Here is a 57,671-nt window from a genome sequence, read left to right on the forward strand (position 1 = left end):
CGTGCGCAGGATCTGCGGGGTGTCGGTGCTGGTTCAACGCTGGATTGAAATCGGCGCGGTACCTGTGGGAGCGGGCTTGCCCGCGAAGAGGCCAGTAGCGCCGCCACATCAAATGGATAAGCTCACTATCCTAGGCCCAGAACCCCAAGAACCTATTCTTCCAACCACCGCGGACTATTGAAATTACTCAACCGCCGATCCCCCTCAGCACACTCCAATCCCTGCACCGAACCCAGCAACAAAACCTTCTGCAAACTCCGCTCACCCACCTGCCAAGCCTGCTGCAAAACCGGCAACAAACGTCGCGGCAGCACGCTGAACATCGGCTGCCAATACCCAGCCTGACGCACCATGGCCGCGCTATCGTGCTCAACCGCCAGCCGCAGCAGTTCCTCAATCAACCCCTGATCAATCAGCGGCGCATCGCAGGCCAGTACGACAATCCATTCATGCCGAGCCGCCTCGACACCGGCAATCACCCCAGCCAACGGCCCGGGATAGTCCGCTTCGGCATCCCCCACCAATTGATCGGCAAAAAACCGATAGGCCTCCTGATTGCGGTTGCAGGAAATCACCACGTCATCGCTCAAGTCGCGTACTACCCGTTGCACATGCGCCACCAGCGGCTCGCCGCGCCAGCACACCAGCCCTTTGTCACGGCCACCCATGCGCTGGCCGCGACCACCGGCCAAAATGAGGATGGAGCAGGGGGGAAGGGCTGCGGACATAAAAAAGGGTTCCTGGCGGTTAAGCCAGAAACCCTCCCATGTCGCAGGTGGCTTGTCCAGTCAGCCTTCGCTGACGACCGCCGCGGTATGCTTGGCCTTGCCGCGCCCAGCCAAACGCATCACCAGCACAAAGAACACCGGCACGAACACCACCGCCAAGGTCGCACTGAGCATGCCGCCGATCACCCCGGTGCCAATCGCTTGTTGGCTGGCGGAGCTGGCACCGGTGGCGATGGCCAGCGGCACCACGCCGAGGATGAACGCCAGCGAGGTCATCACGATTGGCCGCAGGCGCAGGCGTGCAGCGTGTACGGCAGCGTCCACAGGGTCTTGGCCCTGGTCGACCAGGCTCTTGGCGAACTCGATGATCAGGATGGCGTTCTTGGCCGAAAGGCCGATCAACGTGATCAGGCCGACCTTGAAGAACACGTCGTTGGGCATGCCGCGCAGGGTCACGGCCAAGACCGCGCCGAGTACCCCCAGGGGCACTACCAGCAGCACGGCAGTGGGGATCGACCAGCTCTCGTACAGCGCCGCCAGGCAGAGGAACACCACCAACAGCGATAGCGCCATCAGCAACGGCGCCTGGCTACCAGACAGACGCTCTTGCAGTGACAAACCGGTCCATTCCAGGGCAGTGCCTTCGGGCAGTTGGTCGACCAGGCGCTGGATTTCGGCCATGGCCTCGCCGGAGCTGTAGCCAGCCGCCGGCTCGCCGGAGATCGCCACCGCCGGATAGCCGTTGTAGCGGGTCAGCTGCACCGGGCCACTGACCCAGTTGGCCTGGACGAAGGCCCCCAGCGGCACCATCTTGCCGCTGGTGTTGCGTACGTGGATCTTCAGCAGGTCTTCGACCTGGCTGCGCTGGTCGCCTTCAGCCTGCACCACCACCCGCTGCATACGGCCCTGGTTGGGGAAGTCGTTGACGTAGTTGGAGCCCACCGCGGTGTCCAGCACAGCGCCAATGTCGGCGAATGACACGCCCAGGGCGTTGGCCTGGCGTCGGTCGATTTCCAGCTGCACCTGCGGGCTCTCGGCCAGCGACTCTTCACGCACGTTGACCAGCACCTTGCTCTTGCGCGCATTGTCCATCAGCTCGTCACGCGCTGCCATCAACCGCGCATGGCCAAGCCCACCGCGGTCTTGCAAGCGGAACTCGAAGCCAGTGGACTCGCCCAGGCCGTCGATCGGCGGCGGCAGCACCGAGTAGGCGATGGCATCCTTGAGCTGACTGAAAGCCAGGGTCGCCCGGTCGGCGATGGACTGGGCGCTGTCGTCGGCACCACGCTCGGACCAGTCTTTGAGGGTGGTAAAGGCCAGTGCTGCGTTCTGGCCACTGCCGGAGAAGCTGAAGCCCAGGATCAGCGTGGTGTTGCCCACTCCAGGCTCTTCGGCGTTGTGCGCTTCGATCTGGGCGGCGATCTGCTCGGTACGGGCGCGACTGGCGCCAGGCGGCAGTTGGATATCGGTAATGGTGTAACCCTGGTCTTCGGTGGGCAAGAAGGCGGTCGGCAGCTGGCTGAAGCCAAGGCCCAACGCCACTAACAGCAGGCCATACACCAGCAAGTAGCGGCCACTGCGCTTGAGTGCCTGCACCACCCAACGCTGATAGCCGTTGCTCATGCCGTCGAAACGTCGGTTGAACCAGCCAAAGAAGCCTTTGCGCTCATGGTGCTCGCCCTTGGCCACTGGCTTGAGCAAGGTCGCGCACAGCGCCGGGGTCAGGCTCAGGGCAAGGAATGCCGAGAACAGGATCGATACTGCCATCGATACCGAGAACTGCTGGTAGATCACCCCCACCGAACCTTTCATGAAGGCCATCGGCAGGAACACCGCCACCAGTACCAGGGTAATCCCGACGATAGCGCCGCTGATCTGGCCCATGGCCTTGCGCGTAGCTTCTTTGGGTGGCAGGCCTTCTTCGGCCATGATCCGTTCGACGTTTTCCACCACCACGATGGCATCGTCCACCAGGATGCCGATCGCCAAAACCATGCCGAACAAGGTCAGCACGTTGACCGAGAAACCCAGCGCCAGCATCACGGCAAAGGTGCCCATCAGCGCCACCGGTACCACCAGGGTCGGGATCAGCGTGTAGCGCAGGTTTTGCAAGAACAGGAACATCACCGCGAACACCAGCAGCATCGCCTCGAACAGGGTGGTGATCACCTGCTGGATCGACACCTTGACGAACGGCGAGGTGTCGTACGGGATGTCGTACTTGACCCCTTCGGGGAAGTAGTGCGCCAACTGGGCCATCTTCTCGCGCACCAGGGTCGCGGTTTCCATGGCGTTGGCGCCGGGCGACAGCTGCACGGCAAAGGCCGTCGATGGCTTGCCATTCAGACGCGTGCCGTACTGGTACTCCTGGGCGCCGATCTCGACCCGGGCGACATCACCGATGGTCACGCTGGAGCCGTCGGGGTTGGCGCGCAGGACGATGGCGGCAAATTCCTCAGGCAGGCTCAGCTGACCCTTGACCACCACGTTGGCGGTTATTTCCTGGGTGGGGCGGCTGGGCAGGTCGCCGATACTGCCAGGGGCGACTTGCGCGTTCTGTGCGGCAATCGCTTCGGCGACATCGTTGGGCGTGAGGTTGAAACCGATCAGCTTGCGTGGGTCGATCCAGATCCGCATGGCTCGCTCCGAGCCATACAGCTGGGCCTTGCCGACGCCCTTGAGGCGGCGGATCTCGTTCATCACGTTGCGCGCGAGGATGTCACTGAGCGCGGTTTCATCCAGGCTGCCGTCCTCGGAGGTGAGGGTGGCCAGCAAGAGGAAGCCGGTGGAGACCTTCTCCACCTGCAAACCTTGCTGGGTCACCGGCCGCGGCAGGCGCGACTCGACTACCTTGAGGCGGTTTTGCACATCGACCTGGGCCAGGTCCGGGTGGGTGCCTGGCTCGAAGGTCGCGGTAATAGTGGCGCTGCCCAGGCTGCTCTGCGAGGAGAAGTACAGCAGGTTGTCGGCACCGTTGAGCTCCTGCTCGATCAGGCTGACCACGCTCTCATCCATGGTCGCCGCCGAGGCGCCGGGGTAGACGGCGTAGATTTCCACCTGCGGCGGCGCCACGTTAGGGTACTGGGCCACCGGCAATTGCGGGATCGCCAGGGCGCCGGCCAGCAGGATGAACAGTGCGATCACCCAGGCGAATACCGGGCGGTCGATAAAGAACTGCGGCATGAATCAGGCCCTCACTGGCCGTTGTGCTGGACGATCGGAAGCGCGTCCTGTGATGAATCGACTTGCACCTGGTCGCCGGCCTTGACGTGTTGCAGGCCTTCGACCACCACCCGCTCACCTGCGGCGAGACCTTCGCTGACGATCCAGCGATCACCCTGGGCGCTGCCCAGGACGATCTGCCGTTCGCTGATACGGGCTTGCGCGTCGACCACCAGCACCTTCGGCACGCCCGCGCTGTCACGCAAGATCGCCCGCTGTGGCACGCTGATGCCCTTGGGCTGCACGGCCTGCTCCAGGCGCACGCGCACATAGCTGCCAGGCAGCAGGTCGAGATCCGGGTTGGGGAACTCGCTGCGCAGGGTGATCTGGTTGGTGCTCGGGTCGACGCTGATGTCGGAGAACAGCAGCTTGCCCGCCAGCGGGTAGGCACTGCCGTCATCCTGGATCAAGGTAGCCTTGGCCTGGCCTTCGCCGACCTGGCTCAGCTCGCCGGCGCGCAAGGCACGGCGCAGGGCATTGAGTTCGCGAGTCGACTGGGTGACGTCGGCATGGATCGGGTCCAGTTGTTGGATGGTAGCCAGCGGCGTGGATTCGTTCTGACCGACCAGCGCACCTTCAGTCACCAGCGCGCGGCCGATGCGCCCAGAGATCGGCGCGGTGACCGTGGCGTAACCCAGGTTCAGTCGCGCCCGCTCCAGGGCAGCCTTGGCCTCGGCGACTTCGGCATCAGCTTGGAGCAACGCAGCGCGAGCATTGTCGTACTCCTGGCGGCTGACCGCCTTGTCGTCGACCAGTTGGCTGTAGCGTTGCGCTTGCAGGCGCGCCTGATAGCGGGTGGCCTCAGCCTTGGCCAGGGTAGCGCGGGCGCTGTCGTGGTCAGCCTTGAAGGGCGCCGGGTCGATCAGGAACAGCACCTGGCCTTGCTTGACGTCGCTGCCTTCACGGTACACCCGCTTGAGTACCACCCCCGCGACCCGTGCACGCACCTCTGCCGTGCGCGGCGCCAGGATGCGCCCGCTCAGTTCGGTGCTGATCGCCAAGGGCTGGACCTGTACCGTCTCCACCCGCACCTGCGGCGTGGAGGCTTGTTCTTGCTGCTCGGCAGCATCGTCGCAGCCAGCGAGTAATACGCTCAGCAGCACCAAAGGCGCCAAACGGCGCAGGCGGGTAGGGCAGTGAGTAGACATGCGGGGTTTTCCGAAAATGACCAGGCGTATGCTAAAGCAGGCGCTCGCGGCGTGGGTGTGAAGCAGTGTAGGACGAGTGTGAAAAAGTGTAAGGAATGCCGCTGGCCAGGCGTAGGATTCTATATCCTGCTTCTCACCCTTTCGCTATTACGCCCTTTATGCCGAACATTCTCCTGGTCGAAGACGACAGCGCGTTGTCTGAATTGATCGCCAGCTACCTGCAACGCAACGACTTTCATGTCCGGGTGATCGCCCGGGGCGACCACGTGCTGGAAGCGTTTCGCCGTGACAAACCTGACCTGGTGGTGCTCGACCTGATGCTGCCGGGCCTCGACGGCCTGCAAGTGTGCCGCCTGCTGCGCCAGGAATCCCAGGGCCTACCGATTCTCATGCTGACCGCCCGCGACGATAGCCACGATCAGGTGCTGGGGCTGGAGATGGGCGCCGACGACTACGTGACCAAACCCTGCGAGCCGCGCGTGCTGCTGGCCAGAGTGCGCACCCTGCTGCGCCGTAGCACTATCAATGAGCCGCGCCTGGAAAGCGACCTGATCCTGGTGGGTGGTTTGCAGATCAACCTGGCCGAACGCACCGTGACCTGGCGTGGCGAGGAGGTCGAGCTGTCCAGCGGCGAGTACAACCTGTTGGTGGTGCTGGCGCGCAATGCCGGTGAAGTGCTCAGCCGCGACCGCATCCTGCAGCAGTTGCGCGGCATCGAGTTCAACGGCACCGACCGCTCGGTGGACGTGGCAATCTCCAAATTGCGCCGCAAGTTCGACGACAACGCCGGCGAAGCGCGCAAGATCAAGACCGTGTGGGGCAAGGGCTACTTGTTCAGCCGCGTCGAGTGGGAGTTCTGAGCGCATCATGCTGAAGATCCTGGTGCGCCTGTACCTGGTGATCATCGTCGCCTATGCCGGTGCCTTGTTGCTGATCCCCGACGCTATCGTCGGGGCCTTCCATGAGCGCTTCATGGCCTACAACCTCGACCAGGCCAAGGGCGTGCAGTCATTGATCGTGCGCCAGTTCCAGCAGGCACCGCGCGAGCAGTGGCCAGCGGTGGAAAGCGACCTGGCGGCGCACTTCACGCCGTTGCAGGTCAAGCTGCTCAAGTGGGACGAAGCCGAGCTGACGCAGGCCGAGCGGGCGCGTCTTGAACATGGATTGAAGGTGGTGCGCATCGGCGACTGGGGCTATTACCAGACCGCCCTGGCAGCGCTCGACCAGGACTGGCTGGTGAGCCTGCACAGCCCGCCGGATCCGGTCGATATCAATGTGTTGTCCTGGGGCGTGACGGTGTTGATCGGCGCCGCCATGCTCGGTTGCCTGCTGGTCTGGGTGTGGCCACACTGGCGCGACCTGGAGCGACTCAAGGAAACCGCCCGACGCTTGGGCCAGGGGCAGATGTCGGAGCGCACGCACATCTCGGCGCACTCGAACATCGGCGAACTGGCCGGGGTGTTCGACACCATGGCCGGCGACCTGGAACGCCACGTCAACCAGCAGCGCGAGCTGCTCAATGCGGTGTCGCATGAACTGCGCACGCCGTTGACCCGCCTGGATTTTGGCCTGGTGCTGCTGTTCGACGAGGTTCCGCCGGCCAGCCGCAAGCGCCTGCTCGAGCTGGTCGGGCATGTGCGCGAGCTGGATGAACTGGTGCTGGAGTTACTGTCTTACAGCCGCTTGCAGAATGCCGAGCAGGCCCGCGAGCGGGTCGAGGTGTCGTTGCTGGAGCTGGTCGACAGTGTGCTTGGCGGCTTTGCCGAAGAGCTCGATGGGCGCGGTATCCAGTGGGAAGTGCGCGCCGATGACAAGCTGCCGCGCTTTGTCCTCGATCCGCGCCTGACCGCCCGCGCAGTGCAGAATTTGGTGCGCAATGCCATGCGCTACTGTGACGAAAGCCTGCTGTTGCGGCTCAAGCTGGAAGCCGATGGTGCGTGTTTGTTGACGGTTGAGGATGACGGCATTGGCATTCCGGTCGAAGAGCGTGAGCGGATCTTCCAGCCGTTCTATCGACTCGATCGCAGCCGCGATCGCAATACCGGCGGGTTTGGCTTGGGGCTGGCGATCAGCCGTCGGGCGATCGAGGGGCAGGGTGGCACACTGACGGTGGCGCAGTCGGTGTTGGGTGGGGCGCAGTTCAAGATTCGTTTGCCTGCCAGTTGAGGGGGTGTTTGTTCCGGCCTCTTCGCGGGCAAGCCCGCTCCTACAGGTTTTTGTGGAGGGGCTGCGGGCGTGGGGTGACCACGCAGCGGCAGGTACTGGACCTGTGTCAGGCGCCCCCCAACTGGGCAGTCCACAACACGAACCGATCCTTGCCCGAATGTTTTGCCTCATACAACGCCTGGTCGGCACGTAGCAGCGCCACGCTCAGGCTATCGCCGGCGTTGACTTTGGCCAGGCCGATGCTGATCGTCACCGGATGCGGCCCCAGGTCTTCGCGCACGCGCTTGCACAATGTCGCGACCTGTCGCTCGGCAGCTTGCTGATCCAGGCCCTGGAAGAAGATCGCGAATTCCTCGCCGCCAAGCCTGGCGAACTCGAAACCTGCCATCGATGCCTTTATATGACCAGCCACACGCTTGAGCACTTCATCGCCGCTATCATGGCCAAATTGGTCGTTGACCTTCTTGAAATTGTCGATGTCGATCATCGCCAGGAATTGCCCCGGCGGCGCTTGCTGCAACTGGCGTTCGGCCTTGGCCATGAACGAGCGGCGGTTGGGTATTTCAGTTAGCACATCGACATAAGCTTGCTCCAACAGCACCTTGGACATATAGAAGTTGTGTAGCTTGGCCTGGCGGATGCGCAGGTAGCTGTAGATCACCAGGCCGCTGAGGAACACCGCATAACTGAGCAGCATGGCGGCTTCCAGATCATCCAGGTCGATATTGGTACCGTAGAAGGGGTTGAGCATCGCCCAGCAGATGGCCATGGCGCAGAAGAACGACCAACGCCGTACTGGCAGCACCGAAACGCTGTAGAGCACCGTCGACACGCCGAGCACCAGCCATACCGGACGCAGGGCGATAGGGATGCCCTCGATCACCAGGCGCATGCCTAAGGTGATCACGGCGATGAACAGCAAGTTGAGCACATCGAAGTGGTGGCTTTTGCGGGTGAAACCCAGGACCACGGTGATACAGCCCAGTAAACCCATGAACAGGCCAGACAGCCAGGTGAAGCCTTGATCGCCCAGGTAACTGACGATCAGGTCGAAGATCAGCCAGATGCCAATGCTGCAGCAGAAGATCAACTGGCAGAACGGGCGCATCAACTCGAATTCGTGCTGGCGAAATTCCGCGCGCAGGGCGGCGGGGGCGACCTGCTTGCGCACGTGCTCTTCGATGGTTTTGAACATGGTTTAGTCGGGGACTCCTTGCTGGCTGTACTGGCCTCATCGCGGGGCAAGCCCGCTCCCACGTGTAGCGCCGCTCATTCGCGTGGAGCGGGCTTGCCCCGCGATGAGGCCGGTGAAACCCACTCAATTGACCGGCAATAAACCCTGCGCCCAAGGCCGATAACGCAAGGCGAACACTGCTTCGGCGTGGCACCCACCGCTCAGCGCCGGGGGCGCAGGCTCTGCGCGAAATGGCTGCCCCGGCGCGCTGGTCTGGCGAAACGCCTCCCGGACGATGCCGACCCGGCAGGGCAGCGCCTGTTCATAGCCCTGGCGCACCAGCGCCGGCAAGCGCCCAGTACCTGCGCCATCCTGCCACCAGACAGTCAAGCCCATGCCGCTCAACTGTTCCAGCCACACACCAGTGACCCGCGGCGACAGCTTGCCGGCGCTGAACGCGCTGATATGCAGCGGCTTGCCCAGTTGCCGGTTGAATGCCTGCAACTGGCTGTGCAGCGCCTCGCGGCGGGCAGCATCACCAAAGTGCAGGTCGTCCAGCTCCATGGGCAGGTACCAGCCCGCGAGCGGCACGTCCCATTTCGTCTGGACCTGGTGCAGCTGGGTCAGCGAACGGCCCAGTTGCGCTTTCCAGTAGTCCGACAGCCCCTGGGCGTCCAATTGCTCGATGCGTTGGTAGTAGCCGGGGTCCATGTACAGCCCAAGCACCAGTTCCAGGCCTTGCGCGTGGGCTTCGCGCAGGCTGTTGGCCAACCAGCCCTGAGCGCCACCGAAATCGCTGTCGCCATAGGCACTCCACTGCACGATCAAGGTCTTGCCGCCCTGGGCCACGGTGGCGCGCCACAGCTGTTGCCACTGGGCCGGGGTGAGCGCTGCATCGCGGTTCAGCGGTTGATAGAACAGGCGCTGGTCGGCCAGCGCCGGTAGGCACAACAGCAGCATGCCAATTGCCAGGAGCTTGCGCATCAGAAGGTCATCTCCACACCCAGGAGCACGCCGTTGGCCCGCTCATAGAGGTCGCCGCCCAGCGCCTGCTGGTACTCGGCGCGCACTTTCAACGAGCCGCGGTAGGCGTTGTAGCGATCATCATCGAACCACCATTGCCAGCGCAGGCCGACGCCGCTGCGCAGATCCTGGCGCCAGTCGTTGCTGGGGTCTTGGCTGGCGAACTCGACAAAGCCATAGGGCATGATCGTCTGCGGCGAGTCGACCGGCAGTTTCCAGGCGTGCCCTTGCTGATAGCGCGACAGCCAGGCGTGGTCGCCGGCGCGAGTCCACCAGGCAGCGTCGAGGTAGAGGAAGCGCTCGTTCCATTGATCTTCATCGATGCGCCAGTCGTTACGCCAATCGCCCTGGTCGAGCACCGAGGCGGTGGCGCGCAGCAGCAAGTCGTTGCTCGACTCGGCGTGCCCGCGCAGATCGCCCCAGTTATCGCCGACCTTGCTCGGGCTGAGCAACTGGCCAAGGCTCAAGCCGTTGTAGTGCTGGTCGTCGATCTGGCGCTGGTGATAAAGCTCGGCATAGAGGTTTAGGTTGGCCTGGCCGAACGGTTTCCAGCGCAGGCCTACGCCAGTGCCCATGCTTTGCGCGTAGTCGGAGCGCCCCGGACCGCCAAACAGCACCCGGCCATACACCGACAGGGTACTGCCATTGCGGCTGGGCTGTTCGCCCAGGGCATGGTCCCACATCGCCAGTTGCACGTTCTGCGAGCGCGCCCGGCGCTCGCTACGACCGGTGTCGAAGTTGTCGTTGGTCGAGGTACCGGCGGGTGACCAGGTGCTGGCCAGGGTGATGCTGTCGCGCCGCGACAAGGTTTCGTGGGCACGGCGCTGGCGGTATTTGCGCGCCTCCAGGCTGCCGTATTCGTCGTCGCCGTCGACCACATGCTGCTCCACATCGATGACGCGGCGCAGTTCGCGGCGGGCCGAGGCACTGTCTTCGACTTCGTCATAGCGCAGCGCCAGGGTTTCGCCGAGGCGGTAGTCCTCGGGAAAATCGCGGGTCGAACGCTCAAGGTAGGGGATCGCTGCGCGGCGCTGTTGCGGGTCCGCCGAGCTTGCCAAACGCATGCCGTAGTCGGCGCGGTAGCGCGGCTGGTCAGGCGCCAGGCGCACCGCTTCGGCGAGCCAGGCGGTGCTTTGCGCACTGTCACCCGCGGCTTGGGCGGTGCCCGCGGCGGCGTAGTAATGATCGGCTCGTGGGGTGTGCGCCAGCGCCTGGCGTTGCCGGTTGAGCGCTGTGTTGAAATCGCCCTGGCGCTGGGCGATGGCGGCGCCCAAGGCCCAATCATCGGCGCTGTGGTGCGCTGCCGCCTGCCAATAGCGCTGGGCGGCTTGGGCGTCGCCTGCATTCAAGGCGCCTTGTGCGGCGGTCAGGCGGGCGTTGTCGGTCCAGGCCTCGGCGGGCAGGCTGCGCCAGATTGGCAGGGCCGCTTCAAAGTCACCCGCTGCCTGCAGGGCATAGGCCAGCGGCAGACGGCTGGCAGTGTCGCCCAGGCCTTCTGCGGCCTGGTAATAAACCACCGCTTCGCCGGGATGCTCGGGCATGGCGCAGCGGCCTAGGGCACGGTACTGGCCGGGTTCGGTTGGTTTAGCCGGGATTGCCCCGCGCACCGCATCGCACTGTCCGGCTTCGGCCAGGCGCGCGAGCAGTTGCGCCCGGGTGGCGGCGTCCACCCGGGGGGCCAGCGCCAGCATGCGGCGGCTGTCCAGCGGGCCATCATTGCGTGCGTAAAGGTTGCCCAGGCGCCGCAGCAGGGACGGCGTCAAGCGGCCCTGGCGACGGTCGTAGGCCTGCTCGAGCAGGTGCCGTGCGCGCTCGGCCTGGCCTTGCTCGACTAGCAGAAAACTGGCTTGTTCGAGCGCCGCCAGGTCGCCGCTTTGCCGGTAACGCTGCTCCCACTGCGCGGCGGTGCGCGGCTGCGGTGGTTGCGGCGGGTCGCCATACAGGCGTTGCTTGAGCACGGCATAGGCGCGTGGGTTGTCGTCGCGGGTACAACCCTTGAGCTGCTCGCGGGCCAGCGCAGGATCGTGTCGCGACAGCCAGTCGACCGTTTCCAGGCACGGTTTGCCGAGCTGGTTGCTCAGCTGCTGGACCTGCGCCGCGTTATCGCCCTGGCGCGCCAGTTCCCACAGTTGCTGGCGCTGCTCGGGGTGTTGTAGCTGCTCACTGGGCAGGCTTTGCAGCCAGCGCTCGGCCTGCTGATTATGGCCCACGGCAATTGCCCGGTTGGCCATGGCCAGGCGCGTCTGGTTGGCCACCTCGGTCGATGGCGCACTGGGCAGGAGCTTGTTCAGGCCGTTTTCGTCGACTCGCTGCACGTAGGCGTTGGCCAGGCGCTGCCAGTCCTCGGCCGACAGCTGGCCCTTGTCGGCCAAGGGTTGCAGTTGCTCGATGGTCTCGCCCCAATTGCGCAGCTGTTCGGCGAAGTTGGCCCTCGTCAGGCGCAAGACCATGCCGTCGCCATGCGCCGGCAGTTGGTTGAGCCACGCCAAGGCTCGCCCGGCGCCTCCGAACTTGGCCAGGCTCATGCTGTAGGCCTGCCACAGGCGCACACGGGTGTTGCCTTCGCTGCTGGCGATCCAGCCCTCGACCTGGCTGGCCGGTGGCGGGTCTTGCTCGATCCAGGTCAAGCGCAGTTCGAGCAGGGCGTCGGCGTGCTCGGGGCTGTTCTGCAACTGCTCGGCCATTGCCTGGGCTTCTTTATAGCGGCGCTGGTGGGCCAGTGCCGACATCAGCAAGGCACGTGCCTCATCGTTGTTCGGTACCCGGCCGAGCACATGGCGAGTCAGCCGCTCGACCTCGGCCCAGTTGTCTTTCTGCGCCTCGCGATAGCCACGCTCCATGAAGGGATAGCTGGTGAAACGCTGGAAGTCAGTCATCGGCGCTGCCAACGCCGGCAGGGCGGTGGAACACAGCAACAAGGTAGTCAACGTCAGGGAAATACCGGGCTTCATGCCACCTCCCGCGTCAGGTCATAGGCAGCCTGCTGTTCGCTGGCTTGTTCGGCGAGAGCCTGTTGCAGCACCTGCTCGGTGATGATGCCGCGGGCGATCAGGTGCTCGCCCAGGCTCATGGTGTCGGGGTCGAAATCGATCAGCGCCTGATTGAACAAGGTTGCCGGGACCATACCGCGCACCTGCAGGAGTGCACCGAGCATGACTTGGTGGGTGCTGACGTTCTCGATCAGCTCGGCGTCATCCTGATGGCGCTCAAGCACGGCCAGCATCTGTTGGGTCTCGGGTTTTTGCCAGGGGCTGGGATAGTGATAACGCAGGCCCAGGGTTACCCGCCCCTGGGGCGCCAAGCGGCTGCGCACCGGGCGCTTGAGCTGGCGGCTGATGACCCCCAGCGACACCTGGCTGACCGGGCTTTCACTGGCCAGCACCAGCGTGTCGCCATCTTCCGCAACTGGCAGCACGCCATAGTGAACGGCCAGGCGGCGGGGGAGTTTGCCGATCAACGCTGGGGCGATTTTGAACGGATTGAGTGGCGCCCAGGGCAGCTCCAGCTGTTCAGCCAGGGTTTCGACCAGTTGCTCGGTGGTCAGCCATCCACGCAACAGCAGCTCGCGCCCCAGTCGTCGGCGCACTGGGCTGGTGATGGCTTGTTCAAGTTGCGCTTCGCTGATGTAGCCTTTTTCAACCAGACGATGACCCAGGGGCGTGCGTGCCGGTGAGGCGAGGGCCGGGAATTCGTGGGTGGTCTTGTCCCAGGCCACTCGCCGTGAATCACCCATTTCCATCACTTGGCGCAGGGCACGCAGGTTGGCGAAGAAATTGACGAAGTTGCTCCACATCATCCGCGGCGCCGACAGCAGCCCTTCGCCAATACCGTAGTAGCGAGTGACGAACCACCCACGCTGGAAAAGCCGATTGATCAGCAACAAGCCGTTGAGCCAGAGCAGGGTGGAGAGCAGCCAACTGTCACCCAGGATTGACATGAAACGCCACGATTCGGGGGCGATCACCGTCACCAGCCACATCGCCAACAGGACCAGGAACAACAGGTTGACCAAAAAGCTCAGCAGGTAGGCGAACAGCCCGCGCCGGTCACGCCACAGGAAGTAATTGAGCGCGCCCTTGCGGCTCCAGCCCAGGTTGCTGGTGCCTTGGAACACGATGCCGACGATCCAGCGCGACTTTTGCCGGATGGCATGCTGCCAGTCGCGCGGGAAGTGCTCGCGCACGCAGATCACTTGGGAGAAGGCCCGGCTCATGCCGAAACGCCATTCGTGCTTGAGCGCCAGCGCCGGGTCGGTGATGGAATAACGGGCGAAGATGCACTTCATGCCTTTTTGTTTCAGGCGAAAACCGATGTCGTAGTCCTCGGTCAGACTCTGCACATCGAACGCGATGCCGTCCCCGTCCTCAAGCAGCGCGCTGATCGCCCGCCGGCTGAAGCAGGTGCCGACCCCGGCACTGGGCACTTGCCCGGTCAACGCTTCGCGGACGATGACATCCTTGCCATGGTTTTCGGCGAACTCATCCACGTAGTGCCCAGCGGTGAAGCCTTTCCATTCTGGCGCGTAGGGATACACCGGGATCTGGATCATGTCCTTGTTGGGCAGCAGATAGTTGAACAGGCGCAGTTCCATTGGCGAGATGACGTCTTCGGCGTCATGCAGGATGAACCCGGCGAACTCGATGCGTGCGTCCTGCTCAAACCGCAGGATGGCGTCGATGATGTTGTTCAGGCAGTCGGCCTTGCTGGTCGGGCCTGGACGGGCGCAGACCACTTTGTGCACGTTGGGATAGTGCAGGCACACCGCGTCGACATCGGCCTGGGTCTGCGGATCGTTGGGGTAGGTGCCGACGAAGATCTGGTAGTTCTCGTAGTCGATGGTCGAAGCGGCCAGGCGCGCCATCTCGCCGACCACGCCCACTTCGTTCCAGGCTGGCACCATGATCGCCAGGGGTTTTTCCGGCACTTCGAACAGGCGTTTCTCGTCGGCCGGTTCGTATTTGTCATAGATCCGGAAGCGCCGCACCAGCTTGCGGCCCCAGTAGCACAGGTCGATGAACAGGTCATCCAGGCCGAGCAGGAACATCAGGCTAGCGAGGATGATGGCGAGAATCTTCAGGCCGAACAGCACATAGGTCAGAAAATCGATAAAGGCCAGGCTCATGCGTCATCTCGTCCGTTTTCGCGCTCCTCGAACCAGCGTTGCAGGCGTTCGGCAATGCGCTCGCTGGCATGGCCGTCGCCGAACGGGGTGTACACCCGAGCCATTTGCCGATACGCCTCGGGGTCATCGAGCAGTTGGCTGGTTTCCTTGACGATGCGTTCGGTGAGGGTGCCGACCAGCTTGACCGTACCGCCTTCGAGCACTGACGGACGTTCAGTGACCTTGCGCAGGACCAACACCGGCTTGCCCAGCGCCGGCGCTTCTTCCTGGACCCCGCCAGAATCGGTGAGGATCACGTGGGCGCGGTCCATCAGCCAGACGAAGTGCTGATAATCCTGGGGGGCGACCAAATGGATGTTGTCGCGGCCCGAGAGCACGCCGTAGACAGCTTTTTGCACCTGGGGGTTGAGGTGCACCGGGTAGACGAACTGCACGTCTGGGTAGCGCAAGGCCAACTCGGCCAGCGCCAGGCAGATGCGCTCGAAACCCGCGCCGAAGTTTTCCCGGCGATGGCCGGTGATCAGCACCATACGCTGATCATCGCCCAGCGCTGCCAGCGGCGAATCGGCTGCCGGATGCCAGCCGCTGGTGTTCAGATGCTCGCGCATCCACAGCAGCGCGTCGATCACCGTATTGCCGGTCACTTCAATGTGTTCGGCGGGCACGTGCTCGCCCAACAGGTTGTCGCGAGACTTGGTAGTAGGGGTGAAATGCAGATCGGCGAGCACCCCGGTCAGGCGCCGGTTGGCCTCTTCCGGCCAGGGTTGCTGCAGGTTACCGGTGCGCAGCCCGGCTTCGACATGGCCGATGGGGATGCGCCGGTGAAAGGCGGCGAGGGCGGCGATGAAACTGGTGGTGGTATCGCCGTGGACCAGCACGATGTCCGGGTTTACCTGTGCGTAGGCCTGGTCAATCTTGTCCAGCAGGTCGCGGGCCAGGCCATTGAGGGTCTGGTTCTTGGTCATCACCTGCAGGTCCTGATCGACCGACAGGCCGAAGGCGCTCAGCACCTGTTCGAGCATTTCCCGGTGTTGGCCGGTGGAGCAGATATGCAGGTCGAGCTCGGGCCATTGGCGCAGTACGCGCGCTAGCGGAGCCATTTTGATCGCTTCTGGGCGGGTACCGAAAACCATCATGACGGTATGGGGCATCGTCTCGCTCCTCGTCCGATTCCGTGTCCGAAGTTGTACGAATGCGTCGCGCTTGTAGGAGTTAGATACAAGCAGGGGAACCAGGTGTTGTCCAATTGCGGGCGCAGCTGCCAGCGGATGCTGCAAAGGTTGAAGATCCGCCCAGAGCGGCGTACCGTTTCTGTCCATTTCTCATCAGGAGGCCCCATGCAAGGCAAGGCCCGCAAGATCGTCCAGGCCATCTGCTATGAAGTCATCGCCGTGGCCTGCGTAGCGCCGGCGCTGTCGTTGATGTTCGACGCAGGTATAGCCCATTCGACGGTGCTTTCGGTGCTGATGTCGGGCATCGCCATGAGTTGGAACATGGGCTACAACTGGGCCTTCGAGCGCTGGGAGGCGCGTCAGCACCAGCGTACCCGTACCCTGTTGCGCCGGGTGCTGCATGCGTTGGGCTTCGAGGGTGGGCTGGTGTTGATCCTGCTGCCGCTGGTGGCGTTCTGGCTCGACATCAGCCTGTGGCAGGCATTGCTGACCAACCTGGCCTTGTTCGTGTTCTTCTTCGTCTATGCCTTCGTGTTCCAATGGGGCTTTGACAAGGTGTTCGATGTGCCGCTCTCGGCCCAGCACGTCAAATGTTGACTTGCCGTACCCAGGCAGGCTAACGTCAGCGCCCATGAATACCTTCCCGCAACGTCGCGCCCTGAGCATTATTATTACCGCCATTATCGGATTGGCGGGCTAGCGCGTACGTGCACCGAACCCGCCCTGGAGGCGGGTTTTTTCTCTCTGACTCCTGGGCAAATCAAGAAAACCAGGAGTCATCGATGACCAGCCTCAGTGTCAGCCCGCGTACCGTCACCACCCCGCAACAATTGCTTTCGGAGCAGGTGCGGCGGATTCTTGCCGCCCCCGTGTACGACCTGGCCATCGAGACCCCACTGCAAGTCGCCCCCGCCTTGTCGGCAAGCCTGGCTAACCAGGTGCTGCTCAAGCGTGAAGACCTGCAGCCAACCTTCTCGTTCAAGATCCGCGGTGCCTACACCCGGCTATCACGCCTGACCACTGCCCAGCGCGAGCGCGGCGTGATCACCGCCTCGGCGGGCAACCACGCCCAGGGGGTCGCGCTGGCTGCGGCGCACCTGGGGATGCGTGCGACCATCGTCATGCCCACCACCACGCCGACGCTGAAGATCGAAGGCGTGCGTTCTCGCGGTGGCAATGTGGTGCTGCATGGTGAGAGCTTTCCCCATGCGCTGGCCCACGCCCTGCGCTTGGCCGACGAGCACGGCGCGACGTTCGTGCCGCCGTTTGACGATCCGGACGTGATCGCAGGCCAAGGCACCGTGGCCATGGAAATCCTCCGCCAGCAGCCTGGGCCGCTGGATGCGATCTTCGTACCAGTGGGCGGCGGCGGCCTGATCGCCGGGATTGCCGCCTACGTCAAATACCTGCGGCCCGAGGTCAAGGTGATCGGCGTCGAGCCGCAGGATTCCAACTGCCTGCAAGCGGCCATGGCTGCCGGTGAGCGGGTGATCCTGGCGCAGGTCGGCACGTTTGCCGATGGCGTTGCAGTGGCGCAGATCGGTGCCCATTGCTTCGAATTGTGCCGACATTTCGTCGATGAAGTGATCACCGTCAGCAGCGATGAGCTGTGCGCGGCGATCAAGGACATCTACGACGACACCCGCTCTATCACCGAGCCCTCTGGTGCGTTGGCGGTGGCCGGGATCAAGAAGTACGTGGCCCGTGACGGCGTGCAGGGGCAGACCTTGGTGGCGATCGACTCGGGCGCCAACGTCAATTTTGACCGCCTGCGGCATGTCGCCGAGCGGGCCGAGCTGGGTGAGCAGCGCGAGGCGATCATCGCCGTGACCATCCCGGAGCAGCCAGGCAGTTTCCGCGCATTCTGCCAGGCCCTGGGCAAGCGCCAGATCACCGAGTTCAACTATCGCTATTACCCAGGTAAAGAAGCGCGGCTGTTCGTCGGGGTGCAGACGCATCCGCTGAACGACCCGCGCGAACAGCTGCTGGCCAGCCTGCGCGAGCAGGGCTACAGCGTGCTCGACCTGACCGACAACGAGTTGGCCAAGCTGCATGTGCGTCATACCGTCGGTGGCCATGCCGCGCCTGGGGCGCACGAGCGGGTGTTGCGCTTTGAGTTCCCGGAGCGGCCGGGGGCGTTGCTGGGCTTCCTGGAGCGCTTGGGCAAGCGTTGGAACATCAGCCTGTTTCATTATCGCAACCACGGCGCGGCTGAGGCCCGGGTGTTTGCCGCGCTCGAAGTGCCTGGGGATGAACTGGCGGGGCTGCCGGTGGCATTGGATGACATGGGCTATCGCTACTGGGATGAGACGGATAACCCGGCGTATCAGCTGTTTTTGGGCTAGAAGTACCGCGCCCATCGCTGCAAGTCGGCGATGGGCGCGTCACTCACAACACATTGCCCTGGATCAACACCCTTCGCGCCATTCAGGTCGATCCTCAAGCCAGACCCAGTTTGCCGAGGATCCGCCCATGAGCAGCACATTCTTCATCCCCGCCGTCAACATCATGGGCATCGATTGCCTGGAGGAGGCGATGACCGCCATTGCCGGCTATGGCCTGCGCAAGGCATTGATCGTCACCGACCAAGGGCTGGCGAAGGCTGGCGTGGCCCAACGTATCGCCGAGATGCTGGCAATGCGTGACATCGATTCGGTGGTGTTCGACGGCGCCCAGCCCAACCCGAGCATCGCCAATGTCGAAGCGGGCCTGGCGGTGCTCCAGCGTGAACGCTGTGACTGCGTGGTGTCCCTCGGTGGCGGCTCACCCCACGACTGCGCCAAGGGCATTGCCCTGTGCGCGACCAATGGCGGGCATATCAGCGATTACGAGGGCGTCGACCGCTCAAGCAAGCCGCAGTTGCCGCTGATTGCGATCAATACCACTGCCGGTACGGCCAGCGAGATGACCCGCTTCTGCATCATCACTGATCAAGCACGCCACGTGAAAATGGCCATTGTCGACCGCAACGTCACGCCGATTCTCTCTGTCAACGACCCAGCCTTGATGGCCGCTATGCCCAAGGACCTGACTGCCGCAACGGGTATGGACGCCCTGACCCATGCCATCGAGGCGTATGTGTCGACAGCGGCAACCCCGATTACCGACGCTTGCGCGCTCAAGGCCATCAGCCTGGTCAGCGACAACCTGCGCCAGGCGGTGGCGGACGGCAAGGATCTGCAAGCGCGGGAGAACATGGCCTATGCCCAGTTCCTCGCCGGCATGGCGTTCAACAACGCCTCGCTCGGCTACGTCCATGCCATGGCCCATCAGCTCGGCGGCTATTACGACTTGCCGCATGGGGTCTGTAATGCGGTGCTGCTACCACACGTGCAGCGCTTCAATGCCAAGGTCAGTGCAGCGCGTCTGCGCGATGTGGCCAAGGCCATGGGCGTGCGGGTGTGTGCCTTGGATGCGCAGCAGGGCGCGGGGGCGGCGATCAGCGCAATCGAGCATCTGGCTGCGGCGATCGGCATTCCCGCGGGGCTGGCGGAGTTGGGCGCCAAAGTCCAGGACGTACCGGTCCTGGCTGAAAATGCGTTGAAGGACGCGTGCGGGCTGACCAATCCGCGGCCGGCCAGCCAGGCAGAGATCGAGGCGATCTTCCGCGCGGCGTTCTGATCGTTCAGCCCAATCGTCGGACACGTCGCAGTGACGTGTCCGACGACTGGCTGCGCTACGGTCTTCAGCGCTCGCGCATGAAGAACCCTGCAACATACTTGCGAAACGTCTCCAGGCTCTTGAAGTCGGCATAGCGCTTGAAGTGCTCGGTCTCAGGCTCCGGCCCTACCGGTTGTTCGAGCAGTGACACCGACAGCACCCGGTCCTGATCCGAGGTCAGCACCAGTTCATCCATCACCTGGCCGCCGATCACTGGCCGGCGCATCAGCACCTTGACCCCCTTGCTCGCCATCCAGTCGATCAACGACACCAGCGCCTTGAGCGGTTCGCGCTCTTCATCGCGGTACACCGGGAACAGATGCGCGCGCGACAATACCGGCACGCTGGCGACATGGATCAACTCATAGAAGTGGCTGCCTGCCGTGGCCGGTGAATAAAGGGCCAAGGCCAGCAGTGGCCCAATGGTGCGGCTGCCACCCCAATACAAGTGATGCCCCTGGAAATCGAAACCATCTTCGCTGCGGGCGTTGAACAGCTTGCGTGCCTTGATCTGATCGACGCAGTCGAGCAACAGGCCGTGGCGGCGGTGGTTGGCAAATACCGTGGCTTCGCGCAGGCGGGACTTGAGCATCATCATGTGCTTCATGTCCAGGCGGGTTTCCAGGTAGTTGCTGGCCGGCACGCGTTCGAGCAAGGGGTAGCGACTGGCGACGCTGCGCAGTTCGGCGAACTGGGCAGTGAGGTCTTTTTTGAGGTGGGTGGCATAGACGTTCAGGCCGCTGATCTCGATCCAGGTCAGCAGTAACGACAACAGATGTTGCTGCTCACGCCGATCGCCAGGCTCTGCAGCCGCGCCGCCTTCTGCGGTTTTGCGAAAATCGCCTATCAGCCGCAGCGGCGTATCGGGCGCCAGCCAAGCCGGTGGCGGGGTGGTCTCGTTACGGCGCTCGTCGGCCTCGCGTTCATCCTTGGTGAACGGGCAGCCGGGAGCATGCTCGGGGGTGTCTGGGTTGTTGCGCAGGATCAACCGACCCGTGTCGCCATTGAGGGCGATGTTGAGCACCGGCGAGGCGTCCTTGCGGCAATCACAGGCCAGCCACTGGTTGGCGCTGCGCACCTTCATCAGCATCTGGTTAGCCTGCAGCACGGCAGGACCGCTGAGGGTGGCGCTGGCAAAACCGGCCAGCAGTTCTTCCTCGGCCGGGGTCAGGCTGCGCACCAGGGTGGCGTTTTTCTCGATGATTCGCATGAAGCAGCTCCAAGCTACAAGCCTCAAGCTTCAAGCAAAGCCGCGTCGCTTTCAACTTGAAGCTTGTGGCTTGGCGCTCGAGGTTCAGTTAGCGCTGAACATCTTCGCCGCGCGGGCGCGGATTTCTTCAACCGAGAGGTCTTCCTTGTGGGTCGAGACGAACCACAGGTTGCCGAACGGGTCCTTCACGGTGCCACTGCGGTCGCCGTAGAACTGGTCTTGCAACGGGCTGACCTGGGTAGCGCCTGCGGCGATGGCCTGGGCGTAGATCTGGTCGCAGTCCTCGACATACAAGTGCAGGCCAACCGCTACGCCGTTGACCGATTGGCTGGCGGTCAAGCCACCGCTTTCGCCGCAGGGTTCGGCGAGCATCAGCGACGAGTCGCCGATTTTCAGCTCGGCGTGGCCGACCCGGCCGTCTGGGCTGTCGAGGCGGAACATTTCTTGGGCGTTGAAGGCTTTTTTGTAGAACTCGATGGCCTGGTGGGCGTCTTTGATGCCCAGGTAGGGGGTGATGCTGTGTTGCCCTTCGGGAATCGGTTTGGCTGCCATCTTGTTATCTCCTTGGGGTTTGAGCATTGGGCGGGTCATGCTGGCCCTATCGCGGGACACGTCCCTACTACCCGGAAGGTGTCCCGCGAAGAGGCCAATATAAACCATGAGGCTGTATGTTTATACAGTTAGGCCGCAAGCGCAAATGCTAATTCCCCATAAGCAATTGCCTGGCTAGAAGATGTAGTCGGTAGTCAGGAAGCTTGACTGCCGATTACGGATGATCTCGCTGATCAATTGTTTGTTAGCCTCCTGGAACTTGGTCGCGACCAAGGTGCGGATCGAGAATACCCGCAAGGCGTCATGTACCGACAAGGTCCCTTCAGCGCTGTTCTTGCGGCCGTTGAACGGGTAGGTATCCGGGCCACGCTGGCACTGCGCATTGATGTTGATGCGCCCCACCTGGTTGGCAAAGGTGTCGACCAGCGTGCCGATGGTCTGGGGATCATTGCCGAACAGGCTCAACTGCTGGCCGTAGTCGGAATCCAGTACATATTCGATCACTGTCTCAAGGTCGCGGTAGGGCACCACCGGCACCACCGGCCCAAACTGCTCCTCGTGATACACGCGCATATCGGCGCTGACCGGGTAGAGCAGGGCAGGATAGAAGAACGACCCCCGGCTGTGGCCGCCGCCTTCATGCTCATTGAGTACCTGCGCGCCCTTGCCCTTGGCATCCTCCACCAAGGCGTTGAGGTAGTCGACCTTGCCTTGCTCTGGCAGCGGCGTCAGCGCCACCCCCGGTGCCCAGGGCATGCCGGGCTTGAGCGCAGCCAGCTTGCGTTGGAATTTCTCCAGGAACGGCGCGACCACATCCTCGTGCACGAACAGGATCTTCAGTGCGGTGCAGCGCTGGCCATTGAAGGAGAGGGCGCCGGTCACTGCTTCCTCGACGGCGTTATCCAGGTCCACCTGGGGCAGCACGATCCCGGGGTTCTTGGCATCCAGGCCCAGCGCTGCACGCAGGCGGTGCGGGCGTGGATGGAGTTTTTTCAGGTCGCTGGCGGCTTTGTGGGTGCCGATGAAGGCGAATACGTCGATCTTGCCGCTGGCCATCAAGGCGCTGACGGTCTCCCGGCCGCGACCATAAATGACGTTGATCACCCCGGCCGGGAAGCTGTCGCGGAACGCTTCGAGCAGTGGCCGGATCAGCAGCACGCCGAACTTGGCCGGCTTGAACACCACGGTATTGCCCATGATCAACGCTGGGATCAGGGTGGTGAAGGTCTCGTTCAGCGGATAGTTGTAAGGGCCCATGCACAGCGCCACGCCTAGCGGCGCACGGCGGATCTGGCCGAGGGTGCCTTGTTCGAGTTCAAAGCGGCTGGAGCGTCGGTCCAGATCCTTGAGGGCGTTGATGGTGTCGACGATGTAGTCGCAGGTGCGGTCGAACTCTTTCTCCGAATCCTTGAGGTTCTTGCCGATCTCCCACATCAGCAGCTTGACCACCGCGCTGCGCTGTTCGCGCATGCGCGCCAGGAACGCTTCGACGTGCTGGATGCGCTCGGCCACGCGCATGTTCGGCCAGCTGCCGCGGCCTTTGTCATAGGCTTGAACCGCAGCATCCAGGGCGGTGAGTGCGGTGTCGGCGTCAAGCAACGGTGCACTGCCCAAAATCACCTGGTGCTCTTCATCGCCCTGTTTGAGCCAGACCGGACTGCGTACGGTAGCCAAGGGCCCATGCCATTGCCTGAGTTCGCCATTGACGAGGTAATCGCGCTGTTCCAGGGGCGGGCCGAGGCGCCAGGCTTCGGGGATTTCTTCGGCGGTCGGAAACAGCGAATCGAGCAAACGGTCCATGGTTACTGCACCTCACAGGTTAGGCTAGGTGAAACGCTTCAGCGTCCGAGCATGCACCCGCCGCAAGAAAAACACCAGTCTGGCTCAACATTGGCCAGCCTGCGCCGATACAGGATCAATCGTCCTCCGATCGCGGGCCCATGAGAACCGTCCACCCTTCCCCTGATGACCCGCCAGCCGCTGCGGGCTCGCTGCGTCACAGCGCCAACCGCCTGCTGCCAGTGGGTTTTGCCCTGATTGGCATCAGCTTGTCGCTGGTGCTTGGCCGGCTGGACGTGCAACGCGAGCAGAGCGAGCAGGTCGCCACCATTGCTGCACATTTGTCTGGGGTGCGGGCCGCCTTGGAAGCGCAACTGCGCGCAGCCTTTGGCGAAACCGAGGGCATTGCCCAACTGATCGCCGCCGATGGCCATATCAGTGCCGAGCACTTCCATGGTATGGCGCGCGAAGCCTTGGAATCGGTGCCGTACATGCGCCATGTGTCGCTGGCGCCGGACGATGTGATCAGCGATGTCTATCCGCTCAAGGGCAACCAGGCCATCATGGGCCTGGACTATCGGCGACTGGCCGACCAGTTCCCGCTATTGCAATCGGCGCGCGAGCAGATGCAGCCGGTGCTTGCCGGGCCGGTGAAGCTGTATCAGGGCGGCCAGGCGCTGATATATCGGCGCCCGGTGTTCATCAATGGCAAGCGCGGGGTGAAGTTCTACTGGGGCAACGTCTCGACCGTGGCCGACATCGATCGGCTGCTGGCCGCCGCCGGGCTTGGGCCGGAGCTTGAGATCGACGTGGCCGTGCGTGGCGCCAATGGCCAAGGCGGCGATGGCGGGTTGATCTGGGGCGATGCACGGCTGTTCGAAGACCCGCTGCTCAGCCAGACGGTGGAAGTGCCAGGTGGTCGCTGGCAGCTGGTCGCTGCCCCGCATGCCGGCTGGCCGGTGCTGGGCTTGTTCGCGTCGCCCTTGTTTTTGTTCGCCTTGAGTTGCACCGGGCTGTTCAGCGTGTTCGTCGCCCAGCTCAATCGCAATCACCGTTTGCTCAAGCAGCGCAACCGCGAACTGCGCCAGTCGCAGGCCCAGCTGGAGCGCCTGGCCCACTACGACACCATCACCGGGCTGCCTAATCGCGTGCTGTTCCAGCAGCAGTTGGCCGCTGCCATCCTCAAGGGCAATGGCCTGGCAGTATTGATGCTGGATATCGACGGCTTCAAACAGGTCAATGACAGCCTCGGCCACCCCATGGGCGATCTACTCTTGCAACAAGCCACTGCGCGCTTTTTGCAAGAACTCGACAGCGCCGACCGCGTTTGCCGACTTGGCGGCGATGAGTTCGTGTTCATGCTCCAAGGCAGCCAGGGCCAGGTCAGTCACCAGGTACGGGCGATCTTGCGTTGCCTGCAGCGGCCGTTCGACCTTAACGGCAATGCTGCGCTGGTCACCGGCAGCATCGGTTTGGCCTGGTGCCCGCAGCATGGCGAGAGCGTCGACAGCCTGCTGCGCCATGCCGACACCGCCATGTACGTGGCCAAGGAGAGCGGCCGCAATGCCTGGCGCCCGTATCACCCCGAGATGACCGCGCGCCTGCAGCAGCGGCTGGAGTTGGAACGCAACCTGCGCCGAGCCCTGCAGGACAACGAATTCGAGCTGTGGTACCAGCCCAAGGTGGATTTGTTCAGTGGTCAGCTGGAGGGGGTCGAGGCGCTGTTGCGCTGGCGTGACCCCGAGCATGGGTTGGTGTCGCCGGCCGAGTTCATCCCGTTGGCCGAGCGCACCGGTTTGATCATCCCGCTAGGTGAGTTGGTGCTGGATCTGGCCTGCGCACAGTTGGCCAGCTGGCGCGCCGCAGACTGTTTGCCTGGGCCATTGGCGATTAACGTCGCGGCCTTGCAGATCGAGCGCAGCGACTATGTCACCAGCCTCGCTACGGCGCTGGCGCGTTACGACTTGCCGGCGCAACTGCTGGAGGTGGAAATCACCGAAAGCCTGTTGATGGAAAGCCAGCAACAGGCCTGCGCGGTGTTGGCCCAGCTGCAAGCCATGGGCGTGGCCACCGCGGTGGACGATTTCGGTACCGGCTACTCGTCGCTGGCCTATCTGCGCTCGCTGCCGATCGACCACTTGAAGATCGACCGCGCCTTCATCAAGGACTTGCCTGGCGACGACGATGCGGTGGCCGTCGCCCGCGCGATCATCGACCTGGGCCATGCGCTGGGCTTTAGGATCACCGCCGAAGGCATCGAAACCCAGGAGCAGTACGACTTTCTGCGCAATGCCGGGTGCAATCAGGGCCAAGGCTACCTGATGGGCCGGCCGATGCCTGCGCCGGCGTTGCAGGCATGGCTGGTGCAACATGAGCAGCGGCGGCCGGCGCGCTGAGATCGCTGCTCGACGCCTATCAAGTCTGCGCAGCGAGCGCCGAAGGCTGAGCAGCCAGGCAGGTGTAGCCAACCCGAGGTAGCCCCGCCAGCCGCTGGTCAATCAGGTTCTTGAGCGACTCGCCGGTGGCCAGGTAAGCATCACCAAAGTCATGCCCGCCCAGTGCGCTGGGATGGGCGACGATTTCCAGTACGCCCCGTTTGGGCGCCAGGCCCGCCTTCAAGTCCTGCGGCGTGCATACATAGTCCGCCGTCGCCCCGCTGAGTTGGCGCAAGCGCCGATTGAGCAGCGCCTTGAAGATTTTCTTCAAGGGGCCGATGTTCTGCCCCAGGTTGCGCGCCAAGCGCACCGGCACCCCTTGTTTGCGAGCGAAGCGCGCGACGATCGCGCCGATTGGCCAGATGTTGTGCACATGCTGATGCGAGTCCAGGTGGCTGGGCATCACCCCATGTTCCAGGCAGCGGTTCCACTGTGCTTCGAGCTCCTGTTCGACGGCCAGCCGCTCACGCCGCGACAGGCGCAGGGTGCGGCGCTTGAGCTTGAGTTCGAATTCGCCGTGCGGCGCGCAAAAACGCGCTTCGGCCAAGATGGCCTGGCTTAACGGCCGGCCGTAGGTCAGGTTGAAATGCAAGCCAATCCGCCCTTTGAGCGCCGGCTGCTGGGCCAGGACGCAGGCTGCGGCAAACGCCGGCATGTTGGCCATGGCAGTCGCCGAACTGATCAATCCGGCCTGGAAGGCATGCAAGATCACCGCGTTGGTATGGGCACTGAGGCCGAAATCGTCAGCGTTGACTATGACCTGAGATGGCATTCGGACTCTCCTGTGGGGGATTGGGGGTGGCCGCGACCTGGGGGCTGGCGGCGCGCTTGCGCAGGCGCGGCTTGAGCCACTGCCAGCAGCGCAGCGCCAGGCCCAGGGCGATACCGTCCAGGCGCCAGCTGTAGCAGCTCAGGCGCCACTGGTCGACCTGCTCGGTCTGGCGTTCGTGCAGCTGGTGGCTGGAGTTTTCCAGGCTGACGCGGGAGGCGTCGACCCACTGCCAGCCGTCGTCCAGGCCCCAGTGGATGAATTCTTCGAGCAGCACCCGGCCACTGCCCAGGTCACTATGGGCAGGCTCGAAGGCCAGGTTGTAGTCGTATACCCGGCCACGTTCGAGCAGGCCTAGGCGGTAACTGATGCAGCGGCCGTCGAGTTCCAGCAAGACCAGGCACACCAGGCCTTCGCCAGCCAGGGCGGTAAAGGCCTGGTACATCCACTGGCGGCGCTGTTCGCCGGAGAAGATGCCGACTTCATCGTCACCTTTCCAGCTGGCCGCTTCGACAGCGCTGATGGCATCGAGCAACTCGCTGATCGTGTCCTTGGTGGCGATCACGCGGCGCACTTGCGCGCCACAGGCGGCGATGCGTTTACGCGCGCGGCGCAGTTTGTAGCGCGGATCGCCGCTGACCTCCTGGCGATCGGCGGCGCTGATGCGATGCACCGGCACGCTGCAGGTCAGGCGCCGTTCGAAGGTCGAGCTGCGGCTGGCCCAGCGCCGCAGCCAGTTGTCACCGGCAGCGCCGTCAGGCACTTCGCTCAATTGCAACAGGGCATGTGGCAGCTGCTTGCGAATGGCACGCAGGACCTTGCCAGCAGCATTGCCCGGCAGGTCGATCAACAGGGCGATGCGGTCACTCAGTGGGTAGCCCAGGTGGCGTACCACCGCCAAAGAAATGGGGCCGAATGCTTCGCGCTGGCGCACCAGCGGCAGGCACAGGCAGAGCTGGCCGTTCTTGTAGCCAAGCAGCACTTGCAGCAATTGCCCAGGTTGCAGGGCGGCCTCGGCGGCACGCAGCCAGCCCAGGTGGTTGAAAGGGGTGCTGCCGGCCAAGCGCTGGCGCAGCGCCTCGTAGTCGGCAGCGGGGAAGTCGGGGGTGCGCAGCGAGGCGCACCAGCTCAGGCGCAAGCCCATGGCTTCACGACGCCGTGGCCGAGACGGTTTCCCGCTCAGGTTTACGCAGTGGCTCAAGGCGTGACTCGGTGTAGCGGGTTTCACGGAAGAACTTCCAGCGACCAAACAGGCAATACACGTTCATGATTCGTCCTTGCTCCTTGTAGCCGGTACGCAAATGCAGCTTCAGCGCAGGGATGTTGTCGCTTTCGCACACATCCACCACCTTGGTGCAGCCTTGCGCGGCCATGGCTTTCCAGATTTCCAACTGGATATCCAGGGACAAGCGCGTGCCCCAGTATTTGCGGATCAGCTCGCCACCGAACTCGAAGAATTCGCCTGCTTGCACCGGGAACCAGCACCCGTAGAAGTGGCGGTCGTGGTAGTGCCGGCTGCTGCCCCAGATGAACGCACAGGTGTGGTTGTCATCGTCAAGGAACATCAGCCCGGTGTGGCCCTCGGCGGCCAGCTCGCGCATGACTTCCACGCGATCGCCGAAATGCTTGGCAAAGGCCTGGACATTGTTCACCGTGATCCGCTCCACCCGCAGCGGCGTGTACGGTTTAAGCCGATGGGGAGGGACAGGGCTGACCAGGTCGCGCTCCATCCACAGCAGTTCCCAATGGTAGAAAACGAATCGCTTGAACGCGGCTCGCAGTGTGTTGCGCAATCCTTTGCGCTTGATGCGCTCCCGGATTTTGCTCAATGCACGCATGGTGCCTCCTGTTTGTGGCAGGTCGAGATGCGTCGGTTGACGCGTTCCAGCTCAGGGCGACCTCCTACTGCCCTGGCGCTTGGAGGTGGAGTGAGAGAAGAGAGATTCATGCTGGCCTCCGTTGCAGCATCTGGCGCAGCGGGGCGAAGTCGCTGGGTAAAACGATCAAGGTCTGCCCCAGCGCTACGCCACTGAGCCGGCAATACAGCACCAGCATGGCCACGGTCACAGTCAGGTAGGCGATGGAGGAGGCCATGGCGGCGCCGACGATGCCCCAGGTGGGGATCAGGACCAGGTTGAGCACCAGGTTCAGCGCGGCGCCTGCGCCCATCATCAGCGACACCGTGCCGGGGCGATTCTTGCCCAGCAGGTCCAGGCGCAGGATGCTCGCGAAGCACAGCCCAAGCAGGCCTGGCAGCAGCGCCAGCAGGGCCGGGTAGGCGGGTTGGTACTCGGCGCCGAACAGGGTCACGATCAGCCATTGGCCGATCAGCGCCATGCCCAGGCAGGCGCCGAGCATGACCGTGGCGGTCAGGCGCAGGGCCAATGGGGTGATCTTGTCCATGCCGGCATCTTGTTGCAGCAGGCGCTTCATCAGCGGCGTGGTGACTGCCTCGGGGATGATCAGCAGCAGTTCGGCGGCGGCGCTGGCCATGGCGTAGTGACCCAGCGCAGTACTGCCCAGAATCGCGCCGATGAACAGGTAGTCCGAGCGCAGGATCAGCTGCTGGAACAACAGGTCCGGATGACTTTTGGCGCTGTAGCTCAGGAGCTCGCGCTGGCCGCTGCGGTCCCAGCGCAGGTGCAGCAGGTGTTGCCGCCGTAGCCACCACAGGCCCAGTACCAACACCAGGGCGATACCGCCCAGCCAGCTGATCAGCGCCGCTTCCAAGGCGTGCTCCTGCCACATCCAGTACAGCCCGACGAACAGCAGCAGCGGCGCCAGTGATTCGCTCAGACGCAGGGCATTGAAGGCGCCGACGCCGCCGCTGGCGTTGTGCAGGGTCAGCAGGCCGCTCTTGAGCACGGTCATGGGCACTGCCAGCAGCAACAGCCAGGCGAGCACGCCCAACTGCAGGGTGATCTCCAGCTCAGCACCGAACTGGCGCACTAGCACGACACACACCAGCGTCAGCAACCCGGCCAGCAGGCAGCCATAGATCAACACCTGGGTCAGCAGCAGGCCCATATCGCGGTGCTTGGCCGCCTGGTAACCGACGGCACTGTTGAGCCCGCCGCTGGTGGCGGCGCTGATCAGGTCGGGCAGGGTGCTGAGCAGGGCGAACAAACCGCGCTCGCTGGGGCCGAGGATGCGCGCCAGCAACACGTTGCGCGCCAGGCGCAGGGCGATCATGGCAAGTTTGGTGCCCATGCTCAGCAGCAGATGGCGCAGGTAGCTGTTGCGGTTCATGAGCGGCTCCCGCGGCTGATGCGCCAAGCCAACAGCGAAGGCCGGCTGGCATTGCGTTGGCTGACGCCGATACGGGGCAACGCCAACGGGTCGTCATAGCCTTGGCAAATCCCGGCGCGGGTGCTCAGGGCATAGGGGTAGCGGTGGGCGGCGACCCGCGCGCGAACCCGCTCATCGTGGTCGCCGTTGGGGTAGCAGTACACCGGCAGCGGCTGCTGGCAGCCTTGGTTGAGGGCGGCGTGACTGCGTTGCAGTTCTTCATCCAGACGGCGGTCGTCCAGGTACGGCAGCAACGCATGGCTGGCGCCGTGGGGGCCGAAGCGCACCAGGCCTGAGTCTTCCAGTTCGCGCACCTGCTGCCAGTCCATGGCCTGGGCCAGGGACTCTGGCGGGCAGGCGTCGGTGAGCAACTGCAAGGCCTGATGATTGAGGCTCTTGAGGCCTTGCAGATACTGCGCCAGCGCGTGGCTGCGCGCTTTGGGCCGGTCGTTCATGAAGTAGGCCGCAGGCAGCGGCCGCCCGAGCTTGCGCAAGCGCTCGATCAGTTGCCGACGCGGCTCTTCGCCATGGCTGCCCCACAGGGTTTCGCCGACGCTTTCCCACCAGAAGCGCTGGCGGCTGCCGATGAAATCGGTGGAGAGGAAGATGCTCGCCGGTATGTGATGTTTACGCAGCAAGGGAAAGGCGTTCAGGGCGTTATCGCGCCAGCCGTCGTCGAAGGTCAGGGCAACCTTGGGCCGGCCGCTGCCGCGAGTGCCTTGGTGGTCTTTGAGCAGGTCCATCAGGCTGACGCAGTCAAAGTGCCGCGGCAGCCAGCGCAGCAGGCCCTCGAAGGCCTTGGGGCCGACGCACAGTTCATTGCGATGGGGCAGCGCGGCGCTGGCGTCGTCGGCCAGCACCCGATGCAGCATGAGTATCACCCCGGCACCGCGCAGCTGGCTGCGGCCCTTGGGAGAGTTGAGGTAGAGCCAACCGCTGGCACGCTTGATACTGGTCTTGATCGGCATGTCAGGCACTCATCGAGTCTGGTCGGGGTTCCATTGGTTGTAGCTGTGCCCGCGCAAGAACTGCCACAGGCCCACGCTCATCCCCGCCAAGGTCACCAGGACGAATGCGGCCAGGCGAAACGGCTTGGGCAGGCGATGACGCACATCCAACAGGCCCGCCACGGCAATCGCGTAGCAGAGCAACTGGGCGACCAGCGTCAGACGGTAGAAAACGTGCTCGTCGAGCAGGAAAAAGTTGGCCAACAACAGCGGCAACAGCAGTACCGGCGCCAGCCGGCGAATCAGCTTGTGGCTGATCAGGGCGATGGCGTACAGGCCATGGCGCAGTGGGTTGAGCAGCTCGCGGCGGGCGGCCAGGCTGATCAGGCCGCCGACCGTGACCCGCTGGCGGCGGCTGAATTGCCGATGCGCTTCGTCCACGCCAATGTCCAGCACCTTGGCCTGGTCGACGTACACCACGCGCTTGCCGGCCACCGGTGCGCAGGTATTGATGTAGAAGTCGTCGTTGACCCGTGGCGGGATCGGTTGGTAATACTCGCGGCGTACCGCTTGCAGCGCGCCATCGGCCGAAACTGTGCAGCCGGTGCGGTTTTCCACCCGGCGCAGCCAGGCTTCGTAGTGGCGATACAGGCTTTCCCCCAGGCTCAGGCCTTTACCGGTGACGGGGATAACCATGTTGCCGACGCTGGCGCCCACGGCCGGGTCGGCAAACGGTGCCAACAGGGCGCTGAGGGTGCCATCGAGCCAGTGCACATCGGCATCGGTGAACACCAGGATATCGCCGCTGCAGTGTTCGACGGCGGCGTTGAGCACGCTGTTCTTGCCTTGGCGTGGCAGGTCCAGCACGTGAATTCGCGGGTCACCGAAGCTGCGTGCCAGGGCCACGGTGCGATCGCTGGAGCCATCGCTGGCAACGATGATCTGCAGGTCGGCGGCTGGGCAGTTCTGCGCGAGCAGGTTGCGCAGTTTGTCTTCGATATGCCGCTCCTCGTTGTGCGCGGCCACCACCACGCTGACCTGTTGCCGGGGCAACGGCCCTGGTCGATGGCGCGCGAATAACGGCCCGACCAGGGTCAGCAGCAGCGGGTAGCCGAGCCAGGCATAAAAGGGCAGTAGCAGGCAGAGCCAGAAGATTGATTCAGCCACGTGCGGGCCTCCTTGCATTCCAGTTGAACAGGCTGAGTACACAGGCCGCGCCGGCCAGGTGCAGGCGGACCCAGTGCAGGCCCCAAAGCTGCAGGACAAACAGTGGATCGCGGTGTTTCAGGCTCTGGCGCAGGCTCAGGACCAGGGCGGGCAGGGCGCCGACCAGCGCTAGCAGCATGGCTGCGCGACCATTGCCGGCCACTAGCAGCGCCAGGGCAAATGCATCGAACAGCCAGATCGCCAGCGACAGTAGCGGGAAACGCAGCAGGCGCAGGCTCAGGCCGTTGCTTCGCAGCAGTTGCAGGTGACTGCCCTGGCGCCACAGCTCTTTGCCCAGCCATTCCGCCCAACTGCCTTCGAAGCCCCAGTGCAGCACCACCGGTTGGCGCAGCACACGCAGGCGCGCGCCGGCTTGATGCAGGCGCAAGGTGAAGTCTTTGTCTTCGCCCGTGCGCAGCCGTTCGTCAAAACCGCCGACCCGGTCGAACCACTGGCGCTGCATCAACAGGTTGGGGGTCGGCAACCAGCTGCTGTCTTGCAGGGCTTGCCCGGCGCGCAAGGTGCGGCGCTGCCAGGCATAGGCGAACCACGGCGCCTGGCGGGGGGTGTCGCAATCCAGGGCGAACACATCGCCTTCGCCACGACGCTGCAGGTCGAGCAAGCGGCTGAGCCAATCGCTGGGCACCTCGATGTCGGCGTCGAGAAACGCCAACCATTGCCCGTTGCTGGCGCGGGCGCCGTGGTTGCGCAGGGCGCCGATGGCCATCTTTGGCAGGCTCAGCACCCGCGCACCGAAGCCTTTGGCAATAGCAGGGCCGGCGTCGCTAGAGCCGTTGTCGACCACCAGCACTTCACAGTCGAGCCCGGCATTGGCGGCTGCCACCTGCACCGCCTGCAAGGTCCGGGCAATATGCCGGGCCTCGTTGAACATGGGAATGACGATGCTGATCAGGCTCATGCCGCCCCCTGCAGTGCCCGGGCCTGGGCCGCTTCACGCCAGACCACGCTGGACAGGGCCAGCATCAGCCACAGGTACTTGAGGCTCGGTGAACTGAGGAACATCAGGAACAGCGCAATGGCCAGCATGCTGATGGTCAGGTGGGTCATCATGTCGGCTTTGTCGTGCTCGCCGATCGCCGCCCAGGCCGCGCGCGCCCGCCAGAAGTTGCGCAGAGCCAGGGCGATCATGCCAACGAACAGCAACCCAGCTGGCAGGCCGATTTCGCTGAAGATTTCCAGGTAGGTGTTGTGTGCGCGGCGATACAGGTCGGTGGCGACGCTGTTGACCGGGGCAAAGGCCTTGGAGAAGCCGGTGTCGGCGTAATGCAGTGGGAAGGTGCCTGGGCCGGCGCCGAGGACTGGGTTGTCGCTGATCATCTGCTTGCCCACCACCAGGTAGGTGGCGCGCCGGCCTAGTGACTCGTCCTTGTGCGCATTGACCCCGGACTTGAGCATCGCCAGCGACGCGATACGATCGACATAGCTGGCCGGCACTACCGCAGCGGCCAACGGCAGGATGATGGCGATGCCAAGCATGGCGAAGCCTAGGTGGCGCGGGCGAATGTGGCTGAGCTGCTCCCGGTAGTTGTAGAGCAGGATGCCCGAGCTGATCAGCAGCACCACCAGCCCCGAGCGGGAGTCGGTCTTGGTCATGCCGGCCAGCAGCAACAGACAGCAGCCGATCCAGAACAGCTTGATCGGCAGCTGGCGGCTCTTCAAGGCCAACCACAAGCCCATCGGCATGGCCACGGTAATCATCATGGCGAACAGGTTGGCGTCGAGCATGGCGGTGGCGCGGCCGCCTTCCTGGTACTTGGTCGAAAATATGCCGAACAGGCACATCACGCAGACGCTGAGGGTCATCACCCGGGCCAGCCAAGGCAGGTTCAGGTCGCGGCCGATGAGCAAGGTCAGAACGAACACCACCAGGCCGACGATCAGGTCGCGCAGGTGGTTCAGCGACAAACTGAGGTTGTCGCTGGTCCACAGGCTCAGCAGATAGAAGGTCAGAAACAGCGCCAGCAGCCGCCAGTGCGAGCTGCGCAGGCGCGCGCCTTGCAATTGGCCGACCGCCAGTTGCAGGGTGAGGATCAGGGCCAGGCCAATCCCCACCAGTTTGGCGCCGGAGACCAGGCCATCCTTGAGCAAGCCTTCCAGCGGCACCAGGGTGACGATCGCCAGCAAGCCCAAGGCCGGCCGCCGGTACAAGACCAGCGCACCGGCAAGGCCGAGCACCGCGCCCGGCGCCAGGTAAGGGTAGGGGCTGGCCAACAAGCCCAGGCACGCCATGGCGACCAGGCCGACCAGCGACAGTGGAATGATCATGCGACGACCTCCTGTGCCGCGCCCCGGTAAACCTGGGCCCAGCGTTGTGCCAGGGTGGGTAGGTGGTAGCGTTCACGTTGGGTCTGGCGGGCGCGGGCGACCAGCTCGCCAGCCTGCGCCGGGTCTTCGAGCAAGGCCAGCAGCTGTTGGCCCAGCTCATCGACGGCCAATGGCCGGGCCAACAGGCCATTGCGTCCATGTTCGATGACGTCAGGGATGCCGCCGACGCCGAAGGCCACCACTGGCACGCCGTCCTGCATGGCTTCGAGCAGGATCATCGGCGTGCCTTCGGTGCGCGAGCTGATCACCAGCGCATCCAGGCGGGCCATCCAGCTGCGCATATCGCGCTGAAAGCCTGGCAGGGTGATGCGCTCGGTGAGCCCGGCGGCATCGATGCGCGCTTGCAGTTCAGCGCGTTCAGGGCCTTCGCCGAGCATTACCCCACGCACCTGCGGGTGGCGATGGCACAGCGGGATCAAGGCGTCGAGGAACAGGTCCGGGCCTTTTTCGCGGCTCAAGCGTCCCACGTAGCCGGCCAGCCAGGTGCCGCTCGCCGGTATCCGTTCAGGCAGGGCAGCGGCTTGCGGCAGGCCATTGGGGATCACCTGCAGGCGGCTCGCCGGTACCCCCGCATCGCGCAAAATACGCGCGATGCTTTCGGCCACGCAGACCACCCGTTCAACGTTGGGCATGCGGCACAGTTGCAGGCTCAGCCAGGTATACAGGCGTTGCTTGCGGCTGCTGGGGGTAAAGCCGTGCTGGGTGATCACCAGCGGCAAGCGCCACACGCTGGCGCCCAGCCAACCGAACACCAGGCCTTTGAAGTTGTGCGTATTGATCAACGGCCGTTGCTCGCGCAACAGCCGCAGCAGCGCTGGCAGGCTGTCGCACGACTGGCACTGAACCCCTGCCTCGCGGAACCGGGTTACCAGCTCCGCCGGGGCATCGAGGAACACCACGCGATGGTCGCCCGAGGTCGCCTGGCAGTGGTCCAGCAGCATGCGCTCAGCACCATAGAAGCCGCCGCTGCTGAGCAGGTGCACGATCGGCCGGCCGGCGGCGGGCACGGCGGCGTTCAATTGCGCACCCAGTGCACCAGCCGCGGCAGCGACCAGGTCTTGTGCGGGTTGGGCAGGGCCGGGGCGTGGTCGTTGATTACCAGCAGCACTGGCAGGCCCAGCTCTTGACCGATTTGCGCAGGGTGTTTGAAGCGATGGTCGAAGAACTCCTTGACGTAGACCACGGCAATCGCCAGGAGCAAGCCGCAGAGCAGGCCGAACGGAATGATCAGGCCAGGTTTGGGGAAGGCCGCTGCGGTTGGCTCGTATGGTGCGCTGAGGATCCTGGCGTTGGACTGGCTACCGTCGAGCAGGCCCTGGCCGCGGCTTTCTTCATAGCGTTGGGCGTAGGTCGAGAAGGCCTTGTGCAGGGCATCGATCTCGGTGTCCAGCTGGCGGGTCTTGCTCTGGGTTTCGCGCAGTTGCAGGATGCGCGCCTTGTAGTCGGCGATGCGCTGGGTCTTCTGGTCGATCACTTGCTGGGTGACAGAAAGATCCTGTTGGCGTTCACGGATGCGGTTCTCGACGATCTTGAGGAACTGCCCGCGCAGCTGGGCGATCTGCTCACGTGCCAGCAGCATGGGTTCGGAACCCGGCTGGAACACCGTCCGGTCGGCGTTGTAGCGCGCCAGTTGGGTGGTCAGTTGCTCGCCCAGTTGCTTGATCTCGCGGTCTTCGAACGCCACGTTCTCCAGGGTGGTGGTGAAGGTGTAGGGGAAGGCGTAGTCGGCAATTCTTGCCTTGCTGGCGGCAGCCAGGTGGGTTTGCAGGTATTCGAGCCACTTCTGGTTCTGCAACTGGCGGTCGCGCTGCACGTTCAGCGCCTGCTCTTCGGTGTTGATCGCGTTGAGGCGGAAGGTGATCTCCTCTTTCGGGTCAGACGAGCTGATTGCAGTCAGCAGGCCCATCCGTTGCCCTTCCAGGTCACCCAGGCGGGCTTGGTAGTGGAGTTTTTTCTGCTCGTAGAAGCTTTGTGGCAGCTCATTGGACTGCAGGTCCTGGCGGTTTTTCAGGAAGTTGTCCAGCAACTGGCTGACGAACAGGGTGCCGACCTTGGGATCATCGGCGCTGTAAGTCACCGAGATGACGTTCGAACCTGGCAGGGTCTCGACGGTGAGTGCCTTGACCGCTTGGTCGGTGAGGGCGTCCAGCTCGGTGTCACGCTGTGCCACTTGCTCACTGCCAAACAGGCGCTTCAGCGGATTGAGCACCTGCTCGCGCAGCGGCGTGAACACATGACGCTGCAAGGCGCCCGGCTCGGTCTTGAACTGGCCATCCTTGCGCAGCTGGTCGATGGTCTGGCGAATCAGGGTCGGCGAGCGCATGATGTTGCTCTCGGTTTCCATGTCGGCCAGGGTCGGTGGAATGAAGCGGTCGGCTTCTTGGGTCAGCGCCGAACTGGTGTCGCTCTGTGAGAGTTTCTTCGACTGCACGATGACCTCAGCGGTGATGTCGTAGCTCTGCTTGAGCACGAACGGCAGCACCAGGGCAATCACCGCAAATACCAGGAACACCCGCTTGGCCAATTGCTTATTGGCAAAAAAGATGCGGAAGAACTCATGCACATAGTTTTCTTTGGGTTGCGTCGTCATGGTCCGATCCCCGGTCAGTTGTTGTCGTCTTTGTTGTCGACGCGATAGCTGAAGCTGAAGCCGAAGCCTTGGAACAGCACGACGTCAGCCAATTGCCGGGACAGCTCGCCGGCACTGGCCAGCTTGCTCTTGGGCACATAGAGCATGTCTTCGGGCTGCAGGTAGGCGATCTTCTGGCTGCCACCGGAGAGGGCCTGGTCGACGTCGTAGTTATAGGCATGCACGGTGTTGCCGTTACGGCGCATGATCACCACCGAGCCGAGCTTGGCCTTGAGGGTCGGGCCGCGGGCCAGGGTCAGTGCTTCGAGCACCGATACCGGCCGGCGGATCTGGAAGGCACCCGGCTGGCCGACTTCACCCAGGACATAGATCTCGTTGGCAGCGGTTGACTTGAGCAGCACGTCGACCGTCATCCGGCCCGGCAGGCTGGCGTAGCGCTCGTTGAGGTAGTCGCGCAGTTGGTTGACGGTCATGCCTTGCAGCGGCACCGAACCAATTTCCGGGAAGGTCGCGCGGCCGTCGGTACCGACGGTGATGTCGCGGCTCATGCCGGTGCCAGGGTGGGTCAGGGTGTTCTTCAGGGTGACCTCATTGGTCATCGGGCTGATCACCCGCAACGTCACCTGGTCGCGGTTGTTCTGGAACACGCGCTTGTTGCGGTAGGCCTCGCGGATGGCGTTTTCAGCTTCGCCTGGGGTCATCCCTTCGACCTTGACCGTCGAGTTGGTGCTGGGCAGGGTAATGGTGCCGTCTGGTTGCACCAGCTGGCTGCCGTTGAGGCCGCTGGCGGCCATGAAGTTAAGGTCGATGCTGTCGCCCGACTGGATGCGGTAGGCGCCGGCGCTGGTGCCGCTGATGTGGAAGATCACTTCCAATACGTCTTGCGGGCGCAGCACCTGCTCGCGCCGCGCCACCTCGGTGGCCTGGCTGTCTTCGGGCGCAGCGGTGAGGATCTGCACCGGCATCTCGCGGTTATCCTGGCTGGCGCAACCGGTCAGGACCAGCAGGCACAGGGCAATGGATGGATATCTCATGGGTCTCTCCTGTACCGGCCTAGAGGTTGTTGTACAGCCACTTGGGCATGTAGTACTTGCGCTTGTTGAACACGCTACCGATCAGGCGCGCGCCGGCCTGGGTCAGGCGCTGGGCGGCGGCCTGGGCGACTTCCTTGCGAGTCTCCTCGGCGCACACCACCAGGATCACGCCATCGACCAGGGTGCCGATCACCAGGCTGTCGGCGCTGGCATAGATCGCTTCGCCGTCGATCACCACGAAGCGGTACTGGCCGCCGAGCTGGTGCAGCAGCACGCGCAGGCGCTCAGGATCGAGCGCGGCGCGCCCGCGCTTGAAGGTGCCCGCCGGGAGGATGTCGAACAGTTGATCGGACAGGCGCACGATGCAGTCCTGAGCCAGTGGCGGGGTGTCTTGGTCGAACAACAGGTCGGTGTACCCGCGCAGCTTGCCCAGACCCAGTTGCTGACTGAGGCCACCGGTGCTGTTGCTGCTGTCGATCAGCAGCACGGCGCCGGCGCTCATTAGCGCCAGTTGGCTGGCGAACGCCAGCGCGCTGGTACTGGTACCGCTGCCGGTGTTGGCCGCGGTCAGCAGCAAGGTGCGCTGCTCCAGGTCAAGAACGGTGGCGGTCAGGTTGGTCTCGCTCGGGGTGGCGATACTCAGGCTTCTCGAAGTGGAACCGTCCATCTCAACTTGCTCCGTGGCCAGTGAACACTTTGAACGGGGTCTTGAAGAGGATCTTCAGATCCAGCATCAGGCTCTGTTCGTTGATGTAGCTAAGGTCGAGCTCTACGCGTTGGTCAAAATCGATGTTGCTGCGCCCGGAGATCTGCCACAGGCCGGTCATGCCGGGGTAGATCGACAGCCGCGCGAGGTGGTTGTCCTTGTAGCGGTAGGCGTTGAAAGAGGTGGGGCGGGGGCCGACCAGGCGCATGTCGCCGGTGACCACGTTGATCAGGTTGGGCAGCTCGTCCAGGCTGCTGCGGCGCAGCCAGCTGCCCACCGAGGTGATGCGCGGATCCTTGTCGATCTTGAAGTCGATGGCGTCGGCGCCGTGCTTGTTCAGGTGGCGCACCGAGTCCTTGAGCGCTTCGGCATTGGCGACCATGGTGCGGAACTTGAACATGCCGAACAGGCGGCCGCGGTAGCCGGTGCGTTTTTGCACGAAAAACACCGGGCCCGCGCTCGAGGTCTTGATCAGTATCGCCAGCACCAGGAACATCGGCGACAGCAACAGCAGCAGAACCACCGCCGCGATGCCGGACAACACCCGGTTGGTGCGTGACAAGGTCCACGGGCGCCCGCCCACCCGGCCGGTGATCCAACCGCGACCTTGCATGTGGATGGCCGCATCGATACGTTGCCGATGCGCCGGATCCATCCGTTTATCCTGGTATAGCGCCTGTAGTTGCGCGCTTTTAGGTTGTCCTGTCATACCGCCCTCCGTTGATCGGACTGCTCGCCAGCACGGTTGGCCTCCAAGGCGGTGTGCGAGTAGTACTCTTGAAACCAGGCGACGAACCGCCTGAGCCCTTCATCCAGGGAAATACGTGGGGTAAAGCCGGTAACCTGAGCCAAGGCGCTGGCGTCGGCGCAGGTGGCCAGCACGTCGCCCGGTTGCAGTGGCAGCAGCTCGATCACGGCGTTGCGCTGCAGGTGGCGCTCCAGCAGGGCCAGGTAGTCGAGCAGTTCCACCGGGCGTTGCCCGCCGATGTTGAACAGCCGCCACGGCGCTTGGCTGCTGGCCGGATCAGGTTCCAGGGCGTTCCAGTCCGAATTGCCTGCCGGGGGGTGGGGCATCAGCCGCACCAGGCTCTCGACGATGTCGTCGATATAGGTGAAATCGCGTTGGTGGCGGCCGTGGTTGAACAGCTGGATGGGCCGGCCTTCGCTGATCGCCTTGGCAAACTGCATCGGCGACATGTCCGGACGGCCCCAGGGGCCATACACGGTAAAGAAGCGCAGGCCGCTGCAGGCAATGCCGAACAGATGGCTGTAGCTGTGGGCCATCGCCTCGTTGGCTTTTTTCGTGGCGGCGTACAGCGACAGCGGATGATCGACTGCGTCCTGGACCCGATAAGGCGTGCGCTGGTTGGCGCCGTACACCGAGCTGGACGAGGCGTACAGCAGGTGGCGTACCGGATGACGGCGGCAACCTTCGAGGATATTGAGAAAGCCTGCCAGGTTGCTGTCGACGTAGGCCTGGGGGTTTTGCAGCGAGTAGCGCACCCCGGCTTGAGCAGCCAAATGGATGACCACCTCGGGACGTTCGATGGCAAACAGCCGGGCGACGCCGTCGCGGTCGACCAGATCCAGGCGATGCACCTCAAAGTCGTCGGCCTGCTCACGTACCCAACGCAGCCGAGCGTGTTTGAGCGCCGGATCGTAGTAGTCGTTGAAGTTGTCCAGGCCCACCACCTCATGGCCATCGCGCAGCAGCCGCAGGCAGGTGTGGGCACCAATGAAGCCGGCCGCGCCGGTTACCAACACCTTCATGGCGCACTCACTTGTGCGTTGACCTGACGCAGACCGATGCCACTGTAGTGCAGGCCGTGGGCCGCCACTTGTTCGGGGTTGTACAGGTTGCGTCCGTCGATGATCAGCCGCTCACGCAGTTTGCTGGCGAGCAAGGTGAAGTCGACCACGCGAAAGTTCTTCCACTCGGTGCAGATCACCAGGGCGTCAGCGTCCTGCAGGGTGTCGTCGCGGGTGGCGCACAGTTGCAGGTCATCGCGGTAGCCGTACAGGCGCCGGCATTCATCCATGGCTTCTGGGTCGTAAGCGCGCACCGTGGCGCCCTCGGCCCACAGCGCTTCCATCAGATAGCGGCTCGGCGCTTCGCGCATGTCGTCGGTGTTGGGTTTGAAGGCGAGCCCCCAGACAGCAATGGATTTGCCGGCCAGTTGGCCTTGCAGACGCTGCTGGAGTTTGGTGAACAGAATCTGCCGCTGCCGATCATTGACGTCATGCACGCTTTGCAGCAGGCGCAGCGGCATCCCGCTGTGTTCTGCGGTGTGCAGCAGGGCCTTGATGTCCTTGGGGAAGCACGAGCCACCAAAGCCACAGCCGGGATAGATGAAGTGGTAGCCGATACGTGGGTCGGAGCCGATGCCCTTGCGCACCGCTTCGATGTCGGCGCCCAGGTGCTCGCTGAGGTTGGCCAGCTCGTTCATGAAGCTGATGCGCGTGGCGAGCATGGCGTTGGCGGCGTACTTGGTCAGCTCGGCGCTGCGGTTATCCATGAACATGAGCTTTTCATGGTTGCGGCAGAACGGCGCGTAGAGCTCGGCCAGCTGGTCATGCGCAAGCGCGTCACGGGTGCCGACGATGATCCGGTCGGGGCGCATGCAGTCGGCCAGGGCGCTGCCTTCCTTGAGAAACTCGGGGTTGGACACCACGCGCACCTGCAAGTGGTCTTTGGCCAGACGCTGCAGTTCGGCGCGGGCCAGGGCCAAGACCTGGTCGGCGGTGCCTACCGGCACGGTCGACTTGACGATCAAGGTCCGGTCGGCATCCATCAGTTCGGTGATTTGGCGGGTGACGTTGAGCACATGGCTGAGGTCGGCGGAGCCGTCTTCGTCGGGCGGGGTGCCGACGGCGATGAAGATCAGCTCGGCGTGGCTGACGGCGTCGCTGGCCTGGGTGCTGAACAGCAGGCGGCCTTCCTTGATGTTGTCCTCGAGCAGTTCCGAAAGACCTGGCTCGCTGATCGGCGGCACGCCTTGGCGCAGTTGGTTGATCTTGTGGGTGTCCAAATCCACGCACAACACGCGATGGCCGACATCAGCCAAGGCCGCTGCTTGAACCAGACCGACATAACCGGTGCCAAAAACGCTCACGTCCATGCGCGGTGCCTCGTATGGATGGGGGGTAAGTAAGGTGGATGAAACAGGGTGTGAGTTCGGTATAGCTCAGCTGTGGGGAATTGCGTCAAAGCAATGGCATGTTTCGTCAGATTTACACGCGCTAACCGAACGGGCCATTGGCCATCAACCCTTTGCCAATCCGAGGCTTAGCGCTCAAAGCTACTGGCAACTGGCCGGTTAACGAGCCGATGAACGGTCTAAGCCCCCGAAAATTGGGAAGTTTGAGTAATAGAGAGGGTCGAGTGAGGGGGCGTGAAGACGCCAAATTCTGGCGTTGTGATATCGTCGGAAAATTGACTTTTGCGACTTGTGATTTGTTTCAGGGCTGCTACGGTTTGGGTAGATTTCCATGAATGGAGGGGCTAAATCATGCGCGGGTGGATCAAGTTGCTGTTGGTGCTTATCTATCTTGGCTCCTTTCATGCCTATTACCTGGAGCGCATAGATGCCTTGGGCATAGGCTTGCCGCTCGTGCTTTTCCTCGGCGTATTCGCAGTATTGGTGGTGGCTTTATTGCTAGCCGCCTGGATACGACCGGCCTGGCTGCGCTGGCCGCTGGCACTGGCGCTGGCGATCAGTGCGGTGTTCTTCGACGCCTATACCCGCATTACTGACTCGTACATGACCTATAGCGCCTTCGTCTCTATGGTGTATGCCGGCGGTTTCGTCGGCGAAGCGCTGCAGCAATACCACTACGCAATTACCTTGGCGGTGGCCAAATCGGTGTTGTTGCTCCTGGGGGTCGGCCTGCGCCCAGGCCCGGCGCAGCGCCTGCCGCAGTGGTTGCCGATTACCGCGCCAGTACTGGCCTTGCTGCTGCTGATCAGCGTGCTGTTCGTGCGCGCCGGCGAAGGCGCGCGCGGGCTGCCGGTGATGTACACGCCGCTGGCCTACGTGAGCCTGCTTACTTATGAAACGCTGAGCGACAATGTCGGCCCGCGCGAACCCGTAAGCCTGGCACGTAGCGGTGCACCGCTGGCGCGAGACATCGTGTTGGTGATCGACGAAAGCATTTCCGGCAACTACCTGGACGTCAATGCGGCGGGCGGGGTGACCAGCCATCTGGCCCAGTCGCAACCCAAGGCAGACATCTTCAATTACGGTTATGCCGCATCCATTGCCAATTGTAGTGCTGATACCAACATCACGTTGCGCTATGGCGGCACCCGCGAGGATTACCTGCGGATCAATTCGACCCTGCCTTCGATCTGGCAGTACGCCAAGCAAGCCGGGCTGCGCACGGTGTACATCGACGGCCAGCGCACCGCCGGTAATCTGCAGAACCTGATGACCGCCACTGAGAAGCAGGATATCGACCAGTTCATTCAGTTTGATGACACGCCCGTGTTACAGCGTGACATGGCAGCGGTGGCCAAGCTCAGCGTATTGCTCAACGATGGCCAGGCGCAGTTGATCGTGATCAACAAGGTGGGTGCGCATTTCCCGGTACACGACAAGTACCCGGATGAGTTCATGAAGTATCAGCCGGCGCTGCCGCGTGGACGCTTTGCCGATGTGGCCGACTCAGGCACGCGTGAAGGCTTCGATGGACGTAGCGAGGATTGGGTGCTGTATCGCAACGCCTATAAAAACAGCGTGCTGTGGAGCGTTGGCGAGTTCTTCCGCCGCTTGTTCGCCGACGCCGACTTGAGCCAGGCGGTGGTGATCTACACCTCCGACCATGGCCAGGACCTGCACGAGCGCGGCAACCCAGGGCTCAATACCCATTGCGACAGTGATCCGGTGCCTGAGGAAGGTTTGGTGCCACTGGTGATCATCCAAGGCAAGGGGCTCAAGACCCTCGACTGGCAGGCGCACCTGGAGCAGAACCGCAACGCTTCGAGCCACTACAACATCTTCCCGACCTTGCTGCGTTTGATGGGCTATGACAGCGCGGGGGTAGGGCAGGTGTATGGGCGCGCCCTGGATGTACCGACTGAGGATCCATTCACGTTCAACGTACGGTTCAACGCTCGGTTGGGTGCGCAGCCGGATTTCCGGCATATCGACCTGGGCCAGATCGTCACGCCGGTGACGGGCGAGAAGGGCACCGTGGCGGCGCAGTGAGTGCAGCCTTTGCCGCAACGGCCGGGCCCTGTTGAGGTCCGGCCGCGCCATGCGAGGTACCTGATCAAGCCAACGGATGCAGGGCCCGAAACCCCTGGGCCTCCTCAACCAACCAGTCATGCACCGCCCGCGCGCCCGGCTGGCTCAGCCCGCCTGGCGGGTAGTGCAGTACATAGCGTTTATGATTGGCCACCGGCACGCCGAACGGCACGATCAACGCCCCGCGTTCCAATTCGTCGTTGAGCAGCGTGCGCCGCGCGATGGCCACGCCAACCCCGGCAATCGCCGCCTCGATGGTCAGGTGGTTGCGGTTGAAGGTGTGCCCGCGCCTCACATCCAGCCCAGCGGCGCCGATGCCCTCTAGATAGAACTCCCACTCGGCATACTCCGAGCTGCCGCGCCAGGCGGTAATGTCGTGCAGCAAGGGATAGTGCATCAGGTCAGTCGGCCCGTGCAGCGGCGGGCGGCCGCGCAGCAGCGCCGGCGAGCAGACCGGGAAGATCTGCTCATCCAGCAGCGGCGTGGAGAGCATGCCTGGATAGCTGCCGTCGTTGAGGTCAATGGCCAGGTCGAAATCATCAGGATGCAGCGCTTGGTTGCTGTCTTCAGCGACAAGCCGCAATTCGATATCCGGGTAGCGTTGCTGGAAACGCGGCAAACGCGGCGTCAGCCATTTGGCAAGAAACGAGGGGATCGAACGCAGGCGCAAGGTGCCGCGGATCTCGCCGGCATCCAGGCGCAGCAACTCGGCCTCGATGCTGCCATAGGCCTCGGCCACCGTTTGTGCCAGGCGCTGGCCTTCGGCAGACAGCTCCACTCCGCGCGCTCGACGCAAAAACAGCCGGTAGCCCAGGCGCTCTTCGAGCTGGCGCATCTGCTGGCTGACCGCACCTGGAGTGATGTGCAGCTCTTCGGCGCAGCGAGTGAACGACAGGTGCCGCGCGGCACACGCGAACACATGCAGCCAGACATACATCTGGCCATTGAGTTGTCGCCTCATGGTTTAGTCCTGCTAATGGCTAGCTTAGGAAATTTCGTTGGTCATCGTGGGAAATGCGCGGCAGTATCGCCCAACTTGGCAACACCGTTCAATTTTTCCAGAGAGCCGTTGGCCGGTGCAGTAGGCCGCCACGGTCAGGCATTAGCATGGCTATCAGTGTTTTCGACCTTTTCAAGATTGGCATCGGCCCCTCCAGCTCCCATACCGTGGGGCCCATGCGGGCGGCGGCGACCTTCGCCCAGGCTTTGCGTGAGCGTGGTCTGCTGGCCCAGGTGCAGCGGGTCGAGGTGCGCCTGTATGGCTCGCTGTCTGCCACTGGCGTAGGGCACGCCACCGACCGTGCCTGCCTGCTGGGCCTGATGGGGCAGTGGCCTGATCGGATCGATCCGCACAGCATCGAGCCACGCATCGATCAGTTGATGCAGGAGCAGTGCCTGATGCTCGATGGCCGCCAGCCGATTGCCTTCAACTACGCTCGTGACATGCTGCTGCTGGATGAAAACCTGCCGTATCACCCCAATGCCATGACCCTTGAGGCACAAGGCGAGCAGGGCCTGGTGCTGACCCAGACCTACTACTCGGTGGGCGGCGGCTTCATCGTCGAACAAGGCGAGATCGACGCCCCGCAAGACAGCGCCGAGCAGATCAGCCTGCCGTATGAATTTTCCAGCGCCGCCGAACTGCTTGCACTGTGCAAGGCACATGGGCTGAGTGTCAGCCAACTGATGATGGCCAACGAGTGTGCCTGGCGGTCTGAAAGCGAAACCCGCCAAGGCCTGCTGTCGATTTGGACGGCGATGCGCGAATGCGTCGACAACGGTTTGCGTAACGAAGGGATCTTGCCGGGAGGGCTGAAGGTCAAGCGCCGCGCCGCGCGCTTGCACCGCAGCTTGCAAGAGATCGGCAAGCCCAACGTGATCGGCTCGACCTTGAGCGCCATGGAGTGGGTCAACCTGTTCGCCCTGGCGGTCAATGAAGAAAACGCGGCCGGCGGGCGCATGGTCACCGCGCCAACCAACGGTGCTGCGGGGATCATCCCGGCGGTGCTGCATTACTACATGAAGTTCAACCCGGGTGCATGCGATGACGATGTCGTCGCCTTCCTGCTGGCGGCCGCAGCGGTGGGCATCTTGTGCAAGAAAAACGCCTCCATCTCAGGTGCCGAAGTGGGCTGCCAGGGGGAGGTGGGTTCGGCCTGTTCGATGGCCGCGGCAGGTCTTGCCGAGGTGCTCGGGGCAACCCCCCCGCAGTTGGAAAATGCCGCTGAAATTGCCTTGGAACATAACCTTGGCCTGACCTGTGACCCAGTTGGCGGCTTGGTCCAGGTGCCCTGCATCGAGCGTAATGCGATTGCCGCAGTCAAGGCGATCAATGCCGTGCAGATGGCCTTGCGCGGTGATGGCGAGCACTTCATTTCCCTCGACCGGGTGATTCGCACCATGCGTGATACCGGCGCCGACATGCACGCCAACTACAAGGAAACCTCTCGCGGGGGCCTGGCCGTCGCCTTCGTCGAGTGCTGATCTGCGCAGCGTTTGCTGTGCAAGCGTGCTTGCGCTGCGATTGAGGCTCAAGGGTCAACCTTGCTGCCTGTTCTGACGGCTCGCAGCCCAGGCCCGCTTGCACAGCAAGCGCGGCGCAGCGCCTCTACTGCAACACCTGCTGTACCAGCAACAAAAACAACTACAAAGGCGATATCTGATGACCGATGTACAAAGCACCACGACTGTTCGTGCGGATTCGGCTGCCCCGGCTTCTGCCGTCGGCTCGACCACCTGGAACCGCCACGACACCACCTGGGCCTTGGGCCTGTATGGCACGGCGATCGGCGCGGGCACTTTGTTCCTGCCGATCAACGCCGGAGTGGGCGGTTTCTGGCCGCTGCTGATCCTGGCGCTACTGGCGTTTCCGATGACCTTCTATGCGCATCGGGCGCTGACGCGCTTCGTCCTGTCAGGGCGCAAGGGCGGCAACGAAGACATCACCGAAGTGGTCGAGGAGCACTTCGGCACCGGCGCCGGCAAGCTGATCACCGCGTTGTATTTTTTGGCCATCTTCCCGATCCTGCTGGTCTACAGCGTCGCCCTGACCAACACCTTGACCAGCTTCCTTGAGCATCAGCTGCACGTCCCTGCGCCACCGCGGGCAGTGCTGTCGCTGTTGTTGATCTGCGGGTTGATGATCGTGGTGCGCTGCGGTCAGCAGATCATCGTCAAGGCCATGAGCGTGCTGGTCTATCCGTTCGTGGCGTCGCTGTTGCTGCTCGCCCTGAGCTTGATCCCGAACTGGAACGGCGCCTTTCTGGCCCAGGCCAACGAGGGTATCAACGCATCGAAACTGCTGCTGACCCTGTGGCTGGCGATTCCGGTAATGGTGTTCTCGTTCAACCACTCGCCGATAATCTCGGCGTTCGCTGTCGATCAGAAACACCGTTACGGCGCAGATGCCGATCGCAAGAGTGGCCGTACCCTGGCCACTGCGCACCTGATGATGGTGCTGACGGTGATGTTCTTCTGCTTCAGTTGCGTGCTGGCGCTGAGCCCGGCCGACCTCGCTGCGGCCAAGGAGCAGAACATTTCCGTGCTGTCGTACCTGGCCAACCACTTCCAGACGCCGGTGATTGCCTTCGTGGCGCCGCTGATTGCCCTGGTGGCGATCACCAAGTCGTTCCTGGGCCACTACATCGGTGCCAGCGAGGGCTTCCAGGGGATGATCGTCAAGAGCCTGCGCGGGCAGGGCAAGGCCTGGCCGGCTAAGCGTCTGCAGCGGATCACGGCGGTGTTCATGGTGCTGGCTTGCTGGATCGTGGCGACGCTCAATCCGAGCATCCTGGGGCTGATCGAGAGCATGGGCGGGCCAGTGATTGCCTGCTTGCTGTTCCTCATGCCGATGTATGCCGTGCGCCGGGTGCCGTCGCTGCGCAAATATTCGGGCAGGTTGTCGAACGTGTTCGTGACCTTGGTGGGGCTGATTACCCTGTCGGCGATCTTCTATAGCTTTATCGCCTGATCACAGGCCTTGGGGCTGCATAGCAGCCCTAAGGCCTGCAATAACCGCCCTGAGCAATGGCGGTCAGCTATTCAACGGGCCTTCTGCTTGAGCGCAACGAAGCTTTTGCGCATGTCGCTCGCCCAGCCATCGAGCACCGGCTTGACGTCTTCCAGGGTCAATTGCTGGGTGTCGTTCTCCAGCTCCTTGCCACTGCCCTTGCGCACCACCTGGGCGAGCACCTTCTGGTTAGCCCCATCCAGGAAGGCCGCCTCCACGGCGATATCCACGGCCTGATCACGCCCACCGGCGGCCGTGTTCACCGCCGCAGCGACCAGCGCGATCGGGATCACTTCATAAGGCTTCAGGCCCTCGGTATGGGTCGACACCGCGGTGATCGCCGGGCGCACCACGATAGTCCCTGGCCCGGGAGCCTTGGCCAAGGTCATCACGCTGCCCAGTTCTCGGCGCATGGCGTCGTTGAAGTAGCGGGTGATGGCTTGCAGCGTTTGCGTCGAGATCACCGATGTCGCTTGCGGCTTGGGGTAGAACTGGCTCGGCTCGATGAATACCTGGTTGTAATCGCGGGCTTTGATGTTGGGGTCAATCCAGCGCATCACCGGTTGGCCGGAAATGCTTTCGGCAGGCTGGAGGCGACTGTAATCGTTGAGAAACCCTGAGTACTGGCTAGGATCGACACGGTTGCTCGAGCATGCCGCCAGGGCTAGCAGTGCGGCGCACAGCAGGGTGGCGCGGGGCAGTGATTTCATGATGTAGGGCATCCATTGAGGGGACGGCCAGAACAACGCTAGCAGCTGCTTGGCGCTTGGCCAGCTTTAGCCTGGGAAGTCATAAAAATGGCGGCTGTTTTTCGCTGATTAGCGTGTTTCTCTGCCGATTGTCGGCATTTTGACTTTTGTCCTTGGCGGCGAGCGACAGTCGTACTACATATCAAAGGTGGCATTTTGCCTCGACGCCTTTTTCGAAGGAAGATCACTCATGCGTCAGGAAAGTTACCGCTCCGATATTGACGGTTTGCGCGCGGTGGCGGTGATTGCCGTGTTCCTGCATCACCTGAACACCTCGTTGTTGCCGGGCGGTTTCGTCGGCGTCGACATCTTTTTTGTCATCTCCGGCTACCTGATCACTTCGCAAGTATTCCAGGAGGTGCGTCAAGGCAGCTTCTCGCTCAAAGGCTTCTATCAGCGACGGATCAACCGCATCGTGCCTGCGCTGGCAACGGTGCTGTTGGTGTGCGTGGTGCTCGGCGCCTTCTTGCTGTCACCGGTAGACCTGATGCGGCTCAACGCCAATGCCCTGTTCGCCCTGTTGGGGGTGTCGAACATCTTCATCTGGCTCAAGTACGGCAACTACTTTGCCGCCGACGCCGGTGAAGCGCCGCTGCTGCATACCTGGTCGCTGGGTATCGAGGAGCAGTTCTATGTGGTCTGGCCATTGCTGGTGCTGTTGGTCTATCGCCTGGCGCCACGGCATTTGTTGTGGGTGCTGGGGGGCGGGCTGGTGCTGGCGATAGGCGTTTCGCAGTATGCGACCGGGGTGTTCGCTACGGCGTCTTACTATTTGCTGCCAACCCGCTTCTTCGAGCTGATGCTAGGGGGCTGGTTGGGTATTTGGCACTTGCAGCATACGCCGCGGGTTGGCCGGATGACATCGCTGGGTTGTTCGCTGCTTGGCTACCTGTTGATTGGCGCGTCGCTATGGCTGCTCAGCGAGGGCGCGCCGTTCCCAGGGTTGAATGCCTTGTGGCCGTGCCTGGGGGCGGCATTGCTGATCCATGCCGGGGTCAGCGGCGGTCCTTCGCCGATTCTCTGTTGCCGACCGATGGTGTTCGTCGGGCTCATCTCGTATTCGCTTTATCTGTGGCATTGGCCGCTGATTGCCTACCTCAATTACCTTGAGGTGCCGATGACCTTCGCCCTCGGCTGTGTGGTAGTCGCCGGCGCGCTGCTGTTGGCCTGGCTGTCCTGGCGCTATGTGGAAAAACCCATGCGCCGCAGTGGCGTGAAGCTTGGTTTCACTCAGGTGTTCGCGCGCCGCTTCGCCGTGCCAGCCATGGGCTTGGCGTTGCTGGCAGGGGTCACGCAGCAGTTCAGCGGCTTTCCGCAGCGCTTCAGCCCCCAGGTGTTGGCCCTGGAGGCGATGACCCTGGAGCGGCCGGCGGAGATTCGCCGCGGCTGTCACGTGCCCAGCGGGCTGTACCGCACCGAGCCGGATGACACCTGCCGCCTTGGTGCGGCGAAAGCGGCTATCGACGGCATCCTGGTCGGCGATTCGGTCGCCAACCATTTCAGCGGCATGGTCGATATCCTGGCACGCCCCGACGGCATCAGCCTGATGGACTACACCCTCGACTCCTGTGCGCCAGTGCTGGGCTACAACGGCGGCATGCCAGGGGCCTACGCCGATCATTGCGCTCAACGGAACCAACGGGTGTACGCCTTGATCGAGGCCAAGCGTTATCCCTACGTGGTACTGGCGGGTAACTGGCCGAACGACGAAACGGTCGGGCCGGCGATCGAGGCCAGCCTGGCGCGAGTGGTGGCCAGCAGCGGGCAGGTGATCGTGATCCTCAGGAACCAGCCGATCGACAAAGCCGCGACCTGCCCGATACGGCGCCTGATGTTTGGCCTGGAGCATCCGTGTGAAGCCGCTGAGACGCCACTGCCGCAGTATTGGGCGCAGATTCGCCACAAGTATCCGCAGGTGCGCTTCATCGACCCCAACCAAGTGATTTGCCCCAATGGCCTGTGCAGTCCGTTGATCGATGGCAAGTTGCTGTATCTGGATAACGGCCATTTGAACGAGGTCGGCTCGCGGTTCATCGGCCAGACCTTGCTGGAACGGGGGTATTCACTGCTCAAGGATCCTCGGCCGCAGGTGGTCAGCACCAACGCGCCCGGCAAAGCTGACCGGTCGAACTAAGACAATCTTCTACTGTTTGCGGGCACTGGCTGACTGAGCAGTGCCCCGGGCAATGCGGGGTGCCTGGGCCCGTTCGGTCTGCGCATAACGCCGAGCCAGCTAGGGCAACGGCTGCGCAGATGCAATTTCCTACGATGCCCCCTGATTCCGCCGACTTTTCACAGCTGCCCATCATTGGAAACTATGCCCGTTAAGGGTATGGTTAGGGCGGACTCACAATGGATGTGTACAAGCGCAGGGATTTTGCTCGCTGGCAAGCCAGCATGAAGCTGACCGATTGCATGTTGTGCAGGGCAGTCGAGGAAATGCGTAATGGTTTGGTCGACGCAAGCTTGGGCGGCCTGCTGTTCAAAAAGCGCATTGCCAATGCCGCAGGCGGTAAGCGTGGCGGGTATCGAACGCAACTTTCCGCGCGCATCGGCAGCCGCTATGTGTTTTTGCACGGGTTCGCCAAGAGTGACAAAGCGTCGATAACGGCAGATGAACAAAAAGCGCTGCAATTTGCCGGCAGGGTATTTCTCGAATTATCTGCTGTGGCCTTGGCGAAGGCCCTCAGGGCAGGTGTACTGATGGAGGTGTGCTGTGAGCAGCAAACTTATTGAGTCGTTGCGTGATGACCTGACTGCACTGCATCAAGCAGGGGCGGTGGGCAAGGTTACGTTGCGCGACTTCGAGGCTATTTGCCCCGCGCCGGTGCGCGATTTCAGCGCGCTGGATATCCGCCGTTTGCGCGAAACGCTCAATTTCAGTCAGCCGGTATTCGCCCTGCATCTGCATACCAGCGCGTCCACTGTACGCAAGTGGGAGCAGGGCGAAACACGGCCAGCCGGGCCTGCGTTGAAGCTGCTCAATGTCATTGCTGACAAGGGGCTGCAGGCCATTCTTTGAAGCGCTGCCCGTCGCAGGCTAGCCCAGCACCTCGCGCAGCCGATACCACATCATCCCCAGCGCCAGCAGCGGAGAGCGCAGGGCCTTGCCTCCCGGGAAGGTCAGGTGCGGGACTGCGCTGAATACATCCAAGCCCTGGCTATGACCGAGCGCGATGGCTTCGGCCAACAGCTTGGCGGTCCAGTGGGTGACGTTCAGGCCGTGCCCTGAATAGCCCTGGGCGTAGTAGACGTTGGGATGCTGGCTGAGCCGACCGACTTGCGGGAAGCGGTTGGCAGTGATGCCGATCATGCCGCCCCACTGATAGTCGATGCGTACACCGGCCAGTTGCGGGAACACCTTGAGGACCTTGGGCAGCATGTAGGCGCCAATGTCCTTGGGATCGCGCCCGGAGTAGTGGCAGGCACCGCCGAACAACAAGCGGCGGTCGGCGGTGAGGCGGTAGTAGTCCAGGCCGACTTTCTGGTCGCACATCGCCATGTTCTGTGGGATCAGCGTCTTGGCCAGCTGCTCTGGCAGCGGTTCGGTCGCTACAACGTAGCTGCCAGCGGGCAGTACCTTGCCGCTCAGGCGTGGCTCGAGTTCGTCCAGGTGGGCGTTGCAACCCAGTACCAGACTCTTGGCCCGCACGCTGCCACGGGCGCAGTGCAGGGTAACCGTGCTGCCGTGCTCAATGCGCAGCACCGGGCTTTGCTCGAAGATCTGTACGCCCAGGCCGGCAGCTGCGCGGGCTTCGCCTTGCACCAGGTCGAGTGGGTGCAGGTGCCCTGAGCCCATGTCGATCAGGCCACCTGCGTACTGCTCGCTGGCGACCACTTCATGCATCCGCTCGGCACTGACCAGGCGCGTTTCGTGGCGGTAGCCGAGGCTGGCAAGCTCTTGCTGTTCATCGCTGAAGGCAGCGAACTGCGCCGGGGTGTTGGCCAGTTCGCAAAAGCCCCAGCGCAAATCGCACTGGATGTCGTATTGGGCGATGCGCTGGCGGACCAACTCGACCGAGTCGATCCCGGCGTGCTTGAGGTAGCGCACGCCGTCCTGGCCGACGTAGCGGGCGAAGCCGCTGACGTCATGGCCAATGCCGCGAATCAGCTGGCCCCCGTTGCGCCCGCTGGCGCCCCAGCCAATCCGCCGGGCCTCCAGGAGGATCACCGAAAGCCCGCGCTCGGCCAGCTCCAGGGCGGTGTTGACCCCGGTAAGACCACCCCCGACCACGCAGACATCGGCACTGAGCGCGCCTTCGAGTGCAGGGTAGGGCGTCGTCGCCCGCGCGCTGGCAGCGTAGTAGGAGGCAGTGTGTTGAGTATCAAGGGACATGGCGCGTACTCGGCTCAGCGATTGGATTTGATCTTGCTCCAGGAGCGGGTCATGACGCGCATGATCTTCGGGCTCGGAGTGCTGGAGACATACAGCTTGTCCAGCACCTCCTGGGGAGGATAGATCTCGGGGTTGTTGACCAGCGAGGGGTCCATGTGGGCCTTGGCCTCAAGGTTGGCATTGGCATAACCGACCGTGGCACTGACCTTGGCGATCACCTGCGGGTCGAGCAGGTAGTTGATGAAGGCCAGGGCCTGGTCGGGGTTGCTGGCATCCTTGGGAATTGCCAACAGGTCGAACCACAGGTTGCTGCCTTCCTTGGGAATGCTATAGGCGATTTTCACGCCATTGTTGGCCTCCACCGCGCGGTTGGCCGCCTGGAACACATCGCCGGAATAACCAAAGGCGACGCAGACATCGCCGTTGGCCAGGTCCGAGACATATTTGGAGGAGTGGAAGTAAGTGATGTAGGGGCGCAGCTTGAGCAACTGGACCTCGGCCTTCTTGTAGTCGTCTTCCTTTTCGCTGCGTGGGTCCATGCCCAGGTAGTTGAGCATTGCCGGGAACAGCTCGTCCGGCGAGTCCATGAACGCCACGCCGCACTTTTGCAGCTTTTTCAGGTTCTCAGGCTCGAACAGCACCGCCCAGGAGTCGATCTTGTCGATGCCCAGGGCTGCCTTGACTTTGTCGACGTTGTAACCGATGCCGTTGGTGCCCCACAGGTAGGGCACCGCGTACTGGTTGCCGGGGTCGTTCTGCTCAAGCTGCTTGAGCAGTTTAGGGTCCAGGTACTTGAAGTTCGGCAGCTTGCTGCGATCGAGCGGCAGGAACGCGCCAGCCTTGGCCTGGCGCGCCAGGAAATGGTTGGAGGGCACTACCACGTCGTAGCCGGTGCGCCCGGCCAGCAACTTGCCCTCCAGGGTTTCGTTGGAGTCGAACACGTCATAGACCACCTTGATCCCGCTGCTGGCCTGGAAGTCCGCCAGGGTGGTGTCACCGATATAGTCGGTCCAGTTGTATACGCTGACCGTTGGTTGGGCCTGGGCGGCCGCGCCGAACAGCAAGGCGAATGCTGCGGGAAGCAAAGAGTGCAAATGACGCATGTCGACACCTCATTGGTATTTTTCTTGGGTCTGTTGCGAGTGTTGCGGATCAGACGCTGAGCATCAGGAACTCACGCTCCCAGGAGCTGATCACGCGCTTGAAGTTCTCGTGTTCGGCACGCTTGACCGCCACATAGCCCTGGACGAACTGGCGGCCCAGGTAGGTCTGCAGAATTTCGCAGTCTTCCATGTGCTGCAGGGCGTCTTCGATGGTGATCGGCAGACGCAGATTGCGCCGCTCGTAGGCACGGCCTTGGACCGCTGCGCTCGGCTCGATCTTCTCGACCATGCCCAGGTAGCCGCACAGCAGGCTCGCCGCGATGGCCAGGTACGGGTTGGCATCGGCGCCCGGCAGGCGGTTCTCGACCCGCATCGCTTCTGGGCTCGAGGTCGGCACGCGCAAGCCGGCAGTGCGGTTTTCTTCGCCCCACTCGACGTTCACCGGCGCCGAGGTATCGGGCAGGAAGCGGCGGAACGAGTTGACGTTGGGGGCGAACATCGGCAGCACTTTGGGGATGTACTTCTGCAGGCCGCCAATATGATGCAGGAACAGCTCGCTCATGCTGCCATCGTCGTTGGCGAAGATCGGCTTGCCGGTGGCGATGTCGACCACGCTCTGGTGCAGGTGCATGGCGCTGCCCGGCTCGTCGGTAATCGGCTTGGCCATGAAGGTTGCGGCGACGTTGTGCTTGAGCGCTGCCTCACGCATGGTGCGCTTGAACACGGTGATCTGGTCGGCCAGGTCGAGCGCGTCGCCGTGACGGAAGTTGATTTCCATCTGCGCCGGGCCGTCTTCATGGATCAGCGTGTCCAGGTCCAGCCCTTGGATTTCGCACCAGTCGTAGACGTCTTCGAACAGCGGGTCGAATTCGTTGGCGGCATCGATGGAGAATGACTGCCGACCGCTTTCGGCGCGCCCCGAACGGCCCAGTGGCACTTGCAGGGGCAAGTCCGGGTCTTCGCAGCGCTTGGTCAGGTAGAACTCCATCTCCGGCGCGACGATAGGCTGCCAGCCTTTGTCGGCGTAGAGCTTGAGGACCTTTTTCAGCACGTTGCGCGGCGACAGTTCGATCGGGTTGCCTTGTTTGTCGAAGGTGTCGTGGATCACGATCGCGGTCGGCTCGATCGCCCACGGGATCTGGTACACCGCACTAGGGTCGGGGCGGCAGACCATGTCGATGTCGGCAGGGTCGAGCAGGTCGTAGTAGATGTCGTCGTCGACATAGTCGCCGGTGACGGTCTGCAGCAGCACGCTCTCTGGCAGGCGCATGCCGCGCTCATGGAGGAACTTGGCGGTCGGCGCGATCTTGCCGCGGGCGATGCCGGTCAGGTCGCTGATCACGCATTCGACTTCAGTGATGCGGTGTTCTTTCAGCCACGTGGACAGCTGATCGAAAGGGGCGTTCATACAGACCTCTTGGTTGGGTTTTGGTGGCACATCGTTTCAAGGAATCTTCCCAGCTGATGCGCTGAGGGCTATCTTGGTCGCAGCCCACAGGGTTGATCTATCCACTTCCTTCGGCAATGAATGCACCAAAAGAGTGCATATAGGACATCGCGTGACAACGCCCCATGCCTTGCAGGTCCAGGCTTTCAACACCAGCGACGTGACAGAACAGGTGCGCGCCACCCCGGGCTGGCAGCAGCAATACCGGCAAATGTCCCCCGGGCATTTCAACGGCCAACTGCGCTGTTTGGGGCTCGATGGCGTGGAAGTCTACGAAGAGCGCCTCAACACCCGGGTCGAGCAGTTCTTCCGCGCGCCCAGCGGGTCGTTGACGTTTTGCTTTGATCGCAGCGATAACAGCCTCTACGTGCTCAATGAAGAGAGCCGCAATATCTGGATCACTCCGGAGAACTACCAGGAAGTGGCGGTGGTGTTCGATCAAGGCTTCTTGCAACGGCATGGGCTGGATGTCAATCGCCTGGAAGGGTTGTTCATGGTGCCGTTGGACAGCGTGCAGAACGCGCTGTTCGGCGGCTGGCTCAGCGCCACTCTGACGCGCCTGGGCCAAGCCGATTCGCCGGTGGAGGGCAGGGCGCTGGCCGAGCAATTGCTGGAGGACTGCCTGTTCATCCTCGACAACGCCAGCCAACGGCTGCAGGGCGATGCCCTGGAGCGGCGTGGCGAGGCGCGGGCGGTGATGCGGCGGGTCAGTGACTGGGCGGCGGATTGCCCGGACGAGACGCTTAACCTGGTGGAGCTGGCCAACGTTGCCGGGGTCTCGGTGCGCCAGTTGCAGCAGACGTTCAAAGCCTTCACCAACCTGCCACCAGCTCATTGGTTGCGTTTGCGCAGGCTAAACGGAGCACGGCGAGACCTGCTTCGTGGGGGCGAGTTGACGGTGGCTGAAGTGGCGATGCGTTGGTCGTTCTGGCATCTGGGGCGGTTTTCCGACAGTTATCGGCAGTTGTTTGGCGAGTTGCCGAGTGAGACGCTGCGCCGGGCAAGGGGTTGAGGCCTGGGCCGGCTGTGCTGGCCTCTTCGCGGGCAAGCCCGCTCCCACAGGGATTGCGTTGTTCTCCAGAGCAGCGGGGTCCCTGTGCTGACCCCACAGGTACGGCGTTGTTCTCCAGAGCAGCGGGATCCCTGTGCTGACCCCACAGGTACGGCGTTGCTCTCCAGAGCAGCGGGGTCCCTATGCTGACCCCACAGGTACGGCGTTGCTCTCCAGAGCAGCGGGGTCCCTGTGCTGACCCTACAGCTACGGCGTTGCTCTTCAGACCAGCGCGGTCCCTGTGCTGACCCCCTACAGGTACGGCGTTGCTCTTCAGAGCAGCGGGGTCCCTGTGCTGACCCCCTACAGGTACGGCGTTGCTCTTCAGAGCAGCGGGGTCCCTGTGCTGACCCCACAGGTACGGCGTTGCTCTTCAGAGCAGCGCGGTCCCTGTGGGAGCGGGCTTGCCCGCGAAAAGGCCAGCGCAGACAATTCTGCATGCCCCGGTAAATATTGGTATGGTGCCCGGCAGTTTTCCCCGAGGTTCCGATGTTCTATCTGCCACTGACCAGCGACCAAGCCGAGCGCCTCGCCAGCGAGGCCTGCGCCGGCGAATTTCTTCCCCAGGCCAGCCTGCCGGAAACGGCCAGCGTGCTGTTCATCCAGAACCTGCCACGCCAGCAAGGAAAACCCTCGGTAGAGGCCCAAGAGCGGCGCTTTGCCGAAATGTTGCGCATCGCCGATGAAGTGCATGCTGCTGCCCCCGACCAGTTCCAGGCGCAAGTAGCCAAGCGTTTCGACGCCGAGGCGTTCGCCATGGGGCTGGGCATGCTCGGAGAAAACGGCATTGGCCTACTGAGCCCTGAGACGCCAGTCGATCCTGGCGACTGGCGCGACAGTGAGGGCGGCTGGAACTTCCTGTTCGCCGATAGCTACCGCCAGTTGGTAACGCCGCTGCACCCTGTCAGCCTGCCGTCGCTGTCCAGCGACCTGCGTCTGAGCGACCAGCAGAATCGCCTGCTGCGCGAATTTCTCTCCGGTGTCGACGAATCGGTAGCCGTGCAAGGGTTCGCCGGCACCGGCAAGACGTTCCTGATCCATCAATTCGCGCGCTTGCTCGATCCCCAGCGCACTTTGTTGCTAGCCATGACCGAGGGCCAGTTGCGCGCCTTGCAGGCGCGGGTCAAGGACGCCTCGGCGTTCACCGCACTGACGTTCGGCCAGTTGGCCGACGAAATCCTCAATCGCGACCTGACCAGCAATGGCTGGCGCCTGCGCGACGCCTACCGCAGCAAGCTGTCCTGGCGCCCACAGGAGTCGCAGGTGGTGCAGTGGCTGGGAATCCCCGATATCGGCCCGCTGGCTGCTCGTGAGGTGGTTGCCTTGTGCATCAAGGCCGTGCGCAGCTTCTGCCGCAGCGCTGATGAGGTTATCGGCTTGCAGCATCTGCCATGGATGGGGCCGGGATTCTCGCCGCTGGATCAGGAGGTGTTGCTGGAGAAGGCGCGCCTGT

The 57,671-nt window shown here is 63.2% G+C and carries 45 protein-coding genes (1 of these 45 running past the window's edge); 14 read left to right on the top strand and 31 right to left on the bottom strand.

Going from position 1 to position 57,671, the window contains the following annotated elements; translation table 11 throughout:
- Window positions 1-152: 152 nt before the first annotated feature.
- Genes mobA through ACI2JX_RS19255 form a run of 3 tightly spaced genes read right to left on the bottom strand, consistent with a single transcriptional unit; the run spans window position 153 to window position 5,098 of the window.
- Complete coding sequence (mobA, locus tag ACI2JX_RS19245) at window positions 153-728, bottom strand: molybdenum cofactor guanylyltransferase MobA (protein ID WP_404690765.1); 576 nt, start codon at window positions 726-728, stop codon at window positions 153-155.
- A 60-nt stretch (window positions 729-788) separates the two neighbouring features.
- On the bottom strand, window positions 789-3,911 hold the full coding sequence (locus tag ACI2JX_RS19250; RefSeq protein WP_404690766.1) for a multidrug efflux RND transporter permease subunit: 3,123 nt from the start codon (window positions 3,909-3,911) through the stop codon (window positions 789-791).
- Between the two features lie 11 nt (window positions 3,912-3,922).
- Window positions 3,923-5,098 (bottom strand): efflux RND transporter periplasmic adaptor subunit, encoded by a 1,176-nt coding sequence (locus tag ACI2JX_RS19255; protein ID WP_264233065.1) that lies wholly within the window; start codon window positions 5,096-5,098, stop codon window positions 3,923-3,925.
- 158 nt (window positions 5,099-5,256) lie between these two features.
- On the opposite strand from ACI2JX_RS19255, the gene ACI2JX_RS19260 reads away from it, so the two are divergent.
- Both ACI2JX_RS19260 and ACI2JX_RS19265 read left to right on the top strand, forming a co-directional pair.
- A complete protein-coding gene (locus tag ACI2JX_RS19260) occupies window positions 5,257-5,958 on the top strand; it encodes a response regulator transcription factor (protein ID WP_264233064.1) in 702 nt (233 codons plus the stop codon).
- Window positions 5,959-5,965: 7 nt separating this feature from the next.
- Window positions 5,966-7,264: an ATP-binding protein gene (locus ACI2JX_RS19265; protein WP_264233063.1), complete on the top strand. Its 1,299-nt coding sequence runs from the start codon at window positions 5,966-5,968 to the stop codon at window positions 7,262-7,264.
- 106 nt (window positions 7,265-7,370) lie between these two features.
- On the opposite strand, the gene ACI2JX_RS19270 is transcribed toward ACI2JX_RS19265, so the two are convergent.
- From ACI2JX_RS19270 to wecB, 5 genes are all read right to left on the bottom strand, one after another.
- Complete coding sequence (locus ACI2JX_RS19270; RefSeq protein ID WP_368971940.1) at window positions 7,371-8,459, bottom strand: GGDEF domain-containing protein; 1,089 nt, start codon at window positions 8,457-8,459, stop codon at window positions 7,371-7,373.
- 123 nt (window positions 8,460-8,582) lie between these two features.
- Entirely contained in the window at window positions 8,583-9,422 is an 840-nt protein-coding gene (locus ACI2JX_RS19275) for a DUF4434 family protein (protein WP_404690767.1), read from the bottom strand.
- The gene (locus tag ACI2JX_RS19280; RefSeq protein ID WP_404690768.1) at window positions 9,422-12,412 is read right to left on the bottom strand and encodes a phage receptor; all 2,991 of its coding nucleotides are present in this window, start codon (window positions 12,410-12,412) and stop codon (window positions 9,422-9,424) included. The genes ACI2JX_RS19275 and ACI2JX_RS19280 overlap by 1 nt, the downstream gene beginning before the upstream one ends.
- Window positions 12,409-14,583, bottom strand: a complete 2,175-nt coding sequence (gene nrfB, locus ACI2JX_RS19285) for a cyclic di-3',5'-guanylate-activated glycosyltransferase NrfB (protein WP_264233059.1) — start codon at window positions 14,581-14,583, stop codon at window positions 12,409-12,411. Before nrfB ends, ACI2JX_RS19280 begins: the two co-directional genes overlap by 4 nt.
- Window positions 14,580-15,734, bottom strand: a complete 1,155-nt coding sequence (gene wecB / locus ACI2JX_RS19290) for a non-hydrolyzing UDP-N-acetylglucosamine 2-epimerase (RefSeq protein WP_404690769.1) — start codon at window positions 15,732-15,734, stop codon at window positions 14,580-14,582. Before wecB ends, nrfB begins: the two co-directional genes overlap by 4 nt.
- 186 nt (window positions 15,735-15,920) lie before the next feature.
- Here wecB and ACI2JX_RS19295 point away from each other — a divergent pair, with 186 nt between their 5' ends.
- From ACI2JX_RS19295 to yiaY, 3 genes are all read left to right on the top strand, one after another.
- Window positions 15,921-16,352, top strand: coding sequence for a PACE efflux transporter (locus tag ACI2JX_RS19295; protein ID WP_404690770.1), 432 nt, complete (start codon window positions 15,921-15,923; stop codon window positions 16,350-16,352).
- A gap of 185 nt (window positions 16,353-16,537) precedes the next feature.
- Entirely contained in the window at window positions 16,538-18,100 is a 1,563-nt protein-coding gene (gene ilvA, locus ACI2JX_RS19300) for a threonine ammonia-lyase, biosynthetic (RefSeq protein WP_264233056.1), read from the top strand.
- 127 nt (window positions 18,101-18,227) lie between these two features.
- The gene (yiaY, locus tag ACI2JX_RS19305) at window positions 18,228-19,376 is read left to right on the top strand and encodes an L-threonine dehydrogenase (protein ID WP_404690771.1); all 1,149 of its coding nucleotides are present in this window, start codon (window positions 18,228-18,230) and stop codon (window positions 19,374-19,376) included.
- 64 nt (window positions 19,377-19,440) lie between these two features.
- Here the strand turns inward: yiaY and ACI2JX_RS19310 are convergent, their stop codons facing one another.
- From ACI2JX_RS19310 to ACI2JX_RS19320, 3 genes are all read right to left on the bottom strand, one after another.
- Window positions 19,441-20,625: a hypothetical protein gene (locus ACI2JX_RS19310; protein ID WP_404690772.1), complete on the bottom strand. Its 1,185-nt coding sequence runs from the start codon at window positions 20,623-20,625 to the stop codon at window positions 19,441-19,443.
- An 84-nt stretch (window positions 20,626-20,709) separates the two neighbouring features.
- Window positions 20,710-21,177: a VOC family protein gene (locus tag ACI2JX_RS19315; RefSeq protein ID WP_368971934.1), complete on the bottom strand. Its 468-nt coding sequence runs from the start codon at window positions 21,175-21,177 to the stop codon at window positions 20,710-20,712.
- Window positions 21,178-21,351: 174 nt separating this feature from the next.
- Window positions 21,352-22,977: an NADP-dependent glyceraldehyde-3-phosphate dehydrogenase gene (locus ACI2JX_RS19320; protein ID WP_186554572.1), complete on the bottom strand. Its 1,626-nt coding sequence runs from the start codon at window positions 22,975-22,977 to the stop codon at window positions 21,352-21,354.
- Between the two features lie 140 nt (window positions 22,978-23,117).
- Between ACI2JX_RS19320 and ACI2JX_RS19325 the strand changes: the two genes are divergently transcribed.
- Window positions 23,118-25,352 (top strand): putative bifunctional diguanylate cyclase/phosphodiesterase, encoded by a 2,235-nt coding sequence (locus ACI2JX_RS19325; RefSeq protein ID WP_368971932.1) that lies wholly within the window; start codon window positions 23,118-23,120, stop codon window positions 25,350-25,352.
- 19 nt (window positions 25,353-25,371) lie between these two features.
- On the opposite strand, the gene ACI2JX_RS19330 is transcribed toward ACI2JX_RS19325, so the two are convergent.
- The 15 genes from ACI2JX_RS19330 to ACI2JX_RS19400 form a co-directional block, all read right to left on the bottom strand.
- A complete protein-coding gene (locus ACI2JX_RS19330) occupies window positions 25,372-26,163 on the bottom strand; it encodes a ChbG/HpnK family deacetylase (protein WP_368971931.1) in 792 nt (263 codons plus the stop codon).
- Window positions 26,135-27,304, bottom strand: a complete 1,170-nt coding sequence (locus ACI2JX_RS19335; protein ID WP_404690773.1) for a GNAT family N-acetyltransferase — start codon at window positions 27,302-27,304, stop codon at window positions 26,135-26,137. Before ACI2JX_RS19335 ends, ACI2JX_RS19330 begins: the two co-directional genes overlap by 29 nt.
- Window positions 27,305-27,308: 4 nt before the next feature.
- Complete coding sequence (locus tag ACI2JX_RS19340; protein WP_404690774.1) at window positions 27,309-27,998, bottom strand: N-acetyltransferase; 690 nt, start codon at window positions 27,996-27,998, stop codon at window positions 27,309-27,311.
- A gap of 106 nt (window positions 27,999-28,104) precedes the next feature.
- A complete protein-coding gene (locus ACI2JX_RS19345) occupies window positions 28,105-29,409 on the bottom strand; it encodes a lipopolysaccharide biosynthesis protein (protein WP_404690775.1) in 1,305 nt (434 codons plus the stop codon).
- Window positions 29,406-30,416 (bottom strand): polysaccharide deacetylase family protein, encoded by a 1,011-nt coding sequence (locus ACI2JX_RS19350; protein WP_264233047.1) that lies wholly within the window; start codon window positions 30,414-30,416, stop codon window positions 29,406-29,408. Before ACI2JX_RS19350 ends, ACI2JX_RS19345 begins: the two co-directional genes overlap by 4 nt.
- 9 nt (window positions 30,417-30,425) lie before the next feature.
- Window positions 30,426-31,562, bottom strand: coding sequence for a glycosyltransferase family 2 protein (locus ACI2JX_RS19355; protein ID WP_404690776.1), 1,137 nt, complete (start codon window positions 31,560-31,562; stop codon window positions 30,426-30,428).
- Window positions 31,555-32,520 carry a glycosyltransferase family 2 protein gene (locus ACI2JX_RS19360; protein WP_368971928.1) on the bottom strand — a complete coding sequence of 322 codons (966 nt, stop codon included), beginning with the start codon at window positions 32,518-32,520 and terminating at the stop codon, window positions 31,555-31,557. The genes ACI2JX_RS19355 and ACI2JX_RS19360 overlap by 8 nt, the downstream gene beginning before the upstream one ends.
- Window positions 32,517-33,887 carry an O-antigen ligase family protein gene (locus ACI2JX_RS19365; protein ID WP_404690777.1) on the bottom strand — a complete coding sequence of 457 codons (1,371 nt, stop codon included), beginning with the start codon at window positions 33,885-33,887 and terminating at the stop codon, window positions 32,517-32,519. The genes ACI2JX_RS19360 and ACI2JX_RS19365 overlap by 4 nt, the downstream gene beginning before the upstream one ends.
- Window positions 33,884-34,966, bottom strand: a complete 1,083-nt coding sequence (locus ACI2JX_RS19370; RefSeq protein ID WP_372353280.1) for a glycosyltransferase family 4 protein — start codon at window positions 34,964-34,966, stop codon at window positions 33,884-33,886. Before ACI2JX_RS19370 ends, ACI2JX_RS19365 begins: the two co-directional genes overlap by 4 nt.
- Window positions 34,963-36,537 carry a GumC family protein gene (locus tag ACI2JX_RS19375; protein WP_404690778.1) on the bottom strand — a complete coding sequence of 525 codons (1,575 nt, stop codon included), beginning with the start codon at window positions 36,535-36,537 and terminating at the stop codon, window positions 34,963-34,965. The genes ACI2JX_RS19370 and ACI2JX_RS19375 overlap by 4 nt, the downstream gene beginning before the upstream one ends.
- 14 nt (window positions 36,538-36,551) lie before the next feature.
- Window positions 36,552-37,571 (bottom strand): polysaccharide biosynthesis/export family protein, encoded by a 1,020-nt coding sequence (locus ACI2JX_RS19380; protein ID WP_186554561.1) that lies wholly within the window; start codon window positions 37,569-37,571, stop codon window positions 36,552-36,554.
- Between the two features lie 19 nt (window positions 37,572-37,590).
- A complete protein-coding gene (locus ACI2JX_RS19385; RefSeq protein WP_264233042.1) occupies window positions 37,591-38,238 on the bottom strand; it encodes a CpsD/CapB family tyrosine-protein kinase in 648 nt (215 codons plus the stop codon).
- A 1-nt stretch (window position 38,239) separates the two neighbouring features.
- Complete coding sequence (locus ACI2JX_RS19390; RefSeq protein ID WP_264233041.1) at window positions 38,240-38,986, bottom strand: sugar transferase; 747 nt, start codon at window positions 38,984-38,986, stop codon at window positions 38,240-38,242.
- Entirely contained in the window at window positions 38,983-40,047 is a 1,065-nt protein-coding gene (locus ACI2JX_RS19395; protein WP_264233040.1) for an NAD-dependent epimerase, read from the bottom strand. The genes ACI2JX_RS19390 and ACI2JX_RS19395 overlap by 4 nt, the downstream gene beginning before the upstream one ends.
- Window positions 40,044-41,396, bottom strand: coding sequence for a UDP-glucose/GDP-mannose dehydrogenase family protein (locus ACI2JX_RS19400; protein WP_264233039.1), 1,353 nt, complete (start codon window positions 41,394-41,396; stop codon window positions 40,044-40,046). Before ACI2JX_RS19400 ends, ACI2JX_RS19395 begins: the two co-directional genes overlap by 4 nt.
- Window positions 41,397-41,786: 390 nt before the next feature.
- On the opposite strand from ACI2JX_RS19400, the gene ACI2JX_RS19405 reads away from it, so the two are divergent.
- Window positions 41,787-43,484, top strand: coding sequence for a sulfatase-like hydrolase/transferase (locus ACI2JX_RS19405; RefSeq protein WP_264233038.1), 1,698 nt, complete (start codon window positions 41,787-41,789; stop codon window positions 43,482-43,484).
- Window positions 43,485-43,548: 64 nt separating this feature from the next.
- Here ACI2JX_RS19405 and ACI2JX_RS19410 read toward each other — a convergent pair whose 3' ends face one another.
- Window positions 43,549-44,484 carry a LysR substrate-binding domain-containing protein gene (locus tag ACI2JX_RS19410; protein ID WP_186554555.1) on the bottom strand — a complete coding sequence of 312 codons (936 nt, stop codon included), beginning with the start codon at window positions 44,482-44,484 and terminating at the stop codon, window positions 43,549-43,551.
- 146 nt (window positions 44,485-44,630) lie between these two features.
- Here ACI2JX_RS19410 and ACI2JX_RS19415 point away from each other — a divergent pair, with 146 nt between their 5' ends.
- Both ACI2JX_RS19415 and ACI2JX_RS19420 read left to right on the top strand, forming a co-directional pair.
- A complete protein-coding gene (locus ACI2JX_RS19415) occupies window positions 44,631-46,007 on the top strand; it encodes an L-serine ammonia-lyase (protein ID WP_404690779.1) in 1,377 nt (458 codons plus the stop codon).
- A gap of 178 nt (window positions 46,008-46,185) precedes the next feature.
- Complete coding sequence (locus ACI2JX_RS19420) at window positions 46,186-47,493, top strand: serine/threonine transporter (RefSeq protein WP_368971920.1); 1,308 nt, start codon at window positions 46,186-46,188, stop codon at window positions 47,491-47,493.
- A gap of 71 nt (window positions 47,494-47,564) precedes the next feature.
- Here the strand turns inward: ACI2JX_RS19420 and ACI2JX_RS19425 are convergent, their stop codons facing one another.
- Entirely contained in the window at window positions 47,565-48,242 is a 678-nt protein-coding gene (locus ACI2JX_RS19425; protein ID WP_186554552.1) for a DUF3313 domain-containing protein, read from the bottom strand.
- A gap of 229 nt (window positions 48,243-48,471) precedes the next feature.
- Here ACI2JX_RS19425 and ACI2JX_RS19430 point away from each other — a divergent pair, with 229 nt between their 5' ends.
- From ACI2JX_RS19430 to ACI2JX_RS19440, 3 genes are all read left to right on the top strand, one after another.
- Entirely contained in the window at window positions 48,472-50,415 is a 1,944-nt protein-coding gene (locus ACI2JX_RS19430) for an acyltransferase family protein (RefSeq protein ID WP_404690780.1), read from the top strand.
- 218 nt (window positions 50,416-50,633) lie between these two features.
- On the top strand, window positions 50,634-51,017 hold the full coding sequence (locus ACI2JX_RS19435) for a type II toxin-antitoxin system RelE/ParE family toxin (protein ID WP_404690781.1): 384 nt from the start codon (window positions 50,634-50,636) through the stop codon (window positions 51,015-51,017).
- A complete protein-coding gene (locus tag ACI2JX_RS19440; protein WP_186554550.1) occupies window positions 50,998-51,303 on the top strand; it encodes a DNA-binding transcriptional regulator in 306 nt (101 codons plus the stop codon). The genes ACI2JX_RS19435 and ACI2JX_RS19440 overlap by 20 nt, the downstream gene beginning before the upstream one ends.
- A gap of 18 nt (window positions 51,304-51,321) precedes the next feature.
- On the opposite strand, the gene ACI2JX_RS19445 is transcribed toward ACI2JX_RS19440, so the two are convergent.
- From ACI2JX_RS19445 to ACI2JX_RS19455, 3 genes are read right to left on the bottom strand one after another with little or no spacing between them, the layout of a single operon-like run.
- A complete protein-coding gene (locus ACI2JX_RS19445) occupies window positions 51,322-52,617 on the bottom strand; it encodes an NAD(P)/FAD-dependent oxidoreductase (RefSeq protein ID WP_404690782.1) in 1,296 nt (431 codons plus the stop codon).
- 14 nt (window positions 52,618-52,631) lie between these two features.
- Window positions 52,632-53,720 (bottom strand): polyamine ABC transporter substrate-binding protein, encoded by a 1,089-nt coding sequence (locus ACI2JX_RS19450; RefSeq protein WP_404690783.1) that lies wholly within the window; start codon window positions 53,718-53,720, stop codon window positions 52,632-52,634.
- 49 nt (window positions 53,721-53,769) lie between these two features.
- Window positions 53,770-55,128 carry a glutamine synthetase family protein gene (locus ACI2JX_RS19455; protein ID WP_186554547.1) on the bottom strand — a complete coding sequence of 453 codons (1,359 nt, stop codon included), beginning with the start codon at window positions 55,126-55,128 and terminating at the stop codon, window positions 53,770-53,772.
- Window positions 55,129-55,279: 151 nt separating this feature from the next.
- Here ACI2JX_RS19455 and ACI2JX_RS19460 point away from each other — a divergent pair, with 151 nt between their 5' ends.
- Both ACI2JX_RS19460 and ACI2JX_RS19465 read left to right on the top strand, forming a co-directional pair.
- The gene (locus ACI2JX_RS19460; RefSeq protein ID WP_264233027.1) at window positions 55,280-56,179 is read left to right on the top strand and encodes a helix-turn-helix domain-containing protein; all 900 of its coding nucleotides are present in this window, start codon (window positions 55,280-55,282) and stop codon (window positions 56,177-56,179) included.
- 528 nt (window positions 56,180-56,707) lie between these two features.
- Window positions 56,708-57,671, top strand: the 5' portion of a protein-coding gene (locus ACI2JX_RS19465) for a hypothetical protein (protein ID WP_404690784.1). The gene runs 950 nt beyond the window's last position; the window shows 964 of its 1,914 coding nt (coding positions 1-964); it begins with the start codon at window positions 56,708-56,710; its stop codon lies beyond the right edge, outside the window.

It is taken from the genome of Pseudomonas sp. NPDC088890, assembly GCF_044900155.1.
Taxonomy (GTDB): Bacteria; Pseudomonadota; Gammaproteobacteria; order Pseudomonadales; family Pseudomonadaceae; genus Aquipseudomonas; species Aquipseudomonas urmiensis.

Excerpts from the sequence above, each read along its gene's own strand:
- mobA (WP_404690765.1), bottom strand. The coding sequence starts at position 728 with ATGTCCGCAGCCCTTCCCCCCTGCTCCATCCTCATTTTGGCCGGTGGT.
- ACI2JX_RS19250 (WP_404690766.1), bottom strand. The coding sequence starts at position 3,911 with ATGCCGCAGTTCTTTATCGACCGCCCGGTATTCGCCTGGGTGATCGCA.
- ACI2JX_RS19255 (WP_264233065.1), bottom strand. The coding sequence starts at position 5,098 with ATGTCTACTCACTGCCCTACCCGCCTGCGCCGTTTGGCGCCTTTGGTG.
- ACI2JX_RS19260 (WP_264233064.1), top strand. The coding sequence starts at position 5,257 with ATGCCGAACATTCTCCTGGTCGAAGACGACAGCGCGTTGTCTGAATTG.
- ACI2JX_RS19265 (WP_264233063.1), top strand. The coding sequence starts at position 5,966 with ATGCTGAAGATCCTGGTGCGCCTGTACCTGGTGATCATCGTCGCCTAT.
- ACI2JX_RS19270 (WP_368971940.1), bottom strand. The coding sequence starts at position 8,459 with ATGTTCAAAACCATCGAAGAGCACGTGCGCAAGCAGGTCGCCCCCGCC.
- ACI2JX_RS19275 (WP_404690767.1), bottom strand. The coding sequence starts at position 9,422 with ATGCGCAAGCTCCTGGCAATTGGCATGCTGCTGTTGTGCCTACCGGCG.
- ACI2JX_RS19280 (WP_404690768.1), bottom strand. The coding sequence starts at position 12,412 with ATGAAGCCCGGTATTTCCCTGACGTTGACTACCTTGTTGCTGTGTTCC.
- nrfB (WP_264233059.1), bottom strand. The coding sequence starts at position 14,583 with ATGAGCCTGGCCTTTATCGATTTTCTGACCTATGTGCTGTTCGGCCTG.
- wecB (WP_404690769.1), bottom strand. The coding sequence starts at position 15,734 with ATGCCCCATACCGTCATGATGGTTTTCGGTACCCGCCCAGAAGCGATC.
- ACI2JX_RS19295 (WP_404690770.1), top strand. The coding sequence starts at position 15,921 with ATGCAAGGCAAGGCCCGCAAGATCGTCCAGGCCATCTGCTATGAAGTC.
- ilvA (WP_264233056.1), top strand. The coding sequence starts at position 16,538 with ATGACCAGCCTCAGTGTCAGCCCGCGTACCGTCACCACCCCGCAACAA.
- yiaY (WP_404690771.1), top strand. The coding sequence starts at position 18,228 with ATGAGCAGCACATTCTTCATCCCCGCCGTCAACATCATGGGCATCGAT.
- ACI2JX_RS19310 (WP_404690772.1), bottom strand. The coding sequence starts at position 20,625 with ATGCGAATCATCGAGAAAAACGCCACCCTGGTGCGCAGCCTGACCCCG.
- ACI2JX_RS19315 (WP_368971934.1), bottom strand. The coding sequence starts at position 21,177 with ATGGCAGCCAAACCGATTCCCGAAGGGCAACACAGCATCACCCCCTAC.
- ACI2JX_RS19320 (WP_186554572.1), bottom strand. The coding sequence starts at position 22,977 with ATGGACCGTTTGCTCGATTCGCTGTTTCCGACCGCCGAAGAAATCCCC.
- ACI2JX_RS19325 (WP_368971932.1), top strand. The coding sequence starts at position 23,118 with ATGAGAACCGTCCACCCTTCCCCTGATGACCCGCCAGCCGCTGCGGGC.
- ACI2JX_RS19330 (WP_368971931.1), bottom strand. The coding sequence starts at position 26,163 with ATGCCATCTCAGGTCATAGTCAACGCTGACGATTTCGGCCTCAGTGCC.
- ACI2JX_RS19335 (WP_404690773.1), bottom strand. The coding sequence starts at position 27,304 with ATGGGCTTGCGCCTGAGCTGGTGCGCCTCGCTGCGCACCCCCGACTTC.
- ACI2JX_RS19340 (WP_404690774.1), bottom strand. The coding sequence starts at position 27,998 with ATGCGTGCATTGAGCAAAATCCGGGAGCGCATCAAGCGCAAAGGATTG.
- ACI2JX_RS19345 (WP_404690775.1), bottom strand. The coding sequence starts at position 29,409 with ATGAACCGCAACAGCTACCTGCGCCATCTGCTGCTGAGCATGGGCACC.
- ACI2JX_RS19350 (WP_264233047.1), bottom strand. The coding sequence starts at position 30,416 with ATGCCGATCAAGACCAGTATCAAGCGTGCCAGCGGTTGGCTCTACCTC.
- ACI2JX_RS19360 (WP_368971928.1), bottom strand. The coding sequence starts at position 32,520 with ATGAGCCTGATCAGCATCGTCATTCCCATGTTCAACGAGGCCCGGCAT.
- ACI2JX_RS19365 (WP_404690777.1), bottom strand. The coding sequence starts at position 33,887 with ATGATCATTCCACTGTCGCTGGTCGGCCTGGTCGCCATGGCGTGCCTG.
- ACI2JX_RS19375 (WP_404690778.1), bottom strand. The coding sequence starts at position 36,537 with ATGACGACGCAACCCAAAGAAAACTATGTGCATGAGTTCTTCCGCATC.
- ACI2JX_RS19380 (WP_186554561.1), bottom strand. The coding sequence starts at position 37,571 with ATGAGATATCCATCCATTGCCCTGTGCCTGCTGGTCCTGACCGGTTGC.
- ACI2JX_RS19385 (WP_264233042.1), bottom strand. The coding sequence starts at position 38,238 with ATGGACGGTTCCACTTCGAGAAGCCTGAGTATCGCCACCCCGAGCGAG.
- ACI2JX_RS19390 (WP_264233041.1), bottom strand. The coding sequence starts at position 38,986 with ATGACAGGACAACCTAAAAGCGCGCAACTACAGGCGCTATACCAGGAT.
- ACI2JX_RS19395 (WP_264233040.1), bottom strand. The coding sequence starts at position 40,047 with ATGAAGGTGTTGGTAACCGGCGCGGCCGGCTTCATTGGTGCCCACACC.
- ACI2JX_RS19400 (WP_264233039.1), bottom strand. The coding sequence starts at position 41,396 with ATGGACGTGAGCGTTTTTGGCACCGGTTATGTCGGTCTGGTTCAAGCA.
- ACI2JX_RS19405 (WP_264233038.1), top strand. The coding sequence starts at position 41,787 with ATGCGCGGGTGGATCAAGTTGCTGTTGGTGCTTATCTATCTTGGCTCC.
- ACI2JX_RS19410 (WP_186554555.1), bottom strand. The coding sequence starts at position 44,484 with ATGAGGCGACAACTCAATGGCCAGATGTATGTCTGGCTGCATGTGTTC.
- ACI2JX_RS19415 (WP_404690779.1), top strand. The coding sequence starts at position 44,631 with ATGGCTATCAGTGTTTTCGACCTTTTCAAGATTGGCATCGGCCCCTCC.
- ACI2JX_RS19420 (WP_368971920.1), top strand. The coding sequence starts at position 46,186 with ATGACCGATGTACAAAGCACCACGACTGTTCGTGCGGATTCGGCTGCC.
- ACI2JX_RS19425 (WP_186554552.1), bottom strand. The coding sequence starts at position 48,242 with ATGAAATCACTGCCCCGCGCCACCCTGCTGTGCGCCGCACTGCTAGCC.
- ACI2JX_RS19430 (WP_404690780.1), top strand. The coding sequence starts at position 48,472 with ATGCGTCAGGAAAGTTACCGCTCCGATATTGACGGTTTGCGCGCGGTG.
- ACI2JX_RS19435 (WP_404690781.1), top strand. The coding sequence starts at position 50,634 with ATGGATGTGTACAAGCGCAGGGATTTTGCTCGCTGGCAAGCCAGCATG.
- ACI2JX_RS19445 (WP_404690782.1), bottom strand. The coding sequence starts at position 52,617 with ATGTCCCTTGATACTCAACACACTGCCTCCTACTACGCTGCCAGCGCG.
- ACI2JX_RS19450 (WP_404690783.1), bottom strand. The coding sequence starts at position 53,720 with ATGCGTCATTTGCACTCTTTGCTTCCCGCAGCATTCGCCTTGCTGTTC.
- ACI2JX_RS19455 (WP_186554547.1), bottom strand. The coding sequence starts at position 55,128 with ATGAACGCCCCTTTCGATCAGCTGTCCACGTGGCTGAAAGAACACCGC.